Here is a 50895-nt window from a genome sequence, read left to right on the forward strand (position 1 = left end):
CAGGTGCCGGGCCGCACGACCCACCCCCGCAGGCGCTTGAGGCACTGGGGGAGGCACGGCTGCCCGCGGTTACTCCCGCCCCGCCGACGTGAACGTCATGTCCGCGTAGCGGGTGCCGGTCACCTTGGCCGCGATGGGGTCCAGCAGGGCCAGTTCCTCGTCGGTCAGGGTGATGCGGGTCGCCGCCGTGTTCTCCTCCACCCGGGTCGGCTTGCGAGTGCCCGGGATCGGGACGACCGGGAGGCCGTGGACCGCGGCCCGCTGGTGGACCCAGGCCAGGGCGATCTGGCCGGGGGTGGCGTCGTGGGCCTCGGCCACGGAGCGGACCGGTTCCAGGAGGGCCGCGTTGGCCGCCGCGTTGTCGCCCGTGAAACGGGGCATCCGGCGGCGGAAGTCGTCGGAGGTGAGGTCCTGGTCGGCATCGGTGAAGGAACCGGTCAGGAAGCCCCGCCCCAGCGGCGAGTACGGCACGAGGGTCACGCCCAGTTCGCGCGCGGCCGGTACCACCCTCGCCTCGATGTCCCGGCTGAACAGCGACCACTCCGACTGCACGGCGGCGATCGGGTGCACGTCGTGCGCGGCGCGGAGTTCGTCGGCCGTGACCTCGCTCAGGCCCAGCTGCTTGACCTTGCCCTCGCGCACCAGCTCGGCCATGACGCCGACGGTCTCCTCGATCGGCACGTTCACATCGCGCCGGTGCATGTAGTAGAGGTCGATCACGTCGACGTCCAGACGCTTCAGGCTCGCCTCGACGGCCTCGCGGATGTACGGCGCGTCGTTGCGGATGATCCGCCGGGTCGGGTCGTCCGGCGGGATCGACAGGGCGAACTTGGTGGCGATGACCACCTCGTCCCGGTGCGCCGTGAAGAACGGGGCGAGGAACCGCTCGTTGTCGCCCGCGCCGTACGCGTCCGCCGTGTCGTAGAGCGTGACGCCGAGTTCCAGGGCCCGCTCCAGGGTCGCCCGGGAGGCGTCCGCGTCCACGGGGCCGTAGGCGAAGCTCATGCCCATGCAGCCGAGGCCCTGCACGCCCACCGGGGGGCCGCCCTGGCCCAGTGCGGCCGTACCGATCCTGCCGACGTCGGTCATCATGTCCTCTCCGACGCCAGGGCGCGCCCGGCGTCCGCGTAGAAACCGATCTTCCGGTCGAGCACGGCGAGCGTGCCCTGGAGTTCGGCGATCCGCGACAGTACGTCCTCACGGGTCTGCTGGAGCAGTTCGAAACGCTCGGTGTACGTGTGATCGCCCGCGCGGACCAGTTCCGCGTACCGCACCATGTCCGCGACCGGCATCCCGGTCAGGCGGAGCTTGCCGACGAGGGCGAGCCAGTCGAGGTCGCGGTTGCTGTAGCGGCGCTGGCCGGTGTGGGACCGGTCGATGTGCGGCATCAGCCCGATGCGTTCGTACCAGCGCAGGGTGTGCGCCGTCAGCCCGGTGAGGGCGACGACCTCGCTGATCGTGTACTTGTCCGCGCCGTCCGGCCGCCTGTTCCCCTGCGGCGGCCCTGCGCAGGTGTCGGCGCTGGCCTCCGTGGTGGTCTCCGTCACCGTCATGGTCCCCACGCTAGAACGCTGGAGTGCACTCCAAGCAAGCGGCGAAGGTGGAAATGGGCGGGACGTGGAGGCAGGTGGCTGATTAGCGTGCGGGCATGACCTCTGTACGCCGTGCGACGCCGAAGGACGCGGAGGAAGTGCTGCGTCTGCGCCAGGTGATGATCAACTCGATGGCCCGGTCCGACCCGTCCACGGCCTGGCACGCCGAGGCGCTGCCCGTGCTGCGCGGCAGACTGTCCGAGTCGGACGGCACCTTCGCGGCGTTCGTCGTGGACCACCCGGAGCGGCCCGGCGCGCTGGCGGCGCTGGTGGCCGGTTCGCTGGAGTACCGCATCGGCGGCGCGCGCGATCCGCACGGCACCGACGGCCACGTCTTCAGTGTCGCCACCGACCCGGGCACCCGCCGCCGCGGCTATGCGCGCGCCTGCATGGAGGCGCTGCTGGAGTGGTTCCGCGAGCGCGGCGCCCGGCGGGTCCGCCTCACCGCGTCCGCGCAGGCGGAGCCGCTGTACGTCTCACTGGGCTTCAGGCCCAAGCCGGACCCCTTGCTGGAGCTGATGCTGTGAGCGCTTAGGCTCGACGGCATGTCGCTGAAGAGCCTCGCGTTGATCGAGAACTGGCCGGTTCCCACCGCCGCGGCGGGTGTCGTACGGGCGGACGGCACCGTCCTGGGCACGCACGGCCCGACCGGCCGTCGCTTCCCGCTGGCCTCGGTCACCAAGCCGCTCGCCGCGTACGCGGTGCTCGTGGCCTACGAGGAGGGAGCGATCGAGCTGGACGAACCGGCCGGCCCGCAGGGCTCGACGGTCCGCCACCTGCTCGCGCACACCTCGGGGCTCGCCTTCGACGAGCACCGGGTGACCTCGGCCCCGGGTGAGCGACGCCTGTACTCGAACGCGGGCTTCGAGCAGCTCGGCGACCACGTCGCGAAGGCGACGGAGATCCCGTTCGCGGAGTACCTGCGGCAGGCGGTGCTGGAGCCGCTCGGCATGACGTCGACCTCGTTGGAGGGCTCCCCGGCGAAGGACGCCGTCTCCACGGTGGACGACCTGCTGCGTTTCGCCGCCGAGGTGCAGGCCCCGCGCCTCCTCGACCCCCGCACGGTCGCCGCGGCGATGACGGTCCAGTACCCCGGCACCAAGGGCGTCCTGCCGGGCTACGGCCACCAGAACCCCAACGACTGGGGCCTCGGCTTCGAGATCCGGAACTCCAAGTCCCCGCACTGGACGGGCGCCTCGTCCTCCCCGCGCACCTTCGGCCACTTCGGCCAGTCGGGCACGTTCCTGTGGATCGACCCCGACGCGGGCGCGGCCTGCGCGGCCCTGACGGACCGCGCCTTCGGCCCCTGGGCGATCGAGGCGTGGCCGCCGTTCACGGACGCGGTGCTGGCGGAACTGCGCGGCTGAGCCCCGCGCGCCGGCCGGCGGCCCCCACGGCCACCGGCCGGCCCCGGCTTCCCGTGCCGGTCAGCCGCCCGTCGGCGGCTGGTCCTTCGCGGGGAGGGCCCACAGGACCCAGAAGTGGCCGTCCCAGTCGCAGTAGAAGTTCACCCATCCCTGGGCGAGGAGCTCCTGCCCGTCCGCCACGCACGTGAGTTTGTCCCTCCACCCACCGACCTCCTGGTAGCCCCAGGGGTTGGTTCCGGCGGCGGACGCCGAGCCCGCGACCAGCGGAACGGCGAGCACCGCGGTGCCCACCGCGACGGCGACACGAGAACGCCACGACTTCATACATCTCTCCCAACGAACGGAACCTGAGCGGGCCTTGTCCTGCCTTGCCGTGCCGACCGCCGGCCCCTGTGCGGTCCACGGGGGATAAGACGTAGATCCACGACGGGGCGTTCGAAACGCACGCGAAAAATTCGGTGAACGTGCGTCGGCACCGGAACGCGGATCGACGCGGGCGCGGCGGCGGAAGAGGCCGCCAAGGAGGCCCAGGAGTACGCCGAATCGGCCCAGCAGGCGGCCGACCAGGCCGAGAAGGAGGCGAACGCAGAACAGATCGAAACAGGAACCGTCGTCGACGAGGCCGGCGCGCCCATCGGCAACATGTTCTACGTCGTCGACCACGTCGAGAAGGTCGGCGATCCTCAGGTCGTCAGGAAGACCGACGGCTGCGACGGGTGGATCGACAAGCTCTTCTACGACGGCGACTGCACGATCACGTCGAAGATCCGGTTCAAAGCGGTCCTCGACCTCTACATGTGCACCGCAGAGGATCTGAACCCCTCACAGTTCACGTGCCCCTCCGGCTCGACTGTCTACCTCGGTGAGCATCCGACCAAGGAACTGTCCACCGAAGTCACGCACACCATCACGATCGCCGAGTACCAGGAGGACATCGGCCCGGCCGACATCCTCTTCGGCAGCTGGATCAAGTGCGCCCAGAAGATCACCCCCGGCGGTGCGGACGGCAGCTGGGGCGGCTGCGCCTGGGCGACCGTGGATGTCGCGGCCCTGTTCGCGGGCAAGATCCTCAGGCCCATCGCGGATGCGGTCAAGGCGGTCGACGCCGCCGCGAGAACCGGCATCGGCTTCACCGACGCGTACAACGCCCTGCGTGCACTCGGCCTGGCCGAGGACGTCATCCTGCGTATCGGGGTCAAGGGGCTGGACGGACTCGTCAAGACCTGCACCAGGGTTCGTACATCTCTGGCCACGCGTGTCGCGGCTGTCGACGGATGCCCCTCGGGACTGATCGCCTACAACAGTGACGAAATGAGTCATTGGGCGTACAGGTACAGGACGGAGAACGGGTACTTCGAGGGAGATCGCAACGTCGCCGTCGCGAAGGTACCGGGATGGAACGACCCCAAGACCGGCGACTTCATCATCGCCAACAGTAAGTTCTCCGGCCATTCAGAAACAGAGATTCTGGACAAACTGAAAACAAAAGGCTTCACGCCCGACCAGATCACGGCTCTGTACACTGAGCGGCAGCCTTGCCCTAAGTGCGCCTCAGAACTGGCCGATTCCCTCAAGCAAGGGACGCCGGCCAGCTGGTCCGTGCCCTACCACCCCGACTTCGCACGGGAGGCAAGGGAACTTCTTGACGAGTACGTCAGGCGGGCCGGCGGGGGACGTGTAGCGCACTCCGTATCGAACGATCAGTCAATCGGAGAAGAAGACGCGCATGGCCGAGTACGAATTCGACCTGGATCCGAAATCTCCGCCAGAGGTCATCGCAGCGCGCAACGCGCTGGCTGACGAAGTCTGCCGCGAACTGACGCGATCCGGGCTACCCGTTTACCGGGCCGACCTCGAAAACGACAGAGAAAAAAGGCCTGGGGCTGCGGTACATGTGGATCCCCTTGTCGACGGCGGAGTTTTCGTGAACTGGCGCACGGAAACGGAACTAAGGGATTCCACTCTGGAGCTCTTCGCCAAAGGGATTGACTACACAAACCCACCCTCAGTCGTGCTCCATCACAAAACCATCAACGACTGCATGCGAGTCGCCGTCCTGGCGATTCTCACCTCAGCCGGGTTCACAGCAGAAGAACCGGATGGACACACGCGCGGCAGCATGCTCCACGTGACGGGTCGTCGGCACTGACCCACCCGCTCGCCGGGCCCCGCCGGAGCCAAACCGTACCGGCTTCGACGGGGCCTGCCGCGTCACCTCGCCGCCATCTCCCATACCAGCAGCTCCGCGTCCGACGCCCCTGCCACAGCGTCCACCCCCTGCGCATCCGTGATGCGGGCCGCGTCACCCGCGCCCAGCAGTCCGCCGTCCAGTTCCACCTCACCCCGCACCACATGGACGTACACGTACGCCCCGTCCGGCACCGCCGTCCGCTCCCCCGCCGTCAGCCGGCGTACGTGGAGCATCGCGCCCGCCTCCGGGAGGGCGTACGGGGTGGAGTCCGCTATGCCGGGGACGACCTCGTAGGACGGGTCGCCGCCGGGTTCCACCGGGGCCAGCCACATCTGGAGGAAGGTCAGAGGGACGGAGCCCGCGTTGCGTTCCACGTGGCGGACGCCGGACGCGGCGCTCAGGCGCTGTACGTCGCCGGGGCGGATCACCGTCTCCCGGCCCGTGGAGTCGCGGTGGGTCAGCTCGCCCTCCACCACCCACGTCACGATCTCGGTGTGGCTGTGCGGGTGCTCGTCGAAGCCGGCGCCGGGGGCGAGGCGCTCCTCGTTGCAGGCGATGACCGCGCCGAAGCGGAGGTTGTCCGGGTCGTAGTGGGGACCGAAGGAGAAGGCGTGCCACGTCTCGATCCCGGCCGCCGGATCGCCGCCCCGATAGCGCTCCCGCGCCCGCCGTACGTCCATCACACGCTCCACCGTAGCCCCGGCGACACGCACGGCCGTACCGATAAGGCAGTCTTGTCCCCGTGCCCGAACCCGAAACCAGCACCAACGAAGCCGCAGCGCGCCCCGCCCATCCGCACACCGCGACGCTGAAGCGGCTGGAGAAGTCGTCCGGCAGCCTCGCCGCACAGGCGATCGCGCGGATGGACGAGACGCTGTCCTGGTACCGGGCCATGCCCCCGGAGAACCGTTCCTGGATCGGCCTGGTCGCGCAGGCGGGCATCGCCGCCTTCACCGAGTGGTTCCGGCGCCCCGACGCCCCGCAGGCCATCTCCACCGACGTCTTCGGCACCGCGCCGCGCGAGCTGACCCGGGCCATCACGCTGCGGCAGACCGTGGAGATGGTGCGCACCACCATCGAGGTCATGGAGTCCGCCATCGACGAGGTGGCGGCGCCCGGCGACGAGAGCGTGCTGCGCGAGGCGCTGCTGGTGTACGCGCGGGAGATCGCCTTCGCCACGGCCCAGGTGTACGCCCAGGCCGCGGAGGCACGGGGTGCCTGGGACGCGCGGCTGGAGTCGCTGGTGGTGAACGCGGTGCTCAGCGGTGAGGCCGACGAGGGGGCCGTGTCGCGGGCCGCGGCCCTGGGATGGAACTCGCCCGATCATGTGTGCGTGGTGCTGGGCACCGCGCCCGACGGGGACTCCGAGCTGACCGTGGAGGCCATCCGGCGGGCGGCCCGGCACGCCAAGCTCCAGGTGCTGACCGGGGTGCTCGGCGACCGGCTGGTGGTGATCGCGGGCGGCAGCGACAACCCGCTGGCCGTGGCGAAGTCGCTGATCGGGCCTTATGCGGCGGGGCCGGTCGTGGCCGGCCCGGTGGTGCCCGACCTGCAGGCCGCGACCCGGTCCGCGCAGGCCGCCGCGGCGGGGCTCAAGGCGTGTTCCGCCTGGCAGGACGCCCCGCGTCCGGTGCTGGCGGACGATCTGCTGCCGGAGCGGGCGATCGCCTCGGACCCGTCTGCCCGTGAGCAGTTGGTGGAGGAGATCTACAGACCGCTGGAGGAGGCCGGGGCCGCGCTGCTGGAGACGCTCAGTGTCTATCTCGAGCAGGCGAGCAGTCTCGAGGGCGCGGCGCGCATGCTGTTCGTTCACCCCAACACCGTGCGTTACCGGCTCCGACGTGTGACTGACGTCACCGGATGGTCACCCTCCGATGTACGCTCTGCGTTCACACTGCGGATCGCGCTGATCCTGGGGCGTCTGGCTGATGGCGATCTTCATCTCTGACCTTTTGTCGGGGCCCCACAAAACCGCCTCCTGTTCTTCGTCCTTGTCCCCACCGGCGGCAGTGGCCGTCCCCAAGAGAGAGTGTGAGAGTGCTCGTACTCGTCGCTCCCGGCCAGGGTGCCCAGACGCCCGGCTTCCTGACTGAATGGCTCGACCTCCCCGGTGCCGCGGACCGCGTCGCCGCGTGGTCCGACGCCATCGGACTCGACCTCGTCCGCTACGGCACGAAGGCCGACGCGGACGAGATCCGTGACACGGCCGTCGCCCAGCCGCTGCTGGTCGCGGCCGGGCTGCTGTCCGCCACGGCGCTCGGCGACATGACGCCGGGCGCGGTGGCCGGTCACAGTGTCGGTGAGATCACCGCCGCCGTTTTCGCGGGTGTCCTCGACGACACCGCCGCGCTCTCGCTGGTCCGCAGGCGGGGTCTGGCCATGGCCGACGCCGCCGCGATCACCGAGACCGGCATGGCGGCGCTGCTCGGCGGCGACCCCGAGGTGACCGTGGCGCACCTGGAGAAGCTGGGCCTGACCCCGGCGAACATCAACGGCGCGGGCCAGATCGTCGCGGCCGGCACCAAGGAGCAGCTCGCCGCGCTGGAGGCGGACAAGCCCGAGGGCGTGCGCAAGGTCGTCGCGCTCAAGGTGGCCGGTGCCTTCCACACCCACCACATGGGCCCCGCGGTCGACACGCTGGCGAAGGCCGCCGGGACCCTGACGCCGGGCGACCCGCGGGTCACCTACGTGTCGAACAAGGACGGCAAGGCGGTCGCCACCGGCGCCGAGGTGCTTCAGCGCCTGGTCGGCCAGGTCGCCAACCCGGTCCGCTGGGACCTGTGCATGGAGACGTTCAAGGAGCTCGGCGTCACCGCCCTCCTCGAGGTCTGCCCCGGCGGCACGCTGACCGGCCTCGCCAAGCGTGCGCTGCCCGGCGTCAAGACGCTGGCCCTGAAGACCCCCGCCGACCTCGACGCGGCCCGCGAGCTCGTGGCCGAGCACGCCTGACGCCCTTAAGGAGCCGACACGCATGGCGAAGATCAAGCCCAGCAAGGGTGCCCCGTACGCGCGCATTCTCGGCGTGGGCGGCTACCGGCCCACCCGGGTCGTGCCGAACGAGGTGATCCTGGAGACGATCGACTCGTCCGACGAGTGGATCCGTTCGCGCTCCGGCATCGAGACCCGGCACTGGGCGTCTCCCGAGGAGACCGTCGCGGCGATGTCGATCGAGGCGTCCGGCAAGGCGATCGCGGACGCCGGGATCGACGCCGGACAGATCGGCGCCGTCGTCGTCTCGACCGTCTCGCACTTCAGCCAGACCCCGGCCGTCGCGACCGAGATCGCCGACAAGCTGGGCACGGACAAGGCCGCCGCCTTCGACATCTCGGCCGGCTGCGCGGGCTTCGGTTACGGCCTGACGCTGGCCAAGGGCATGGTGGTGGAAGGTTCCGCCGAATACGTGCTCGTCATCGGCGTGGAGCGGCTGAGCGACCTCACCGACCTGGAGGACCGGGCCACGGCCTTCCTGTTCGGTGACGGCGCGGGCGCGGTGGTCGTCGGCCCCTCCCAGGAGCCCGCGATCGGCCCGACCGTGTGGGGTTCGGAGGGCGACAAGTCCGAGACCATCAAGCAGACCGTGCCGTGGACGGACTACCGCGACGGAACCGTCGAGAAGTTCCCCGCGATCACGCAGGAAGGCCAGGCGGTGTTCCGCTGGGCCGTGTTCGAGATGGCGAAGGTCGCCAAGGAGGCGCTGGACGCCGCCGGGCTGACGCCGGACGAACTGGACGTCTTCATCCCGCACCAGGCCAATGTGCGGATCATCGACTCGATGGTGAAGACCCTGAAACTGCCGGAGCACGTCACGGTCGCCCGTGACATCCGCACCACCGGCAACACCTCGGCCGCCTCGATTCCGCTCGCGATGGAGCGGCTCCTGGCGACCGGTGAGGCGAAGAGCGGCGACACCGCGCTCGTCATCGGCTTCGGGGCGGGTCTCGTCTACGCCGCTACGGTCGTTACCCTCCCCTAGGCACTCCGTGCCGGATCATGCGTCCGGTACGCGAGGAACCACCACCACATCCTCTGGAATCACAACGAAGGAGCGCCATCATGGCCGCCACTCAGGAAGAGATCGTCGCCGGTCTCGCGGAGATCGTGAACGAGATCGCCGGCATCCCGGTTGAGGACGTCCAGCTGGACAAGTCCTTCACCGACGACCTGGACGTCGACTCGCTGTCCATGGTCGAGGTCGTCGTCGCCGCCGAGGAGCGCTTCGACGTCAAGATCCCGGACGACGACGTCAAGAACCTCAAGACGGTCGGCGACGCGACCGACTACATCCTCAAGCACCAGGCCTGAGCCCTGCCGGGCCTTCCGTCCGTACGGGAGGCCCGGGGGCCGGGAACCCCGGCCCCGCCACCCGGCGGTGGCGCCGTACGAATCCTCGTAGATCCGTTGGAGAGAGAATTCCGATGAGCCCGACCAATCGCACCGTGGTCGTCACCGGTATCGGCGCAACCACACCGCTGGGTGGCGACGCAGCCTCGACCTGGGAGGGCCTGGTCGCCGGACGTTCCGGCGTCAAGCCCCTCACGGAGGAGTGGGCCGCCGAGCAGGCGGTCCGTATCGCGGCCCGGGTGGCCGTGGAGCCCACCGAGGTCATCCCCCGGCCGCAGGCCCGCCGTCTGGACCGCTCGGCGCAGTTCGCGCTGGTCGCGGCCAAGGAGGCGTGGGCCGACGCCGGTTTCGAAGCCAAGGCCGGCGAGGACCCGAACGTCGACCCGGACCGGCTCGGCGCGGTCATCGCCTCCGGCATCGGCGGTGTGACGACCCTGCTGGACCAGTACGACGTGCTGAAGGAGAAGGGCGTACGCCGCGTCTCCCCGCACACCGTCCCCATGCTGATGCCGAACGGCCCGTCCGCGAACGTGGGTCTCGCGGTGGGCGCCCGCGCCGGTGTGCACACCCCGGTCTCCGCGTGCGCGTCGGGTGCCGAGGCCATCGGCTACGCCATCGAGATGATCCGCACCGGCCGTGCCGACGTCGTCGTCGCGGGCGGCACGGAGGCGGCGATCCACCCGCTGCCGATCGCCGCGTTCGGCAACATGATGGCGATGTCCAAGAACAACGACGACCCCGAGGGCGCCTCGCGTCCCTATGACGTCGCCCGTGACGGCTTCGTCCTCGGTGAGGGCGCGGGCGTCGTCGTCCTGGAGTCCGCCGAGCACGCCGCCGCGCGCGGCGCCCGCGTGTACGCGGAGGCGGTCGGCCAGGGCGTCTCGGCCGACGCGCACGACATCGTGCAGCCGGAACCGGAGGGGCGGGGCATCTCGCAGGCCCTGCAGAACCTGCTGGAGCGGACGGATCTGGATCCGGCGGAGATCGTGCACGTCAACGCGCACGCGACGTCCACTCCTGCGGGGGACATCGCGGAGCTGAAGGCGTTGCGGAAGGTGTTCGGGGACGACGCGGACCACTTCGCGGTCTCCGCGACGAAGTCGATGACGGGTCATCTGCTGGGTGGGGCGGGCGGGGTGGAGTCGGTGGCCACCGTGCTCGCGCTGTACCACCGGGTGGCTCCGCCGACCATCAACGTCGAGAACCTCGACCCCGAGGCCGAGGCGAACGCGGATGTGGTGCGGGGCGAGGCGCGGAAGTTGCCCGTGGACGGGCGGATCGCCGCGTTGAACGACTCGTTCGGGTTCGGTGGGCACAACGTGGTGCTGGCGTTCCGGTCCGTGTGACCGGCGCCTGCGGTGTGAAGGGCTTCCACCTTCGGGTGGGGGCCCTTTTCCGTGCGGCGGCGCCGCGGGGGGGGGGGCGTCCGGGAGTTTCTTCGCCCCCGCCGCCCCTGCCCGTCCCGTCCTCAAGGGGCTTCGCCCCTTCGACCCCACGGCGAGATCGGTCGGGTGCGGGTCCGTCGGGGCTTGTCGCGCAGTTCCCCGCGCCCCTGAAAGGGGCGTTGGCCGCACCCGCGCGGCGGAGCCGCGCATCGGCACAGCCCGCGCCCCTTTCAGGGGCGCTTCACCCTCTCGGTGTTCTCTAGACCACCTGGTGGAGCCAGCGGACCGGGGCGCCCTCGCCTGCGTGGCGGAAGGGTTCCAGTTCGTCGTCCCAGGGCTTGCCCAGGAGCTTGGCGATGTCCGACTCCAGGTCGGTCTCGCCGGTCCGGGAGCGGACCAGGGCGGCGCGGAGACGGTCCTCGGGGATGAGGATGTCGCCGTGGATGCCGGTGACGGCGTGGAAGATGCCCAGGTCGGGGGTGCAGCTGTAGCGCTCGCCCTCGGCGGTGGGGCAGGGTTCGGCGGTGACCTCGAAGCGCAGCATCTGCCAGCCGCGCAGCGCGGAGGCGAGTTTGGAGGCGGTGCCGGCCTGGCCCTGCCAGGAGAACTCCGAGCGCCAGGTGCCGGGGGACGCGGGCTGGCGGATCCAGTCCAGACTCACGCGCGTGCCTAGCACCCCGGCGATGGCCCACTCGACGTGCGGGCACAGCGCGCGCGGCGCGGAGTGCACGTACAGAACTCCACGGGTCGTCACCGGAACCTCCGGGCTGAGCGGGTCGTCTTGGAACGGACGGAACGGGCGCGGCCCGGGCGGACCACGTTGATGGCGAGGCTACCGTGCGACGGCGCAAGGAGTGTGACGTACCGTCGGTCCCGGTGCCGGGAAACATGCGTCATTCACCCGGCAGGACGCCTGTGCGGGTGCGGGCGGGAACTCTCGCGCGTTGTTCATGGTGGGGGACGGGCGGACCACGACGCGCGGGAGGCGACGGATGGAGCAGGCGACGCGGAGGCGTGGGCACCGTTCACGGGCCCTGCTCGCCGTGGTGACGGCCGCCGCGCTGGGCGTGGCCGGCTGCGATGCCGTCGGCGGTGACTCCCCCGCCCCGTCGGCGAAGGAGGGGCGGCCGTCCCCGAAGCCCACGCCCGTGTGGGACACCAGTCCGGAGTCGGTCGCCGCCGTGGGGGACTCCATCACGCGCGGCTTCGACGCGTGCGCGGTGCTGACGGACTGCCCCGAGGTGTCGTGGGCGACGGGCGGCAGCGAGGAGGTCGACAGTCTCGCCGTACGGCTGCTGGGGCGGGCGGAGGCGGCCGGGCGGAGCTGGAACCACTCGGTGACCGGGGCCCGGATGGCGGATCTGCCGGGGCAGATGGCGCGGGCGGTGCGGCGGAGCCCGGAGCTGGTGGCGGTGATGGCCGGGGCGAACGACGCCTGCCGGGAGACCACGGCGGCGATGACGCCGGTGGCGGACTTCCGTGCCGACTTCGAGGAGGCCATGCGCACGCTGCGCGAGGCGCTGCCCAAGGCGCAGGTGTACGTGGCGAGCGTGCCGAACCTGAAGCGGCTCTGGTCGCAGGGGCGGACCAACCCGCTGGGCAAGCAGGTGTGGAAGCTGGGCATCTGCCCGTCGATGCTGGGCGACGCGGACGCCCTGGACGCGGCGGCGACGCTGCGGCGCGAGACGGTGCAGAACCGGGTGGAGGACTACAACGAGGTGCTGGAGGAGGTCTGCGCGAAGGACCGCCGCTGCCGCTTCGACGGCGGAGCGGTGTACGAGTACCGTTTCGGCACCGACCAGTTGAGCCGCTGGGACTGGTTCCATCCCAGTATCGACGGGCAGTCGAAGCTGGCCGAGATCGCGTACCGGACGGTCACGGCGAAGCAGCCGTGACTTATTGTTCCGCACATGAACGAACTCTTCGGCACACTTTCCGACGGCACGCCGGTGCACCGCTGGACCCTGGAGCGGGCGGGCGTACGGGTACGGATCCTGTCCTACGGCGGGATCGTGCAGGACGTCGAGGTGCCGGACCGGGACGGGCGGACCGGGAACGTGGTGCTGGGGTTCTCCGACCTGGACGGCTATCTCCGGTATCCGGAGCCCTTCCTGGGCGCCCTGATCGGCCGGTACGCCAACCGGATCGCGGGCGCCCGCTTCTCCCTGGAGGGGCGCGACCACACGCTCGCCGCGAACAACGGCCCGAACTCGCTGCACGGCGGTGCGCGGGGCTTCGACAAGCGGGTGTGGGACGTGAGCCCGGTCGAGCACGGTCTGCGGCTGTCCCTGGTCAGCGCGGACGGCGAGGAGGGCTTCCCGGGCCGGCTGGAGGTCTCGGTGACGTACACGCTGGACGAGCGGGGCGCGCTGGGGATCGTCTACGAGGCGGTGACGGACGCGCCGACGCATGTGAACCTGACGAACCACTCGTACTGGAACCTGGCCGGCTCGGGCAGCGCGGCCGGGCACGAGCTGCGGCTCGCCGCCTCCCGTTACACCCCGTCCGACGCGGACCTGATCCCGAGCGGTGAGCTCGCCGACGTCACCGGCACCCGCTTCGACTTCCGCGAGGCCCGCAAGACCGGCACCGGGTACGACGACAACTTCGCGCTCGACAAGGGGGTGACGGCGGCTGCCGAGGAGGTCGCCGAGCTGTACGACCCGGCGTCGGGCCGGGTGCTGACGGTGGCGACCACCGAGCCCGGGATGCAGCTGTACACCGCGGACCACATCGGGGAGCCCTTCACCCCCGGTGACGGCATCGCGCTGGAGACCCAGCACTTCCCCGACTCCCCGAACCGTCCGGAGTTCCCGAGCACGGTCCTGAAGCCGGGCGAGGTGTTCCGCTCGGAGACGGTGTACGGCTTCGGCGTGCGGTGACGCGGCGGCCCCCGCACACATGAGCCCCGGTCCGGGGTCAGGGTCCCGGACCGGGGCTGCTCATGTGGATACTTCCCGGATCAGACGTTAACCGTCACGCTGATCCTGCGGTCCTCGATCGAGCGCCCCACCTCGATCTCGTACGAACCCTTCACATATGACCATGATGCGGCCTCCTCGTCCCAGACCTCGAACGCGCGGCGCGGCAGATCGACGGTGACCTCGGCCCGCTCACCCGCTCCGGCCTCCACGGAGGCGAACCCGGCCAGCCAACGGGCCGGGCGGGAGGGGTCGGGCTCGCTCGGTGACAGATAGATCTGGACGACCTCGCGGCCGGCCCGTTCGCCGGTGTTGCGGACACGGACCGTCACCGTGGTCCCGTCGGCGGTCCCGTCGGCCTCGACGGACTCGTACGCCCATGCGGTGTAGCCGAGGCCGTGGCCGAAGGGGTACGCCGGGGTGCGGCCGGCCCGCTGCCAGGCGCGGTGGCCGATGAACACGCCCTCCTCGTAGGGGAGCGCGCCGTCGGTGGGGGTCACCCGGGTGACCGGGGCGTCCCCCAGGGAGCCCCAGGTGGTGGGCAGCCGGCCGCCGGGCTCGTGGGCGCCGGTGAGGACGTCGGCGAGGGCCGCGCCGCCCTCCTGGCCGGGGAACCAGCTCAGCAGCACGGCGGCGACGTCCTCGCGCCAGGGCAGCTCCACCGGGGAGCCGGCGTTGACGATCACGACGGTGCGGGGGTTGGCGGCGGCGACGGCGCGCACCAGGTCGTCCTGGTGGCCGGGCAGACGCAGGTCCTCACGGTCGAAGCCCTCGGACTCGACGCGTTCGGTGGTGGCCACGACGACCACCGCCGTGTCCGCGCCGCGGGCCGTCTCGACGGCCTCGGCGATCAGCTCGCCGGGGTCGCGCCGGGGCTCCTGGTGGACGAGGGTGAAGGTGATGACCGGCATGGGGCGGTCGGCGGTGCGGTGGACGACGCGGGTGAGGGACACCTCGACCGGGACGCCGGCGGTGAGATCGACCTCGGCGCGCGGCACCGGGCCGCCGAAGAAGGCGCCGAAGGGGTCGTTCTCGCGCGGGGGCTGGACGTCGTCGTAGTGGGTCGTGCCGTCGATGGTGAGGGTGAAGGCGCCGACGCCCCGGGTGCCGAAGGTGTGCCGGCCGCTCTCGTGCGGGGTGAAGGTGCCGGTGAGCTCGACGGTGTGGAGGGTGTCGTGGGTGACGCCCTCGGGGAGGTCGGTGCCCATCCACTGGATGTGGCCGTCGGCGGCGCCGCGGGTGCCGATGACGGTGCCGTCGATGTCGCGGCAGACGGCACGCAGCTCGAATCCCCGTCCGGCGGTGACGAGTCCGGTGTCGGGGTCGGCGCCGACGGCGTAACGGAGGCTGCCTTCGGGGAGGGCGGCGGTGAGGCCGTCCAGCGGGGAGACGATCCGTGCCGGGAAGACGGTGGCGGAGCCGCCGCCGAGAACGCGGGCGTCACGGGCGGCGGCGCCGATCAGCGCCACGGTGCCGGGTTCCAGCGGCAGCGCGCCGCCGTCGTTGCGGACCAGGACGAAGGAGCGGCGGGCGATCTCGCGGGCCAGCGCCTCACCGTCCACGGTACCGGGCGGTTCGGTCACGGCCGGTTCGGCGCCCGCCAGGACGCCCACGCGGGCGGCGAGCCGCAGGACCCGGCGGACCGCCTCGTCGACCGCCGCCTCCTCGACCTCGCCGTCCCGTACGGCCCGCGCGAGGGCCGGTCCGTAGACGGTGCGCGGGCCGGGCATGGCGATGTCCAGGCCGCCGAGAAGGGCGGCGGCGGTGGAGCGGGCGGCGTTCCAGTCGGAGACGTTGATGCCGTCGAAGCCCCACTCGCCGCGCAGGACCTCCTCGACGAGGTGGCGGTGCTCGGTCATCGTCGTGCCGTTGACCGAGTTGTACGCGGTCATGACGCCCCAGGGGCGGGCGGCGGCGACGATGGCCTCGAACGGGGCCAGGTACAGCTCGCGCAGGGCGCGTTCGCCGACGATGTTGTCCACCGTGAAGCGGTCGGTCTCGGCGTCGTTGGCGACGAAGTGCTTGACGGTGGTGCCGACGCCGCCGGACTGGACGCCGGTCACATAGCCCGCGCCGATGCGTCCGGTGAGGTACGGGTCCTCGCTGTAGGCCTCGAAGTGGCGCCCGCCGAGCGGGGAGCGGTGCAGGTTGACCGTGGGCGCGAGCAGCACGTGGACGCCCTTGCGGCGGGCCTCCTGGGCCAGCAGCACCCCCGCGCGGACGGCGAGTCCGGGGTCCCAGGTGGCGGCGAGGGCGGTCGGCGAGGGCAGCGCGACCGAGGGGTCGTCGGCGCTCCAGCGCACTCCCCGCACACCGATCGGGCCGTCGGACATCACCAGTGCGCCCAGGCCGATCTCCGGCAGCGCGGGGAGGCTCCACATGTCCTGCCCGGCCAGCAACCGGGTCTTGGCGTCCAGTCCGAGCCTGTCGAGCGCCGCCTCCACGACCGCCGCCCGCCGTTCCTCCGCCGTCCGCGCCACCCCGGCACCTCCGTCCCGACATCGTGGACGGCTCACGATCCGGCCGCCCGGCTTCCTTGACACTGCCCCGTGAGGCGGGCCGTCAGCCCACCCGGCCCTCGCGTCCCATGGCGTGGACCGCCGCGGTCACGCGATACTGCGGCCTCCGGCATCCCCGTACCCCACAACGACGGAAGGCCAACGCTCTTGAGTTCCCTACGTGTTCGCATCGGTGTCCTCGGTCTGGCCCTGCTGACCGGCCTCACCGCCCCCACGGCCGCGACCGCCGCCGGGACGGCCCCCTCCCCCACCGTCGAGGAGCGCCGCCTGGACGGGGCCGTCCCGCAGGAGATACTGCGCCGCTCCGGATTCGCCGACGCGGCACCGGAGTTCGCCCGCGCGCTCGACCGCGCGGGCTCCTACGCCCAGGTCCGGCGGGCCGTCGTACGCGAGGGGACGGAGCTGTGGCGCAGGGCCGTCGACCGGGCGCAGGGGCGCGGCCCGGCGGGCGGCGACCTCAGCCGGGACGACGACCGGCCGCTGTACTGGGCACGGCTCGGGATGACCCGTGAACTGCGCACCTGGGAGCCCGGGTTCCGGCTGAGCGAGGAGCGACGGGCGGGGCTGCTCGACGAGCTGGACCGGACCTCGCGCGGGCAGACCACGCTCCTCCCCCCCTCCCGGCTTCGCTCGGGCGGGGGGACCCCCGCCCCGCACGGCACGGGCATGAAGCGGATCCTGGTGACCGGTTTCGACCCGTTCACCCTGGACCGGGACATCCGCATCTCCAACCCGTCCGGCGCCGTCGCACTCGCCCTGGACGGCACGGTGATCGAGACCGCGGACGGTCCGGCGCGCGTCGAGACGGCCGTGTTCCCGGTGCGCTGGCGGGACTTCGCGGCGGGGACGGTGGAGCGGGCGCTGCGGCCGCGTCTGAAGGGGGTCGACCTGTTCGCGACCGTCAGCCAGGGCCGGGTGGGCCGCTTCGACGTCGAGCGGACCAACGGGGCCTGGCGGGGCGGCTTCGGCGACAACGAGAACATCGGCCGCACGGAGACGATCCCGGTCACCGACCCGGCCTCGCAGCCGCAGTGGACGTCCACGACCCTGCCGTACGCGGAGATCGTCGCCGCGGACACCGGGCGGTTCCCGGTGTACGACAACACCGGCGTGACCGAGATCCCGGCGGGAGGCACCGAGCCCGTCGTCCGGCCGCAGGGGCCGACGCCCGGCTCGACGGCGCGGGCCGGGGGCGGCGGGGACTACCTGTCCAACGAGATCGCCTACCGGGCGACGCTGCTGCGGGACCGGCTCGGGCTGCACGGGAGGCTGCCGGGCGGGCATGTGCACACGCCCGTCCTGCAGTTCGGCGCCGGGAACACCACCGAGGTCACCGACCCCGAGTTCGTGCGGAACCGGCTGGACATCATCGAGCAGGTGCGGTCGATCGTGACCGTGGCGGTCAGTGCGACGGAGCGAACGCGAGGCTGACGCCGAGGCCGGCCAGGACGGACCCGATCACCTTGTTGAGGACCTTCTGACCGCGCAGCATCAGGGTGCGCATCCGGTCGTGGGAGAAGAACACCGCGACGACGCCGAACCACAGCAGGTGGGCCAGCGACATGAACAGGCCGTAGCCCACCTGCTGGAGGACCGGGGTGCCGGGGCTGACGACCTGCGCGAACGTCGAGACGACGAAGAGGGTCGTCTTCGGGTTGAGGACGTTGGTCAGGAAGCCGGTGCGCAGCGCCGCGAACGGGGTCAGCTCCGTCTTGTTCTCCAGGTCGACGGTGACCTCGCCGCGGGTGCGGAAGGTGCGGACGCCGATGTACACGAGGTAGGCCGCGCCGACCAGCTTGATGACCGTGAACAGGAAGGTCGAGGAGGCGATCAGCAGTCCGACGCCGAGCATCGTGTAGGTGACGTGCACCAGGACACCGGCGGCGACACCGAGCGCGCCGAGCAGGCCGGTGCGGCGGCCGTGGAGGTAGCTGTTGCGGACCACCATGGCGAAGTCGGCGCCCGGGGCGATCACGGCCAGGACGGTGATGACGGCGACGGCGAGCACCTCGGTCATGAGGGGACGCCCTCCTCCTCGGACTCCCCGGAGCCGTCCCCGGCGGTCTCCTCACCGAGCAGGTCGCGCGCCATCAGCGTGGCGCCGGCGACCGCGCCGGGCATCAGGAACACGGCGACGAAGGGGACGAGGAAGGCCACCACCAGGGGGGTGCCGAAGCCCCACACCAGGGTCTTGCGGGACCGCAGCAGACCGAGCCGCTCGCGCGCTTCGACCCCGCGCCGCTGGAGCGCGACGGCGGTGAGCTCCTCGGTGAGGAAGAACCCGGTGACGAAGAACCCGATCACCGGTACGACGGTCTGCCCGAGCACCGGGACGAACCCGAGCGCGAACAGCAGCACGGCCCAGATCAGGGCGCGCACGACGATACGGAGGCTGTCGCGGGCGGAGATCCACAGCTCCCGCAGCAGGGGCAGACCCGACTCGGGTGCGGTGCCGTCGGGTGAGACGTCCCGGTCGACCTTCTCGGAGAGGTTCTCGTAGAACGGCTGTCCGATGAGCAGGGTCATCGCGGTGAAGGTGAGCACGGACAGCAGCAGCGACAGGGCGAACAGGACGACGGTGAGGAAGCCGCGGAACAGTCCGCCCCAGGGGTCGGCCCAGTCGTCGGCGAACGGTGTCGCCCAGATGACGAAGTCCTCGCCCCACAGGGCCAGGGCGACGAGCGCCGCCACGTACAGCACCAGGGTGATCAGCCCCGGCAGCAGCCCGAACCCGAACTGCCTGCCGTGCCGGGCCACCCACCGCTGGCCCGCCAGGAGATAACGGAAACCCGCCCCAAGATCGCGCATGGGGAAGACTGTAGCGGGGGGCCGGGCAAAGAGCCTCGCCCGCACAGGCCTGGGGGAGAGACACATGACCACCACGCAGTTCCAGCTCCTGCGCACGGGCTCCGAGCTCGAAGGGCTGCTGAAGCGGACCACGCACACCTGGACCGGGATCCTGCCCGGTTCCGGAGCGGTCGGGTTGAAGTACCCCCAGGAGGCCAATTCCTTCGTGGAGAGACTGACCGCCCGGGTGGCAGGCGAGGCGATGCCGGCGTTGGCCTTCCACGGCATCGGCTTCCGCGGGGCCCCGCGCTTGGCGTTGATGAAGCTCGAAGCCGACGGCCGCACGGCCGAGCTGCGTCGGCGCCATCTGGCCGTCACCCGGCAGAGCCGCGCCCTGCGCATCGAGCTCTCCGGACGCTCCTACCGTTACCGGGTGCTGGACAGCGGGCTCCGGCACGAGCTGCGGCGCGAGGGAGCCGTCGTCACGATGACGCGCTCGGAGCGGCGGCGTCCGCAGAGCCTCTCCGGTGTCACGCGAGGTGAGGTGGACGCGCTGGATCTCGGGCTCGCGATCCTGCTGGAGGGCGTCTACACGCGCAACCTCTCCTTCGGCGGTGCGCTCTTCTCGTGGCCCGGGCGTTTTCTGAACCGGATGGGTTTCCTCGGGTACTTCATGGGCAGCTGACTCCCGCCCGGTACAGGTGAGGGCCGCACCCCACGTCCAAGGGTGCGGCCCTCGTCGTACGCAACGACCGTCGGCGGCGCGACGTCACGGCCGTGTCAGAGCTTGACGATCATCTTTCCGGTGTTGTCGCCGCGCAGGACGCCGAGGAACGCCTCCAGGTTGTTCTCGATGCCCTCGACGACCGTCTCGCGGTACTTCAGCTCGCCCGAGCGGACCCAGGGGCCGACCTCCTGGACGAACTGCGGCTGGAGGTCGTAGTGGTCGCCGACGAGGAAGCCCTCGATGCGGCCGCGGGTCTGGATCAGCCGGGCGAGGTTGCGCGGGCCGGGGGCGGGCTCGGTGTTGTTGTAGACGGAGATCATCCCGCAGACGGCGATCCGGCCGTCCCGGTTGAGCCTGCCGATGGCCGCCTCCAGGTGGTCGCCGCCGACGTTGTCGAAGTAGACGTCGATCCCGTCCGGGGCGGCGTCGCGCAGCTGCTCGTGCACGGGGCCGGCCTTGTAGTTGAAGGCGGCGTCGAAGCCGTACTCCTCGACGAGCAGCTTCACCTTCTCGTCGGAGCCGGCCGAGCCGATCACCCGTGAGGCGCCCTTGAGCTTCGCGAGCTGTCCGACCTGGCTGCCGACGGCGCCCGCGGCGCCGGACACGAAGACGGAGTCGCCCTCCTTGAAGGCGGCGGTGCGCAGCAGGCCGGCGTAGGCGGTGAGGCCGGTCATGCCCAGCACGCCCAGGTAGGCCGAGAGGGGTGCCGTCTCCGGGTCCACCTTGACGGCGTTCTTCGCGTCCACGACGGCGTACTCGCGCCAGCCGAGGAAGTGCAGGACGTGGTCGCCGACGGCGATCCCCTCGGCGCCCGACGCGACGACCTCGCCGACGGCGCCGCCCTGCATCGCCTTGCCCAGCTCGTACGGGGCGACGTAGGACTTGGCGGCACTCATCCGGCCGCGCATGTACGGGTCGACGGAGAGGTACTTGTTCCGTACGAGCACCTGCCCCTCGGCCGGGGCGGGTACCTCCGTCTCGACGAGGGCGAAGTCCTCGGGCTTCGGCCAGCCGACGGGCCGGCTCAGCAGATGCCACTCACGGCCGGTGGCGGGGGGTGTGGGGGCGGTCATGGCCTGGCACCTTTCCTCGGACAGTTCATTACCTGAAACAACCATGCGGCTGAATATTTCAGGTTGTCAAGCAAGCGGGTACCCTGGTGGGCATGGCCACACCCCGCACCGCCTCGCACCGTCCCGACGCCCTCACCCTGGAGGTCGTCGAGCTCATCGGCTCGGTGGTGGCCCGCTACCACGAGGAGTACGAGGAAGCCGCCGCCGGTCACGCCCTCACGGGTGCCCAGGCGAAGCTGCTCAGTCTGCTGTCCCTGGAGCCGCTGCCGATGCGGAAGCTGGCGCAGCGGCTGAAGTGCGAGCCGTCGAACGTCACGGGCATCGTCGACCGGCTGGAGTCCCGGGGTCTGGTGGAGCGCAGGCCGGATCCGGCGGACCGGCGCGTGAAGCTGGCGGCGGCGACGGCCGAGGGGCGGCGGGTGGCGCGCAGCCTGCGGGAGTCGCTGCGGTTCGCGCGCGAGCCGCTGGCGGGGCTCTCGGAGGCGGAGCGGGTGGCGCTGCGGGACGCGCTGCGGAGGATGCTGGGGTAGCGACTACGGTCGGTGGGGCAGGTGCCCCGCGTCGGTGTGGGCCGGGGGTGGGTTGCGCGGCCCGGCGCTTGCGGGGTGCCGTCGCGCCCACCCGTGCCGCCCCAGCGGCACGACTGCCCGCGGGAACGGGGGCCGGCTCAGGTGCACCACCACAGGAACCGGTCGCACGTCTCCGTGGGCTCCGGTTCCGGTTCGGGCTCCTTCGTGGTCGGGTCCGGCTCGGGGGCCTCCGGTTCCTCCGGGGCCTCCGGGGCCTCCGGGGCCTCCGGGGCCTCCGGCGGCGTCGTCGCGGGGTCGGTCGTGGGCGTCTGCGCGGGGGCCGACGAGGCGTCCTGCCCGGTCTCGTCGTCCGCCTTCTCCGACTCCTTGTCCTCCGGGGACCCGGAGGCCGACGGGGAACCGGACGCCCCCGGACCGGAGGACTCCTCGGACGTGACCGCGGCCGGGGCACCGCTCGGGGACTTCGTCGGTTCGAGCTCCGTCCCGCCGCCGTCGGCGGTCTCCTCCCCGGCCGCCGCCGGCTTGGGCGACGACCCGGGCGCGTCCAGTCCGAGTTCCGCGAGGCTCAGCCCGCCCGCCGCGAGGACGAAGCCCGCCGCGATCAGCAGCGTGCGGTTGCGCCGGCGGCGGTGTGCCGCGGCCTTGCGGTCCCGACGGCTCTGCCCCGCCGTACGCTCCGGCTCCGGCTCCGGCTCCAGCTCCGGCTCCGGCCCTCGGCGCCGGGCCGACCGGCGTCCGCGCGGCTCGTCGTCCCGCGGTTCCCCGTCGTCGTGCTCCGCGGGGGTCTCCTCGGCCCGGGCCGCCTCGTACGCCTCCCCCTCGTACCCCGCGGGCTCCTGCTGCTGGGCGCGGAGCGTCTCGGCGGGCGCGCCGCAGCCGGGGCAGGCCAGAGCGCCATTGAGGTGCCGTCGGCACGAGTGGCAAAAGTCCATGACGCGGGAAGGTTAGGTTCCGTTCCGGTCCGCTTCATAGGCCTTGTTGTGAAGGTTTGGTGCGGACCATTGCTCAATGGTTTCGAAACTGTCGAAACCGTTATGCGCGCGACCCATTGACACCCCCGCCACCCCGTCCTTACTGTCACGCCAGCATTTCGAACGTGTGACGAAATATCGAACACGTCGAACTGCGGACACCGACGACAAGGTCCACCATCACAGCGAGGGGCTAACTGCCGTGCGCATCACCGGAATCAGCACACACGTGGTCGGGACGCCGTGGCGCAACCTGACGTACGTCCAGGTGCACACCGACGAGGGAATCACCGGAGTCGGCGAGACCCGGATGCTGGGCCACACCGACGCCCTCCTGGGTTACCTGAAGGAGGCCGAGGTCAACCACATTCTCGGCTCCGACCCGTTCGCTGTCGAGGACCTGGTCCGCCGGATGAAGTACGGCGACTACGGCCGCGCCGGCGAGATCGTGATGTCCGGTATCGCCGTCGTCGAGATGGCCTGCTGGGACATCAAGGGCAAGGCCCTCGGCGTGCCCGTCTGGCAGCTGCTGGGCGGCAAGGTCACCGACAAGGTCAAGGCGTACGCCAACGGCTGGTACACCACCGAGCGCACCCCCGAGGCGTACCACAAGGCCGCGCAGGCCGTGATGGAGCGCGGCTACCGGGCGCTGAAGATCGACCCGTTCGGCACCGGGCACTTCGAACTCGACCACGAGCAGAGCCTGTACGCGGTCTCCCTGATCGAGGCGGTCCGTGACGCCATCGGCCCCGACGCCGAGCTGATGCTGGAGATGCACGGCCGCTTCTCCCCCGCCACCGCCGTCCGGCTGGCCAAGGAGCTCGCGCCGTTCAAGCCGGCCTGGCTGGAGGAGCCGGTTCCGCCGGAGAACCTCAAGGCGCTGGAGAAGGTCGCCGCGAAGGTCGACATGCCCGTCGCCACCGGTGAACGCATCCATGACCGGATCGAGTTCCGCGAGCTGTTCGAGAGCCAGGCCGTGGACATCATCCAGCCGGACGTCGGTCACATCGGCGGCATCTGGGAGACGCGCAAGCTCGCCGCGACCGCCGAGACCCACTACATGCTGGTCGCCCCGCACAACGTCGGCGGCCCCGTGCTGACCGCCGCGTCCCTCCAGGTCGGCTTCACCTCCCCGAACTTCAAGATCCTGGAGCACTTCAACGACTTCGCGGACGCGGACATCAAGAAGGTCGTCAAGGGCGCGCCCCAGGTGAACCCGGAGGACGGCTGCTTCCACCTCTCCGACGCCCCCGGCCTCGGTGTGGAGCTGGACGTCGACGCGGCGGCCGAGTTCCCGCAGCAGCAGGCCCGGTTCGACCTGTGGGCCGAGGGCTGGGAGACGCGCAAGCCCAAGGGCGCGAAGTGAACCCCGCCGGCCACCACCGCTCCGGAGGGACGCGATGAGCACCCAGGTCGTCATCGAGGGGCCCGGCGAACACCGTCTGGTCCCGCACGAGCCGCGCGAGCCCGGGGCCGGCGAGGCCCTGGTCCGGGTCCACGCCTCCGGCATCTGCGGCAGTGACCGCGAGGTGTACCAGGGCAACCGGCCCGAGGGATACGTGCGTTACCCGCTCACTCCGGGGCACGAGTGGTCCGGGACCGTGGAGCGGGTGGGCGCGGGGGTGCCGGATGCGCTGGTCGGCCGCAAGGTCGTCGGCGAGGGCTTCCGCAACTGCCAGGTCTGCGACCGCTGCCACGCCGGTGAGACGACGCTGTGCTCGGCGGGCTACGAGGAGACCGGGTTCACCCAGCCGGGCGCCATGGCCGCCACGCTGACCCTCCCGGCCCGGCTGCTGCACGTCCTCCCCGACGACGCCGACCTGAGCGCCGCCGCGCTGCTGGAGCCGGCCGCCTGCATCGCCGCCGCCGCGCTGAAGGCGAACGCCGTGCCCGGTGAGCGGGTGGCGGTGGTCGGCACCGGCACGCTCGGGATGTTCGCCGTGCAGTTCCTGCGCGCGGGCTCCCCTTCCGAGCTGCTGGTGGTGGGTTCCCGGAGCGACCGCGAGGCGCTGTCCCGGCGGTACGGGGCAACCGGCTTCCGCACGAAGGACCAGCCGCTCCCGGACGACTTCGACGTGGTGATCGAGACCGCCGGGTCCGCGGACGCGGCCCGTACGGCGGCCTCGCTGCTGCGGCGCGGCGGGCGGCTGGTCCTCACCGGTATCCCGGCGCCGGGCGCCGACGGGCTCGACCCCACGGACCTGGTCGTACGGCAGCTGGAGGTGCACACCGTCTTCGGTGCGCCGCCGGACGCCTGGGCGCACACCGTGCGGGTGTTCGCCGCCGGGCTGCTCGATCCGCTGCCGCTGGTGAGCCACGAGCTGCCGCTCGCCGAGTTCCCCCAGGCCATCGAGCTGGTGGGGTCCGGCGATCCGAAGGTGGGCAAGGTCCTGCTGCGTCCCTAGTCCGTACGCCGGTACGAGGGCGACCTGACGGCCCCCGTACCGGCGTACACCCAGCCCCCGCCCTTCCCCCGCCCGACTCGTACCCCGAGCCGCGAACTTCGTCCGACATACCGAACCAAAGGACACCCTGTGACCGACGCTTCCGCCACGGCTCCCCGCAGGCCCGGTGAACAGACCCTCACCGCGCTCGGCCTGAGCGCACCCGCCCTCGACCCCGCCGACGCCTCGCCGCACACCTTCCCCGGCGGTGGCCGCTGGCGCACCGAGATCCCCTCGTGCGAGGGCCCCGAGGCGCTGGCCGTGGTCCTGAAGGAGGCCTCGCGCCTCGATGTGCCGATCCACCGGATCAGCCAGGGCAGCGGCGTCTGGATGCTGACCGACGCCGAGATCACCGAGATGGCCGAGGCCACCGCGGAGCGCGACATCGAGCTCTGCCTGTTCACCGGCCCGCGCGGCACCTGGGACATCGGCGGCTCCACCCGTACCGACTCGGGCGGCGCCGGACTGCGCGCCCGGGGCCACGACGCGGTCGCCGGCTGCGTCGAGGACGCCGTGCGCGCCACCGAGTTGGGCGTCACGTGCCTGCTCGTCGCCGACGAGGGCGTGCTGTGGACGCTGCACCGGGCGCGCGCGGCCGGGCTGCTGCCCGCCGACACCACGCTGAAGCTCTCGGCACTCGTCGGACCGGTCAACCCCGCCTCGTTCGCGGTCTACGAGCGGCTCGGCGCCGACTCGATCAACGTCCCCAGCGATCTGACGCTCGACCACCTCACCGAGATACGGCGGGTTTCGGCCACCCCGATGGACATGTACATCGAAGCCCCCGACGACCTCGGCGGCTACGTCCGGATGTACGAGGTCGCCGAACTCATCCGGCGCGGCGCCCCGCTGTACCTGAAGTTCGGCCTGTCCAAGGCGCCCGGGATCTACCCGTACGGGCACCACCTGCGGGAGCTGACCCTGGCGACCGCGAAGGAGCGCGTACGGCGCGGCCGGCTGGCCCTGGACCTGCTGGCCCGGCACGGCGCGGACGGCGACATGGCGCCGCTCGGTTCGCGGCTTCCGGGTGATCTGAGCCGGTTCGAAATCTCGTCATAACGTTCCGGAAACTCGGCTTCACAGAAGTAGACACAGCCGCGCACAATCGCACACACCTCTTTCTCGGCCTCCTGGCTTCACCCCCTGGAAGCGCCCCGCTCGTCCGGACCGACCCCGCACACACATCAAGGATGATGACCATGCGTAACCGCAGAGCCGCACTCGCCGCCGTCGCCTCGGCCGCCTCCCTCGCCCTCACCCTGACCGCCTGCGGCCAGAGCGGCGAGGGCGGCAGCGAGGAGGACAAGGGCGGCTCCGAGGGAGCCACCGTCGGCATCGCGATGCCGACGAAGTCCTCCGAGCGCTGGATCGCCGATGGCGCCAACGTCGAGAAGGAGTTGAAGGCCAAGGGGTTCAAGACCAAGCTGGTCTTCGGCGAGGACGACCCGGACCAGCAGGTCTCCCAGATCGAGAACATGATCACGCAGGGTGTGGACGCCCTGATCGTGGCGGCGATCGACAACAAGTCCCTCGGCAACGTCCTGCAGCAGGCCAAGGACGCCGACATCCCGGTCGTCTCCTACGACCGGCTGATCCTCGGCACCGAGAACGTCGACTACTACGCCTCCTTCGACAACGAGAAGGTCGGCGAGCTGCAGGGCGGCTACATCGTCGACAAGCTGGGGCTGAAGGCCGGCAAGAAGGGCCCCTTCAACATCGAGCTGTTCGCCGGCTCCAACGACGACAACAACACCAGGTACTTCTTCCAGGGCGCGATGAACGTCCTGAAGCCGTACATGGACAAGGGCCAGCTGGTCGTCCGTTCCAAGCAGACCGACCTCAACCAGGTCACCACCCTGCGCTGGGACGGCGGCACCGCGCAGAAGCGCATGGACGACCTGCTCACCTCCAGCTACCGCAGCGCCCGGGTCGACGCGGTGCTCTCGCCCTACGACGGCATCTCCATCGGCATCCTGTCCGCCCTGAAGTCGGACGGCTACGGCTCCGGCAGCAAGGCCATGCCCGTCGTCACCGGCCAGGACGCCGAGGTCGCGTCGCTGAAGTCGATCATCTCGGGCCAGCAGACCCAGACCGTCTTCAAGGACCTGCGCGAGCTCGCCAAGGTCGCCGCGAACATGGTCGACGCGGTCCTCAACGACAAGAAGCCCGAGGTCAACGACACCAAGTCGTACGACAACGGTTCCAAGGTCGTCCCCGCCTACCTGCTGCAGCCGGTCAGCGTCGACAAGTCCAACTACAAGCAGGTCCTGGTCGACGGCGGCTACTACACCGAGGACCAGCTCAAGTAACCGGGCCCCTTCAAGGATTGGAAGGCACGACCATGGCGGGACCCGTCCTGGAAATGCGCTCGATCGTCAAGACCTTTCCCGGCGTCAAGGCGCTGTCGGACGTCACCCTGACCGTCCAGCGGGGCGAGGTCCACGCCATCTGCGGCGAGAACGGCGCCGGCAAGTCGACTCTCATGAAGGTCCTCTCCGGCGTCCACCCGCACGGCAGTTACGAGGGGGACATCCTCTTCGAGGGGCAGCCCTGCGAGTTCAAGGACATCAGGGCCAGCGAGCAGCACGGCATCGTCATCATCCACCAGGAACTGGCGCTGTCGCCGTTCCTCTCCCTCGCGGAGAACATCTTCCTCGGCAATGAGCACGCCACGCGCGGGTTCATCAACTGGAACGCCACCCTCAAGCACGCCACCGAACTGCTGCGCCGGGTCGGCCTGTCCGACCACCCGGACACCCGCGTCGCCGACATCGGCGTGGGCAAGCAGCAGCTGGTGGAGATCGCGAAGGCGCTTTCCAAGAAGGTGAAGCTGCTCATCCTGGATGAGCCGACCGCGGCCCTCAACGACGAGGACAGCGACAAACTCCTCGACCTGATCCTGGAGTTGAAGGAACAGGGCATCACCTCGATCATCATCTCCCACAAGCTCAACGAGATCCGCAAGGTCGCCGACTCGGTGACGATCCTGCGGGACGGGCGGACCATCGAGACGCTCGACGTGAAGGCCGAGGAGACCAGCGAGGACCGGATCATCTCCGGCATGGTCGGCCGCGACCTGGAGCACCGCTTCCCGGAGCGCACCCCGCACCAGCCGGAGGAGGGCGCCGCCCCGGCCCTGGAGGTCCGCAACTGGACCGTGCACCACCCGATCGACCAGCAGCGCAAGGTCGTCGACGACGTGTCCCTCGAGGTGCGGCGCGGTGAGATCGTCGGCATCGCCGGCCTGATGGGCGCGGGCCGCACGGAACTCGCGATGAGCATCTTCGGCCGCACCTACGGCCGGCACGCCGCCGGCACCGTCCTCAAGGACGGCACGGAGATCCGTACGAGGACCGTCCCCGAAGCGGTCGGACACGGCATCGCGTACGTCACCGAGGACCGCAAGCACTTCGGCCTGAACCTCATCGACACCATCAACCGCAACATCTCGCTCAGCGCCCTGAAGAAGGTCGCCCGGCGCGGTGTGGTGGACGAGCACGAGGAGCGGCAGGTCGCCGAGGGCTTCCGCAAGTCGATGAACATCAAGGCGCCGACGGTGTTCGAGCCGGTGGGCAAGCTGTCCGGCGGCAACCAGCAGAAGGTCGTGCTCAGCAAGTGGATCTTCGCGGGTCCGGACGTGCTGATCCTCGACGAGCCGACGCGCGGCATCGACGTCGGCGCCAAGTACGAGATCTACACGGTCATCGACCAGCTGGCCGCCGAGGGCAAGGCGGTCGTCTTCATCTCCTCCGAGCTGCCCGAACTGCTCGGTATGTGCGACCGCATCTACACGATGGCCGCGGGGCGGCTGACCGGTGAGTTCTCGCGGGCCGAGGCCTCCCAGGAATCGCTGATGCGTCAGATGACGAAGGACAAAGAGGTATCCCGATGAGCAGCACGGAAGTCACCGACAAGACGCCGGCGGCCGCGCCGCCGGGCAAGGACGGGGCGGGCAGCGGTGACGGCCTGCTCCAGCTGATGCTGGACGGCATGCGCCGCAACATGCGCCAGTACGGCATGCTGATCGCCCTGGGCCTGATCGTGGCGCTCTTCGCGGTGTGGACCGACGGCGACCTGCTGCTGCCGCGCAACGTCTCCAACCTGGTGCTGCAGAACAGCTACATCCTGATCCTCGCGATCGGCATGATGCTGGTCATCATCGCGGGCCACATCGACCTGTCGGTCGGGTCACTGACGGCGTTCGTCGGCTCGATGGCCGCCGTCTTCATGGTCAAGAACGACATGCCCTGGCCCGTCGCGGTGATCCTCTGTCTGGCCGTGGGCGCCCTCGCGGGCGCGATACAGGGCTGGTTCATCGCCTACGGCGGCATACCGTCGTTCATCGTGACCCTCGCGGGCATGCTGACCTTCCGCGGTCTCACCGAGATCTTCCTGGAGGGCCAGACCCTCGGCCCGTTCCCCAAGGGTCTGCAGACGGTCGCCAACGGCTTCATGCCCGAGGTCGGCCCGGAGACCAACTACCACAATCTCACCCTGCTCCTCGGCATCGGACTGATCGCCCTCGTGGTCCTCCAGGAGGTCCGCGACCGCCGCCGCCAGAAGGAGTTCGACCTCGAGGTCCTCCCCGCCAAGCTGTTCCTGCTGAAGCTCGTCGCGCTCGGTGCCGCCATCCTCGTCGTGACGATGCTGCTGGCCAGCTACAAGGGCGCCCCGATCGTGCTGCTGATCCTCGGCGCGCTGCTCGTCGGCTTCGGCTATGTGATGCGCAACGCCGTCATCGGCCGCCACATCTACGCCATCGGCGGCAACCTGCCCGCGGCCAAGCTGTCGGGTGTGCGGGACAAGAAGGTCACCTTCCTGGTCTTCCTGAACATGGGCATGCTCGCGGCCCTGGCGGGTCTGGTCTTCGCCGCCCGCTTCAACGCGGCCTCTCCCAAGGCCGGCCTCAACTTCGAGCTGGAGGCCATCGCCGCCTCGTTCATCGGCGGCGCGTCGATGAGCGGCGGTGTCGGAACGGTCCTCGGCGCGATCATCGGCGGCCTGGTCCTGGGCGTGCTGAACAACGGTATGAACCTCGTCGGCATCGGCACCGACTGGCAGCAGGTCATCAAGGGCCTGGTACTGCTGGCCGCGGTCGGCTTCGACGTGTGGAACAAGCGCAAGTCCGGTTCGTAAGTCAGCTCGGGCCCCGCCGGACGGCGGGGCCCCTTCCTTTTCGGGAGCCGCACGGATGGAACTGAACAGACGCACGGTCATCGCAGGAGCCGGAGCGACGGCGGCCGGTGTCGCCGCGGCCACCGCGTTCGGCGGAACGGCACACGCCTCGTCGGGCAGGGGGAAGCCGGTGCGGTCGCTCTTCGGCAGGCTCGCCGACGGCACCAAGGTGCACAGCTGGTCGCTGGAGAACGGCGGCACCCGGATGAAGGTCCTCTCCTACGGCGGCATCGTCCGGGCCCTGGAGATCCCCGACCGCCGCGGTCGCTACACCAACGTCTCCCTCGGCTTCGACACCCTCGAGGAGTACGTCGCCTCCAGCCCTTACTTCGGCGCCCTGATCGGCCGCTACGGCAACCGCATCGACAAGGGCCGCTTCACCCTCGACGGCACCACGTACCAGCTCTCCGTCAACGACGGCGAGAACAGCCTGCACGGCGGCTCCCAGGGCTTCGACAAGCGGGTCTGGGACGTCGAGCCGTTCACCCGGGGCTCCGACGTCGGCCTGTACCTGTACTACACGAGCGTCGACGGCGAGATGGGCTACCCGGGCACGCTGCGCACCAAGGTCACGTACACCCTCACCCGGAACGGCGACTGGCGCGTCGACTACGAGGCCACCACCGACAAGGCCACCGTCGTCAACCTCACCAGCCACGTCTACTGGAACCTCGCCGGCGAGGGCAGCGGCTCCATCTACGACCACGAGCTGTCCATCGCCGCCTCCCGCTACACGCCGGTCGACTCGGGGCTGATCCCCACGGGCGAACTGGCGCGGGTCGCGGCCACCCCCTTCGACTTCCGCCGGGCCAAGCCGATCGGCCGGGACATCCGCACCGCGCACCAGCAGGTGCTGTACGGACAGGGCTTCGACCACAACTGGGTGCTCGACAAGGGCGTCACCAGCCGTCCCGAGCAGGTCGCCCTGCTGCGCGATCCGTCCTCCGGCCGCACGCTGAGGATCGCGACGAACGAGCCGGGCCTGCAGTTCTACTCCGGCAACTTCCTCGACGGCACCCTCGTGGGCACCGGCGGCCGGGTCTACCGGCAGGGCGACGGGCTGTGCCTGGAGACCCAGCACTTCCCGGACTCGCCGAACCAGCCGTCGTTCCCGTCGACCGTGCTGCGGCCGGGGCAGACGTACCGGACGACGACGGTCCATTCGTTCGGGGCGTGAGTCCCGTCGGGGCATGAGCCCCTGGGGATCGCAGCCGTCACATTTTCCTCACATGAGCTGAACGGCGGCGCGCCCCGCTCCGTACTCCTGGGTGGCCCGTGCTCCCCCGCGCGGGCCACCCAGGCATGACGGGCCCGCCTCCCCAACGGGCCCGCCGTACACGGAGGTTCCATGGCCGACAACGTGACCTCGTTGTTCCGCAGCACCACGGCGCACAGTCCGTCGATGGCGGCGCTGACGCGGGAGAGCGACGGGGCCGGCCCGGTGGACTTCTGCATCCCCTGCAACCCGTACTTCCCCACCCCCGCCATGTTCGAGGACATGGCGGCCCGGCTGCGCGACATCATCACGTACTACCCGAGCAGCGCCGACACCATCACGGCCGAGCTGTGCAGCCTGCTCCGGCTGCCGCCGCAGTGCGTGGCGATGGGCAACGGCTCCACGGAGCTGATCACCTGGATCGACCACCTCCTGGTCCGTGAGTCCCTCGCCGTCCCCGTCCCCACCTTCGGCCGCTGGACCGACCAGCCCATGGAGACCGGCAAACGGGTCGACATGTTCCCGCTCCAGGAGGCCGGCGGCTTCGCCCTCGACCTCGCGCAGTACGCGGAGTTCATACGGGCCAGGGGCACCCGGGTGGCGGTGATCTGCAACCCGAACAACCCCGACGGCGGCTTCCTGCACAAGCACGCGATCGTGCAGTTCATGGACGCCATGGCCGACCTGGACCTGGTGGTCGTCGACGAGTCGTTCCTGGAGTTCGCCGACGCGGAGAACGAACCGAGCGTGGTGCAGGAGGCGATGCTGCGCCCCAACGTCATCGTGCTGCGCAGCCTCGGCAAGAACTTCGGCCTGCACGGCATCCGCTTCGGCTACCTGGTCGCCAACCCCGCACTCGCGGGGAAGGTGCGGTCGATGCTCCCCAAGTGGAACCTCAACTCCTTCGCCGAACACGTGGTGTTCATGCTGAAGGAGCACGGCGCCGAGTACGCCCAGAGCCTGCACCAGGTCCGCCGCGACCGGATGGACATGTCCGGCCAGCTCTCCTCGCTGCCCGGGCTGACGGTCTACCCGTCCCAGGGCAACTTCCTCTTCGTGCGCCTCCCCGTGGGCGCCGAGGGCACCGTGGTCCGGGACCGGATGCTCACCGAGCACCGGATCCTGGTCCGCGAGTGCGGCAACAAGATCGGCTCGTCCAGCCGCTTCCTGCGCCTCGTGGTACGCCCCCAGGTCGATGTGCGCCGCCTGGTGACCGGCCTGGAACAGGTGCTCTACGGGACGTCCAGGAGAGGAGCCGCCGCGCCCGAGCAGGCCCCGGGGACCGGCTACAGCTCGGGCACGGCGGCCGTGGACCGCCTGGTGAGCCGGACCAACGGGGCGGGCATGCGGGGGCTCGCCGCTCAAGCCACCGGTGCCGGCGCTCCGGGGCTCGCCGCCGCTCCGTCCACCGGCACCGGCATGCCGCTCCCCGCCGCCGCGTCCGCCCCCGCGGCGGGCGCGGGCGGCAGGATGCCGGTGCCGGCCGCGGCTTCGGTGGTGACGGGGGTCGGGGCGGGCGTGCCGGGGGTACCGGGGGTGCCTCAGCCGGCTGCTCAGCCCGTGCCGCAGTTCGTACCGCAGCCCATGCCCCAGCCCGCGCCCGTGCCGCAGCCCATGCCCGTGCCCGTGCCCGTGCCCCAGCAGGTTCCGGAGCCGGTCCCGCAGCCCGCGCAGCCGTTCGCGCCCGCCGCGGCGGCGTACCCGGTACCGGCGCAGGCGCCGCCGCCCACCGGCCTCACCCCGCCCGGTGTCCCCGCCCGCGGTGGCCTGACGGCCGCCCAGGTCAGGGGCACCGACGGCCTCTCCGCGGCCCCGGCGACGGGCTGGCCGGGACCGCAGCCCGCCTGGCCCGACGCGGCGGGGATGGGCCGGACGGGCTGAACCACCGCGGTGCTACACGGGATCGAGCCGCCACTGCTGGCAGCCGTTGTTCAGCCAGGTCCACTGCCGTACGTCGGCGCCGTCCGCGGTGGAGCAGTCGGCGACGTCGGCCACCTTGCCGGTGGCCTGGTTGACGATGCGGACGTAACCGCTGTCCGTCGCCACGAACCGGAACCGCTGGCAGGTGTTGTCCAGCCACGACCACTGCCGCAGGTCGGCGCCGTCGGCGGACGAGCAGTTCTCGGTGTCCAGCACCTTTCCGGTGGCGGCGTTCACCAGCCGGTGGGTGTCGTCCCCGAGGTCCTCCGGACGCCACCGCTGGTTGGCCCCGCCGTTGCAGGCGTACTGCTGCACATCGGCACCGTCGGCGGACGAACTCCCGGCCAGATCGAGGCACTTGCCGCTGTTGCGGTTGGTGAGGGTGTAGGTGGTCGAGACGGTCGACGGCTCACCGGAGGGCCCGGTGAGGCCCGCCCCGAGCCGCACGGGCGTACCGAGGTTCGGTGACCCGTCGGAGTTCCAGGTGAACTTCTGCGCCCGTGCCGTACGTCCGTTGTCGCACCCCTCGGACGCGGAGTCGTTGGCGTGGTAGACGATCCAGCTCTCCGTCCCGTCCGGCGAGGTGAAGAACCCGTTGTGGCCCGGCCCGTAGACGCCGTTGCCGTCACTGCGCTGGAAGACGGGCGTGGACTTCTTGGTCCAGGAGGACGCGGAGGCCGGGTTCGACCCGGTGAGGGCGAGCTGCCCGAGCTTGTAGTCGGGGGTCCAGCAGCCGCTCGCGGAGTAGATCAGGAAGGTGCGGCCGCCCCGCTGGAGTATCTCCGGACCCTCGTTGACGGCGCCGCCCTGCCGCTCCCAGTCGTACGTGGGCGTGGAGACGGTGGAGAAGGACGAACTCACCGTGTAGGGGTTCGACATGCGCGCGGCGACGACGTTCTGCGTCCCCTCGTGCGTGCTGCCGAAGAGGTACAGCTGCCCGTTGATGGTGGCGACCGTCGGGTCCAGCATCCAGGAGGAGTTGAGCTGCCCCTTGTAGCTGTACGGTCCCATGGGGTCGGACCCCGCGCTCTCCAGTACGTGACTGCGCTGGGTGGGGTTGTAGTCGGCGACGTTCTGCCCGGCGACGTAGTACAGGTACCAGCGGCCGTTGAGGTAGTGCAGCTCCGGCGCCCAGATGTTGCAGCAGCGGGAGGCCGCGTCGCCCTGCCACACCTGCACGCCGGGGGCGGTGGCGAGGCCGCCGAGGGTGGGCGACTTGCGGAGGGTGATGACGTCGGTCCAGGACGTGCTGATCAGGTAGTAGTCGCCGTCGTGGCGGACGATCCAGGGGTCCGCGCCCTTCTGCGCCTTGACGGGGTTGGCGAAGGAGGCCGCCTGCGCGGACGACTGCCCGAGCGAGAGGGCGAGCAGCAGCGCGGCCAGCAGGGTCAGTAGGCGACGGGCCATCCGCTGCTCCAGTTCAGGAGGTTGATGCCGAGCTTGGGGGTGCCGTTGTCGTTGCCGTCGTAGTAGTGGTAGACGATCAGGTCCCCGTCGACGTCGTTCATGACCGACTGTCCGCCGGGGCCGATGACGCTGCCGTGCGACTCGAGTACGGGCGTGCCGCCGTTGTTCATCATCGGGACGCCGTTCCTGTCGCGGTACGGCCCGGTGACGCCGGTGGCGCGGCCGACCTTGACCTTGTAGGTGGAGCCGGTGCCGGCGCAGCAGGTGTCGTACGAGGCGAAGAGGTAGTAGTAGCCGTTCCGCTTGACGATGAACGGCGCCTCGACGGCCTTCGTCCCGGAGGGGCGGGAGGCGAGGGAGTAGCGGGTGGTGTGGGAGGAGAGCTGCTTCCCGGTGGACGGGTCGATCCGGATCATCTTGATCCCGGTCCACCAACTGCCGAAGGAAAGCCACCACTTGCCGTCGTCGTCGACGAAGAGGTTGGGGTCGATGGCGTTGAAGTCGCTGGAGGAGTTCGAGGTGTAGACGGTGCCGTAGTCGCTCCAGCTGCCCGGCTGTCCGGTGGTGGATCCGGCGAGCCCGATGGCGGAGGTGTTCGACCCGAACTTCGAGACGGAGTAGTACATCAGGTACTTGCCGCCGTGGTACGAGATGTCCGGCGCCCAGGCCTCCGGCACCGAGGAGTAGTTCCGCCACCAGCTCGGGCGGGACGAGAACGCGTCGGCGCCGGCGGAGAAGGCGGTGCGGTCGGTGGAGGTCTTGCTGGCGATGCCGCCGCCGGTGGCGTAGAGGAGGTACTGCCCGGAGGGGGTCCGGATCATCGACGGGTCGTGCGTGACGACGGAACCGGTGACGCGGCCGGGGTTGGGGTACGCCGAGGCGGTGGTCGGCATGAGGGCCAGGAGGGCGGCGGCGGGGAGGGCGAGCAGGACGGCGCGTTTGCGGAGGGTGCGGCTCATACGGGTTCTCCTTGCGGTGGGGGTCAGTGTGCGTTCGGAATGCCGAACGGCGATCGCAAGTTCGAACGGACCGTAGAATCGAACCACTTGCGCGTCAATGGTCCGCGCAGCCCCTCTCCCTCCCGGACCCCGTGAGCCTGTCTCAGCGGACGCGAGGAAACCTCCGGGCACCGGCGGACCGGACCGGTTCAAGCCGAGCTACAGCGGCAGCGGCGACGGTGACCGTGCGGAAGCCGCCCTCTCCCCCACCGCCCGGGCCGGCTTCCTCACGTACCTCACGAAGTGACCGTCGGGCAGGGTGAGGCGGTCGGGGAGGCGGTGGGGTCGGGGGACGGGGACCCGGACTCGGCGGAGCAGTCGTCCGGGCCGGTGGGCGAGGGGCTCGGGCCGGTCGGGTCCGGCGACGGGGTCCCCGTGGGGGACTCACCGGGTGTCTCCGAAGGCTCCTGGCTCGTCGGGGGCGCCGTCGGGGAGGGCTCCGGAGACGGGGACGCGGACGTCGGAGTGGGTGCCGGGGCGGAGGAGGACGGGGACGGGGACGGCTCGGGGCTGCCCGGAGTGCTCGGGTCCGGACCGATGATGATTCCGCCGCCGCCGTTCCCCTTTCCGCCGCTGCCCTTGTCCACGGGCTCGGTCGCCGGGGTGGCGCCGCCCGCGCCGGGACTCCTCGGGACGACGCCCTCACCGTCGGGGACGGTGTGGACCCCCCGGTTGTAGAAGTCCAGCCAGTACCTGACCAGTCTCAGATAGGGGCGCGAGTGGTTGTAGCTGAGGACCGCCCGGTCCAGGTCGGCGGCCCGGCCCAGGTCCCGGTCGCCCGCGCACAGGTAGTGGCCGGCCGCCAGGGCCGCGTCGAAGACGTTGTTCGGGTCGGCCCGGCCGTCACCGTTGCCGTCCGTGCCCCAGCGGGCCCAGGTGGACGGCAGGAACTGCATCGGTCCCACCGCGCGGTCGTAGACCGTGTCACCGTCGTGGGCGCCCCCGTCCGTGTCCCGGATCAGGGCGAACCCCCGGCCGTCGAGCGGTGGCCCGGTGATCCGGCCCCGTGTGGTGCCGTTCCGGTCGACCGCGCCGCCGCGCGCCTGGCCGGACTCGACCTTGCCGATCGCCGCGAGCAGCTCCCAGGGCAGCCGGCAGCCGGGGTCCGTCCTGCCGACGGAGGTCTCGGCGGCTCGGTAGGCACGCAGCACGGTGGCCGGGATGCCGGACTGGGAGCGGAGGTCCCGCACGAGCGCCGGGGCGGCCGGTGCGGCGTCCCGGGTCGTCAGGGGCGGGAGCTCGGTGTGGTAGGAACCGTCACCCGGCGGAACGAGTCCGGCGTACGGACCGCCTGCCGCCGTCCTGCGGGGCTCGTCGGCGGGCGGAGCGGCGTGGGTGTCCCCCACGTCCCCGGTGAGTCCGGGAGCCCGGGAGGCGGTGAGGGCCGCCATCGCCGCCACGGTGATGGCGGTCGCCCGCAGTCCCCTGCGGGTCCGGCCGGTGCGCGGACGTCGTGTGCGGCGTGCGGGCATGGCTGTCACTCCTGTCGGATGCGGGGCGGGTGGGCCCGTGGGTTCCGTCGGTCGCGCGGCCCTCAGCGACCGAAGGTGTCGATGCCGGAGACGAGCCACCGTCCGTCGCGGTGCACGACGTCGACGGCGAGCATGGCGCCCGCGTACACGCCCGCGTCCTTCGCGTCCTTGGCGTCCTTCGCGTTTCCGGCGGTGCCGACGCTGCTCTGGTCGGCGTAGACGAGGACCCGGGCCCGGTGGCCGTCGATCCGTTCGACCGCGCTCTCGGTGACCGTCGTGGTGATCACCGCCTTCTGCTCGTCGGCCCGCTCGCGGACGTCGGCGAGCAGGGTGCGGTGCTGGTCGACGGCCTTTCCCGTGAGGAGGTCCCGCGCGGCTTTCCCGAGGGCGCCGGGGTCGGTGTGGTCGTAGGAGAAGAGCAGGCCGACGGCCTTGGACGTCTGTCCCTTGATCTCGCCGGTGCGGGCGAGGTCGGTCAGGGCGGTGTTGCGCCGCGCGGGGTCGTCCCGGAGCGCTTCGGCCTTCGCGTGCGCCCAGCCGGCGAAGCCGCCGAGGAGCACGGTCAGCGCGCAGAGCACCACGAGGCCCTTCGGGCGGCGCGACCGGGTCCGGTCCGCCTTCCCCTCTCCGGTCGCCCCGGTCGCCCCGGGCGTCCCGGTCGTCCGCGCGGAGGACGAGGGCGAGGGGCCGGGAGGGGACAGGACGGCCGTACCGCCCGTGCGGGCCCGGCTTCCGGTGCTCTCCGGGGCCCCGGTGGAAGCGGCGGGCCGGGTCTCGCGGGCCTGGCGGCGCCGCTGGCGGTTGATGTGGTGGCGGGTCGTCGACATCCTGCTGTCCTCTCGGTGCGGCGGCTTGCGCGGTACGGAACCGGGTCAGCCGGTCGGTGCGCCGCCCACGGGGGCCTGTCCCAGGGCGCTCAGCTTCCACCGGCCCCCGGTGCGGGTGAGTTCGCCGAGCATGCGGCTGTCCTTGTCCGTCTTCGCGCCGCCGGACGCCCTGACGGTGACGCGCAGGGCGATCAGCACCCGGGCGCGGCCCGCGCGGTCGTCGAGTTCGGTGACGGCGCCCGACAACACCCGGGCCGTGGTGACCGTCTTCGCCGTCCTCACCTGCTCGGCGAACTCTTCGCGCCCCGACGCCAGTTGTTCGTGCAGTTCACCGGTGGTCGACGACTCCCACAGGTCGAGGCCCTGGTTCAGGTCCCGGTGGTCGAGCGTGTTGAGGTTCTGTACGGCCTGCTCCCCGGCGGCGAGCGCCTCGTCCCGTTGCGCGGCGTACGCGGCCCGGTCGTCGTGGGCCGCGCGGTACCAGTCCTGTCCCGTCCAGGCCGCGAAGCCGCCCGCGGTGAGGGTGAGGGCGAGGACCAGGGACGGCAGCGGACGGGGGCGGTGTGCGGTGAGGGCGCGGACCGCGCGCTTCATGGGGTGCTCCAGTCTCCCGCGCACGGGTCAGCGGGCCTTGAGGTCGACGATCCGCCACCGGTCGTTCTCCAGCCGGGCCGTGACGGTGAGCTGGGCCGCCGCGGTGGTGGCCTCGTCCTTGCCGCGGCGGGAGGTCTGGTCGAGGAAGACCAGCAGGCGCGCCCTGTCGCCGTCGAGTTCGATCACCCCGGTGCGGACGGCCCGGGTGCTCAGGGTGAGGCGCTGCTCGGTGAGGTCCTCGCGGACCTGGGCGAAGAGGTCCTGGTACTGGCGGGCGGCGCGACCGCCGAGGACGGAGCGCGCGGAGCGCTCGGCGGCCGCGGTGCCCTCCGGTGTGTAGGAGAAGACGCGGGCGAGGGCGTTGGCGACCTCGCCGGCGACGCGGTGGGTGGCCTCGGTGTCGGTGAGCGCGCGGTTCCGGGCGGACTCGGCCGACGTGAGCCGGTGGGTGCCGTAGAGGAAGCCGCAGCCGCCGAGGGCGAGCACCGCGGCGAGGGCGGCGAGGGCGGCCCGTCGTGTCCGACGGGCGCGGGCACCGTCCACCGGGCCCGCGGAGGACTCGTCCGCGAGGTCCTCCGTCCCGGAGCGCCCGTCCCCGGCTCGCCGGTCCCCGGGCGGCCCATCGGTGGAGGGACCGTCCTTGGACATCCCGTCCTCGGACTCCCTGCCGTCGAACGTCCCGCCCTCAAAGGGGCCGCCCGTAGGCGTCCTTCCCGCGGTGGACGCGTCCGCGGGTCCCGTCCCGGAAGCCGGGTCCGGCTCGGGGCCCGCTCCCGGGGTCACGTCCCGCGCGAGCGCCGCCCCCGGGGCCGGGGCCGTGCCCGGGACCGGGTCCAGTCCCGGGACCGGGTCCAGTCCCGGGACCGGGTCCAGTCCCGGGACCGGGTCCAGTCCCGGGACCGGGTCCGTGCCCCGTGCGGAATTTCGCGCCCTGCCCCCGCGCAGCAGCCGTGCCAGTGTCATCGGTCCCCGCCCTCCCGCTCCCCCGAGAGCGGTACCGCGCTCAGCGCCCTCACCTTCCACTCCCCCTCGCCCGTGCGCGCCAGGACCGCCTCCAGGCGCTTGCGGTCGGTGGCCGGCTTCTTCGTCCCTGCGGGGGTGACCTCGACGCGGACGGTGACGATCAGCTTGGCCGTGCCGGCCCGCGTGTCGAGCGCGGTGACGGCCGCCTCGGTGACCGTGCCGCGCGCCGAGGCGCCCGCCTTCGCCTCGGTGCGGCCCAGTTCCTCGCGCAGCGGCCCGGTGGAGGCGTCGCGCCAGGCCCGGATGCCCTTCTCCGCCCGCTGCCGGGTGGAGGCGTCGAGGGTGGTGAGCACGGTGATGCCCGCCCGTCCGCCGGCGAGCACCCGGTCGCGCTCCCGGCCGTACGCGAGCGCGTCGTCGGTGCGTGCCTGCCCGTACGTCCACGCGCCGGTGCCGAAGAGGCCGAGCGCCAGGGCGAGGCCCACGCCGGTGAGGATCCGGGCCCTGTTCATCGCGTGCTCCCGCCGGCCGGGGCGAGGAGGCCCGCCATGTCCCCCGGTGCCTCGCCGTCCTGGCCGGGCAGGGCGAGGGCGCCGGGGAGTGCGGCCGGTCCGCCCGTCCGTGCCCCGCCGCTGCCGGAGGGCAGGGATCCGGGCCTGGCCGGCTCGGGCACCGGGCCGCCCTTCGGGGCGTTCGCCGAGCCGCGCACGTTGAACCCGTCCGCGGCGGGGGCGGTGCAGGCCGCGCCGGTGTTGAGGGCGGGCGTGGTGCCGAGGTCGAGCCCGTTGCGGTAGCGCGTGGCGCCGTATCCGGCGGTGCAGGGCAGGGGCTTGAAGAAGGTGACGGCCATGCCGAGGTTCAGCTTCCCTCCGTCGACGGCGGTGGCGCCGGCGGCGACGGCCGCCGGGTACTTCACGAGGAGTTCCTCCGTGCCGCGCTGCCGGGTGACGGCGATCTCGGAGGTGGTGAGCAGATTGGCGAGGACGACGCCCAGGCTCGGGTCCAGGTCCCGCAGGACGCCGCTGACCTGGGTGGCGGCCTCGGGGGTGACGGTGAGGAGGCGGCGCAGGTCGGCGTCGGAGCCCTTGAGGGTGCGGGCCAGTTCCTCCGCCCCGACGGCGAAGTCGCGGATGGCCCGCTCCTCCTCGGCCTGGGTGCGCAGGACGGTCTCGCCGTCGGTGATGAGCCTGGTGGTGGACGGCAGGGCGCGGTCGGCGGCCTCCACGAAGGCGCTGCCGCTGTCGAGCAGCACCTGGAGGTCGTCGCCGTGGCCCTCGAAGGCCTTGCCGAACTCGTCCACGACCGTGCGCAGGTCGTCGAGCGGGACGGAGCGGGTGAGGTCGTCGACGCTGCGGAGCACGTCGGTGACGGGTCTGGGCACCTGGGTGTCGGCCTGTTCGATGCGGGCGCCCTCGGCGAGGTAGGGGCCGCCGTCGCTCTCGGGCCGCAGGTCGATGTACTGCTCACCCACCGCGGAGAGCCCGGCGACCACGGCGCGGGTGTCGGCGGGGATGCGCGGGGCGGACTTCTTGATGCGGAGTTCGGCGACGACACCGTCGGCGGTCAGGCCGATCGGTCCGACGCGGCCCACGGAGACGCCCCGGTAGGTGACGTCGGAGTGGGTGAACAGTCCGCCGGTGCGCGGGAGTCGCACGTCGACGGTGTAGTGGTCGGCGACCCCGACGTACCGCCCGAGGTCGGCGTAGCGGATGCCGAGGAAGGAGAGGGCGAGGACGGCGACGACGAGGAAGGCGAGGTTCTTCAGCCGTACGGCGAGGGTGATCAACCCGGCTCACCTCCCCGGGCGTCCGCCGGATCCGCCGACGTCCCGGTGACGGGGACGGAGGGCAGGGGCAGCGGGGAGGAGTGCGTCGGTGAGGGCCGCCGGGACGGGGCCGCCGACGGCGCGGCGGATTCCCGTTCCCCGTCCGCCCGCTCCCCGGACCGCCCCTTCCCGGCCGCTCCCGGCCCGCTGCCCGCCGGGGCGGAGGGCGAGGCCGTGCCCCGCGGCACCAGCGGCGGGATCACCTGGGTCCCGGGCACGGCGACCATGTCCAGGTACACGTTGAGGTAGTCGCCCTTCACGCCCCGCAGCACCTCGTCGGTGAACGGGTACGTCAGCAGCACCTCCAGGGAGTCGGGCAGGTCGGTGCCCGCGTCCGCGAGCGCCTTCAGGGCCGGCGCGATGGCCTTGAGGTCGGCGATCATGTCGTCCTTGCTCGCGTCGATGGTGGTGACGGCGACGCCGGAGAGCGTGTCGAGGGAACGCAGCATGGTCAGCAGTGAGCCGCGCTGCCTCTCCAGCGTCTTCAGGCCGGGTGAGAGGCCGGTGAGTACGGTGCCGACGTCGTCCTTGCGGGTGGCGAGGGTCGTGGAGAGCCGGTTGACGGCGTCGAGGGCGTCGGTGATGTCGCCCCGGTGGTCGTCGAGGTCGGTCACCAGGGTGTCGACCCGTTTCAGCACGGAGCGGACCTCGGGCTCGCGGCCGCCGAGCGCCGTGTTGAGTTCCCGGGTGATGGTCTTGAGCTGGTTGACCCCGCCGCCGTTGAGGAGCAGGGACAGCGCGCCGAACACCTCCTCCACCTCGGTGTTGCGGCTGGTGCGGGAGACCGGGATGACGGCCCCGTCCGCCAGCCTCGCGGCTCCGGACTTCCGGTCGGGCGCGACGAGCTGGACGTACTTCTCGCCCAGCAGGCTGGACTGTTCGAGGCGGGCGGTGGCGTCGGCGGGCAGCCGTACATCGCCGTTGATCTTCATGGTGACCCGGGCCGACCAGTCGTCGTGGCCGAGTTCGACGGCGGTGACCCGGCCGACGGCGACGTCGTCGACCTTCACCGCGGACTGCGGCACCAGGCTGAGCACGTCCCGGATTTCCGCGGTGACGGTGTAGGGGTGGTCGCCGAGGTCGGCGCCGCCGGGCAACGGCAGGTCCTCGATGCCGTCGAAGCGCGGCGGTTCGACGGTGACGGCGCCGAGGGCCAGGGCGAAGCCGAGGCCGAGGGCGATCAGTCCGCCCAGGGTGAGGCCGGCGGCGCCGCCCGTGGTGAGCACGCCGCGCTTCACCGCCGCGGCTCTCGGGCCGGAGTTCCGCGTGCCGCGCCTCATCGCTCCCCCTCCCCGGTGGCGGCGGAGCCGCCTGTCGCGGGCAGCGGCAGCAGCGGTCCGCCCATGCTGATCTCGTTGAGGTTCGCGCGGCCGTCGAGGGTGCGGGTGTCGGGGTTGTAGGCGTCCACGACGTTGCCCGCGGCCAGCGGCGCCACGTCCAGCGCCTCGGCGAGCGAGGTCCGCTGCTCGACGAGGGTCCGGGTGAGAGGGACGAGCCGGTCGACGTTCTCCTTCAGCTCGCCCCGGTTGTCCTCGATGAAGGTCTTGATCCGGCCGAGGGCGGTGCCGAGTTCCTCGAGCGCGCCGGCCAGGTCGTCCTTGTTGTCGGCGAAGAAGCCGACGACCTCGTCCAGGCGTTCCTGCGCGGTGCGCACGCCGGTGTCCTTCTCCTTCAGCATGGTGGTGAAGGTCTGGAGGCTGCGCAGCGTGCCGAACAGGTCGCCGCTGCTGCCGTCGAGGGTCCTGGCCGCCTTGCCGAACTCCTCGATGCTCTCGCCGATGGCCTCGCCGTTGCCGTCGAGGTTGGCGGCGCCGGTGCTCAGCAGTTCGGACAGGGCGCCACTGGAGTTGGCGCCGTCCGGGCCGAGGGCCTCGCCGAGTTCGGTGACCGAGTCGTAGAGCTGGTCGATCTCGACGGGGGTGCGGTTGCGCGCGGCGGGCAGGACGGCTCCCTCGGCGAGGGCGGGGCCCGAGCTGTGGGCGGGGGTGAGCTGCACGTAGCGGTCGGCGACGACGCTCGGCGCGACGACGACGGCCCGCGCGCCCTCGGGGACCTTCACGCCCTCGTCCAGGAGGAGGCCGACGCGCACCGTGGTGCCCTGCGGCCGCACCGACTCCACCTCACCGACCCGCACACCGAGGATGCGCAGGTCGGACCCGGCGTAGATGCCGACGGCGCGGTCGAAGTAGGCGGTGAGGCGGGTGCCGTCGGAGGAGAGGACCCGGACGGCGGTGAGGCCGCCGGCGGCCAGCACCGCGAGGGCGAGCAGGCCGGTGAGGACTTTTCTGCGTCTGCTCATCGCTCACCGTTCCCCTGGGCCGCCGCCTGTTTCGGCGGCAGGCAGCCGGTCTCGGGCAGGGACGTCTCGGGCAGGTAGTCGCGGGGCACGACGCCGCACAGGTAGCTGTCGAACCAGCGGCCGTTGCCCAGGGTGTTGCCGACGAGGCGGTAGTACGGGCCGACCAGCGCGAGGGTCTTGCCGAGCTGGGCGTTGTTCTTCTCCAGGACGCCGGTGACCCGGCCGAGGGCCTTGAGGGTGGGGCCGAGCTGCTTCTCGTTGTCGTCGACGAGGCCGCTGATCTCCTTGCCGAGTTCCCTGCTGCCCTTGAGCAGGGCCCGGATGGCGCCGCGGCGGTCCTTCAGTTCGCCGAGCAGGGAACCGCCGTCCTCGATGAGGGTCTCGAAGCTGGACTTCTTGTTCTCCAGCGTCTTGGTGAACCGGGCGCTGCCGTTGAGGAGTTCGGAGAGCTTCGCGTCGCGTTTCGAGACGGACTTCGACAGCGCGGACAGGCCGTCGGCGGCGGTGCGCACATGGGGCGGGGAGTTCTCGAAGGTGTCGGAGAGGGTCTCGAAGCTCTCCGCGAGCCGCCGGGTGTCGATGTCCTCGACGGTGGAGCCGAGGTCCTGGAACGCCTGGGTCACGTCGTAGGGGGAGGTGGTGCGGGCCAGCGGGATGCGGCTGCCGGGGTCCTGCCGGGCGGAACCGAGCGGGTCGAGCGCCAGGTACTTGTCGCCGAGGAGGGTCTTGATGGCGATGGCGGCGGTCGTCCGGTCGCCGATCCAGGCGTCCTCGACCTCGAAGGTGACCTTCACCCTGTCGCCGTCGAGGGCGACGCCGGTGACCTCGCCCGCCTTGACGCCGGCGATGCGCACCTCGTCGCCCTCTCCGAGGCCGGCGGCCTCGGAGAAGTCGGCGCTGTAGTGCGTACCGCCGCCGAACGGCAGCCGGTCCACGTGGTAGACGAGGACGGCGAGCAGGGCGAGGGTGAGCAGCCCGACGACGGCGACGGCGACGGGCTCGCGTTCCTTGACCGGCTTGGACCACGGGCGCCGGGCCCCGGTGGTCCGCTCGCGCCGTGCGAAGGGTCTCATCCGCGGCACCTCGATTCGGTGATCGCGATGCCGGTCGGCGGCTTCGAACCGTCGGAGGTGGTCACTCCGCTCACCCGCGCCTCACAGAGGTAGAGGTTGAACCACGATCCGTAGGAGGACAGGCGGGCCAGGGCGGTCATCTTGGCGGGGGTGCGCTCGAGGAAGTCCTCGATCTGCGGCGTGTGTGCGCCCAGGTTCGTCGAGAGCCGGCCCAGTTCGCGGATGTCCTGCTTCAGGGGGGCGCGTCCGTCCTCGAGGAGACCGGCGGTGACGGTGGTCAGGTCGCCCATGGCCTCGACGGCCTCGCCGAGGGGTTCGCGGTCGTCGTTGAAGCCGGTGACGATGTCCCGCAGGGTGACGACGAGGTCGTCGAAGCTGTCCTCGCGGTCGTTGAGCGTCTCCAGGACGGTGGTGAGGTTGTCGACGACCTGGCCGATCACCTTGTCCTTGGCGGCGACGGTCGTGCTGAGCGAGCCGATGTGGCGGATCAGGCTGTCGACGGTGGCGCCCTCGCCCTGGAGCACCTGCACGACCGATCCGGCGAGTTCGTTGACGTCCTTCGGGGACAGCCCTTCGAACAGCGGCTTGAACCCGTTGAAGAGCAGCGTCAGGTCGAGGGCGGGTGTGGTGCGGTCGAGCGGGATGGTGTCGCCCGCTTCGAGCGTGCCGGTGAGGTCGCCGCTGCCGCGGTCGAGGGCGACGTAGCGCTGGCCGACCATGTTGAGGTACTTCACGGCGGCGGTGGCCGACCGGGGCAGCCGGCGGTCGTCGCGGACGGTGAAGGTGACCTGTGCGGTGCGCCGTCGCACGACGCGGACGTCGGTCACCTCGCCGACCTCCACCCCGGAGATCCGTACGCTGTCGCCGTCGACGAGTCCGGTGACGTCGGTGAACAGGGCCCGGTAGGTGTGGGTGCCGGTGCTGACACCGGTGTTGGCGACACTGAGGCCGAGCACGGTCGTGGCGAGGCCGGTGACCAGCACGAAGACCAGGGACTTGAGCAGCGGCCCGGTCAGCGGGCGGCGCCGGGTGTGCGCGTTGTCGGGGCCGGTCATCCGAGGGTCACCTCCGTGCCGCGGTAGGCCGGGCCGACGAGCAGGCTGCTCCAGTCGGGCAGATCACCGGGGTGCCGGCCGGCGGCGGGTGCGAGCAGTTCGTTGACCAGGTCGTTCTCCTGTGGGGAGTTGGCGGGCCCGAGGTCCTGGCCGACCGCCGCGGACGCCTGTGCGGCGGGCCGGGCGAGTGGGCCGAGGTAGGGCACTGAGGGGCAGCGGGGGCCGCCGCCGGAGTCGTACACCGGGGTGTCGCGGCCGGGCAGGTAGGCGCCGCGCGAGGGGACGGTGGTGACGTCGACGTGGATGCCGGGCCGGTCGGTGCCCTTGCCGAGCGCCTTGTCCATGGCGGGCACGAACTCGGCGAGGGTGCGCAGGGTGCAGGGGAAGGAGGGGGAGTACTCGGCGAGCAGTTCCAGGGTGGGCCTGCTGGTCGCGGCGAGCCGGACGATGTTGTCCTTGTTCTTCCTCAGGAAGGCCGTCACGTCCTCGGCCGTCCGGGTGGTGGCGCCGAGGGTGTCGGCGTAGGCGGCCTCCTGTTCGGCGAGGGTGCCGCTGGTGGTGGTGAAGTCGGTGAGCGCCGTGATGATGTCGGGCGCGGCGTCCGCGTAGACGTGGCCGACCTTCACGAGGTGCTTGAGGTCCCGGTTGAGGGTGGGCAGGTGGGGGTTGAACTCCTCCAGGTGCGCGTCCAGTTGCACGAGCGTGTCGCCGAGCCGGTCGCCGCGTCCCTCCAGGGCCCGCGAGACGGCCGACAGGGTCGCGGACAGCTTCTGCGGCTGGACCGCGGTGAGCATCGGCAGGACGTCGTCGAGGACCTGCTGGAGTTCGACGGCGTTCTCGGAGCGGTCCTGGGGGATGACGGCTCCGGCGGCCAGCGGCCGGCCCGAGGGGGCCTCGGGCGGCACGAGGGCCACGAACCGCTCGCCGAACAGGGTGGTCGGCAGCATCTGCGCGCGGACGTCGGAGGGTACGTCGTCGAGGGCGCCGGGCTTCATCGCGAGGGTGAGCCGGGCCCCGTCACCGGTGGCGTCGATGGCACGGACCTCGCCGACGACGACGCCGCGCAGTTTGACCTCGGCGCCCAGGTGCATCTCGTTGCCGACGCTGCCGGTCTCGACGACCACCGGGTCGGAGTCGGTGAACCTCTTGTCGTAGACGGCGACGGCCAGCCAGACCAGCAGGGCGGGCACCAGCAGGAACACCACTCCGGCGGACCGGCGGCGCAGCGTGTCGCCTCGTGTCGCGCTCATCTCACCCCGCCACCTTCACGGTCGTGGTCGCGCCCCACAGGGCGAGCGACAGGAAGAAGTCGGTGACGCTGATCAGCACGATGGCGTTGCGCACGGACCGGCCGACGGCGACGCCGACGCCGGCGGGGCCGCCCGTGGCGCGGTAGCCGTAGTAGCAGTGGGCGAGGATCACCATCACGCTGAAGACCAGCACCTTCAGCACCGAGAGCAGGACGTCCGTCGGGGAGAGGAAGAGGTTGAAGTAGTGGTCGTACGTGCCCCGGGACTGGCCGTTGAACAGGACGGTCACGTAGCGGGAGGCCAGGTAGGAGGAGAGCAGCCCGATCGCGTAGAGCGGGACGATGGCGACGACCCCGGCGATGATGCGCGTGGTGACCAGGTAGGGCATGGAGCGGATCCCCATCCCCTCGAGGGCGTCGACCTCCTCGTTGATGCGCATGGCGCCGAGCTGGGCGGTGAAGCCGGCGCCGACGGTCGCCGAGAGGGCGAGTCCGGCGACGAGGGGGGCGATCTCGCGGGTGTTGAAGTAGGCGGAGACGAATCCGGTGAACGCGGCCGTGCCGATCTGGTCGAGGGCCGCGTAGCCCTGGAGTCCGACGACGGTCCCGGTGAAGAGCGTCATCGCGGTCATCACGCCGATGGTGCCGCCGATGACGCCGAGGCCGCCGGAGCCGAAGGCGACCTCGGCGAGGAGGCGCTGCACCTCCTTGAGGTAGCGGTGCAGGGTCCGCGGGATCCACAGCAGCGCCCGGGCGTAGAAGAGCAGGTGGTCGCCGGAGCGGTCGAGCAGGGCGAGCGGGGAGGCCATCGGGCCTCAGCCTCCCTTCGGCGGGACGATCTGGAGGTAGACGCCCGTCATCACCATGTTCACGAAGAAGAGCAGGAGGAAGGTGATGACGACGGACTGGTTGACGGCGTCGCCGACGCCCTTGGGGCCGCCGCGCGGGTTGAGGCCCCGGTAGGCGGCGACGATGCCGGCGATGAACCCGAAGACCAGCGCCTTGAGTTCGCTGATGTACAGGTCGGCCGGCTGGGCGAGGGCGGAGAAGCTGGACAGGTAGGCGCCGGGGGTGCCGTCCTGCATGATGACGTTGAAGAAGTAGCCGCCGAGGGTACCGACGACGGAGACCAGCCCGTTGAGCAGGACCGCCACGCCCATGGTGGCCAGGACCCGGGGCACGACGAGGCGTTGCACGGGCGAGACGCCCATGACCTCCATGGCGTCGAGCTCCTCGCGGATCTTGCGGGAGCCGAGGTCGGCGCAGATGGCGGAGCCGCCGGCGCCGGCGATCAGCAGGGCCACGATGAGCGGGCTCGCCTGCTGGACGACGGCGAGGACGCTGGCGCCCCCGGTGAACGACTGGGCTCCCAGCTGCTGGGTCAGGGAGCCGACCTGGAGCGCGATGACGGCGCCGAAGGGGATCGAGACGAGGGCGGCGGGCAGGATGGTGACGCCCGCGACGAACCAGAACTGCTCGATGAACTCGCGGAACTGGAAGGGTCTTCGGAAGAGGGCGCGGCCCACTTCGGCGGCGAGCGCGAAGAGCCGGCCGGTCTGCCGCAGCGCGCCGGTGATCATGCGCCGCCCCCGGCCGCGGGCATCGGCAGGGTGGCCGCCTCCGCGTTGCGGGCGTAGCTCTCCCTGATGGCGGAGCGCGCGGCGGACGGCAACGTGTCGATCATGCTCATGACGCGGTCATGTCGCCGGGTGACGGCACGGCGCGGCGGGAGGCCGGGCGACGGCTCCAGCTGCGGGACGATCGCCCGGGGCACGGCGGGAGCGGAGGAGGCGGCGTCCGCCTCGGCGGCGAGGGTGGCCGCGTCCTTCTCCTCGGACATTCCGATGGGGCCCTCGCGCCGGCCGCCGAGGAACTGGGCCACGACCGGCTCGTCGCTGGTGAGCAGCACCTCGCGCGGACCGAAGGTGACGAGTTCGCGCCGGAAGAGCATCCCCATGTTGTCGGGCACGGTGGCGGCGATGTCGAGGTTGTGGGTGACGATCAGCATCGTCGCGTCGATCTGCGCGTTCAGGTCGATCAGCAGCTGGGAGAGGTAGGCGGTGCGGACCGGGTCGAGCCCGGAGTCCGGTTCGTCGCAGAGGATGATCTGCGGGTCCAGCACGAGCGCGCGGGCCAGGCCGGCCCGCTTGCGCATGCCGCCGCTGATCTCTCCCGGGAGCTTGCCCTCCGCGCCCAGCAGCCCGACGACCTCGATCCGCTCCATGACGATGCGGCGGATCTCGGACTCCTTCTTGCGGGTGTGCTCGCGCAGTGGGAAGGCGATGTTGTCGAAGAGGGACATGGACCCGAAGAGGGCTCCGTCCTGGAACATGAGCCCGAACAATTTCCGGGTCTCGTAGACATCCCTTTCGGGACTGTTCACCATGTCCACCCCATTGATGAGGACACGGCCCTTCTCGGGTTTGATCAGCCCTATGAGCGACTTCAGGAAAACGGTCTTCCCGGTGCCGGACGGGCCCAGCATCACGCTCACCTCTCCGGCAGGGAGGGTGAGTGTCACGTCCCGCCAGATGCTCTGCTTGCCGAAGGACTTGGTCAGACCCTCGACCACCACTTCGATTCCCATTTCACCTCCAGCGGACGTGTGGCTTCACGCGCGTCGCCGGCGCACGTTAAGTCGACGTGGAACGTACTGACAACGGGTGCGGCGCGGGTTTCCCACCGCCCTTCCGGGTTTTGTCACCGCGCAGACAACATGCCGCACCCGCACTTGTCTCCGGGGAGACAGGCAGGGTCCCGCGGCTCCGGGGGGTGTGGCTCCGCGAGACCCTGCCGACGGACGTCCGGCCCGGTGGAAGGGCGTGGCCGGAAAGCATCCGTCATGGCTCCGGCCGACGGGGGCCACCGACCTGGAACCGAGCACCGCACCGGCACGTTACGGCCGAGTAACCTCGGCGGGCAATAGCGGAATCCGAGTTTTCCGGGGGGCCCACTCCGGCCACGGAAAACCTGTCAGGACGCAGATAAAACACGTCCTCGAAACTGTCACCGAGTGAGCGGAGCGGCTCGACGGCGGGCGTTCGGCGGGAGACTTCCGGACGTCGGCCGAAAATCTCGACATTGACGCCGGGTGAGTAAGACGCCCCGCAAACCGCTCACCCCGGAAACAGTTGCTTCCGCTTTCCAAAGAATCATGAACGGCGGCATTGTTCGGCTAAGTTTCCCGCAAGTAACGTCATGGTTCGCGGACAGGGAACACCGAGCCGCGGGCCGCACGGCCGCCCCTCGATCGCTTCGGCCACGGCCCATCTCTGCCGGTCAATCCACAAGGAGACTCCCCGAGCCATGAAGAAAACCCTCAGAAGGACCGCTGTCGTGGCGGGTGCGGCCACGGCCGCCCTCGGCCTCGCCCTCTCCCCCGCCTCGGCGGTGCCGTCCACGGTGTGGACCGTCACCCCCGCGGGCAACTACACGGCGACGAACAGCGGCAACATCGTGCTGACCGCCACCATCCCGATGACGTGCACGACCTCGGGCGCCTCGGGCACCATGGCGAGCAACACCGGCAACCCGGCCCAGGTCGCCACCATCAACGCCATCAACTTCGGCACCTCCACGACGCCGTGCACCAGCGTCCTGGGCAACGTCACCACCGTGGCGGTCACCCCCTGGACCGTCGTCGCGCAGGACTACACCGCCTCGACCGGCGTCACCAAGGGCTACGTCGGCAACGTCACGGCCAACGTGACCGCCGGCGTCTGCAAGTTCACGGTGAAGGGCAAGGCCTCGTCCACCTACACCAACTCCACCGGCATCCTGGCCGTCAACAGCGTCGCCGGCGAGCTGACCGTCAGCAACCCGGTCAACTGCGGCACGGTCATCACGACCGCCACCAAGCCCCTCTTCAGGGGCAACTACGCCATCAAGGCGTCGAACGGCACCATCCCGAAGATCGTCGGCACCAACCCGTAAGGCGCCACCCGCCCGCGAACGCCCGGCCGGCCCGCCCGCTG

At 71.3% G+C, this 50895-nt stretch carries 49 protein-coding genes; 23 read left to right on the top strand and 26 right to left on the bottom strand.

What is annotated here, in order from left to right:
* Positions 1–69: 69 nt before the first annotated feature.
* Positions 70–1089 (bottom strand): aldo/keto reductase, encoded by a 1020-nt coding sequence (locus ACFXAE_RS28155; RefSeq protein ID WP_384719880.1) that lies wholly within the window; start codon positions 1087–1089, stop codon positions 70–72.
* Complete coding sequence (locus ACFXAE_RS28160) at positions 1089–1553, bottom strand: MerR family transcriptional regulator (protein WP_384719792.1); 465 nt, start codon at positions 1551–1553, stop codon at positions 1089–1091. The genes ACFXAE_RS28155 and ACFXAE_RS28160 overlap by 1 nt, the downstream gene beginning before the upstream one ends.
* A gap of 95 nt (positions 1554–1648) precedes the next feature.
* Here ACFXAE_RS28160 and ACFXAE_RS28165 point away from each other — a divergent pair, with 95 nt between their 5' ends.
* On the top strand, positions 1649–2119 hold the full coding sequence (locus ACFXAE_RS28165) for a GNAT family N-acetyltransferase (RefSeq protein WP_384719794.1): 471 nt from the start codon (positions 1649–1651) through the stop codon (positions 2117–2119).
* Positions 2120–2137: 18 nt separating this feature from the next.
* The gene (locus ACFXAE_RS28170; protein WP_384719796.1) at positions 2138–2959 is read left to right on the top strand and encodes a serine hydrolase domain-containing protein; all 822 of its coding nucleotides are present in this window, start codon (positions 2138–2140) and stop codon (positions 2957–2959) included.
* A 60-nt stretch (positions 2960–3019) separates the two neighbouring features.
* Here ACFXAE_RS28170 and ACFXAE_RS28175 read toward each other — a convergent pair whose 3' ends face one another.
* Positions 3020–3283: a hypothetical protein gene (locus ACFXAE_RS28175; RefSeq protein WP_384719798.1), complete on the bottom strand. Its 264-nt coding sequence runs from the start codon at positions 3281–3283 to the stop codon at positions 3020–3022.
* A 318-nt stretch (positions 3284–3601) separates the two neighbouring features.
* Here ACFXAE_RS28175 and ACFXAE_RS28180 point away from each other — a divergent pair, with 318 nt between their 5' ends.
* Together ACFXAE_RS28180 and ACFXAE_RS28185 are read left to right on the top strand one after the other, a co-directional pair.
* Complete coding sequence (locus ACFXAE_RS28180) at positions 3602–4759, top strand: nucleic acid/nucleotide deaminase domain-containing protein (protein ID WP_384719800.1); 1158 nt, start codon at positions 3602–3604, stop codon at positions 4757–4759.
* The gene (locus ACFXAE_RS28185; protein ID WP_384719802.1) at positions 4686–5108 is read left to right on the top strand and encodes a hypothetical protein; all 423 of its coding nucleotides are present in this window, start codon (positions 4686–4688) and stop codon (positions 5106–5108) included. The genes ACFXAE_RS28180 and ACFXAE_RS28185 overlap by 74 nt, the downstream gene beginning before the upstream one ends.
* A gap of 62 nt (positions 5109–5170) precedes the next feature.
* On the opposite strand, the gene ACFXAE_RS28190 is transcribed toward ACFXAE_RS28185, so the two are convergent.
* A complete protein-coding gene (locus ACFXAE_RS28190) occupies positions 5171–5830 on the bottom strand; it encodes a pirin family protein (RefSeq protein WP_384719804.1) in 660 nt (219 codons plus the stop codon).
* 62 nt (positions 5831–5892) lie between these two features.
* Between ACFXAE_RS28190 and fasR the strand changes: the two genes are divergently transcribed.
* The 5 genes from fasR (at position 5893) to fabF (ending at position 10837) form a co-directional block, all read left to right on the top strand.
* Entirely contained in the window at positions 5893–7098 is a 1206-nt protein-coding gene (gene fasR / locus ACFXAE_RS28195; protein WP_384719806.1) for a fatty acid biosynthesis transcriptional regulator FasR, read from the top strand.
* 89 nt (positions 7099–7187) lie between these two features.
* On the top strand, positions 7188–8099 hold the full coding sequence (locus ACFXAE_RS28200) for an ACP S-malonyltransferase (protein ID WP_384719808.1): 912 nt from the start codon (positions 7188–7190) through the stop codon (positions 8097–8099).
* Between the two features lie 22 nt (positions 8100–8121).
* Positions 8122–9123: a ketoacyl-ACP synthase III gene (locus ACFXAE_RS28205; RefSeq protein ID WP_384719810.1), complete on the top strand. Its 1002-nt coding sequence runs from the start codon at positions 8122–8124 to the stop codon at positions 9121–9123.
* A gap of 80 nt (positions 9124–9203) precedes the next feature.
* Positions 9204–9452: an acyl carrier protein gene (locus tag ACFXAE_RS28210; protein ID WP_004931691.1), complete on the top strand. Its 249-nt coding sequence runs from the start codon at positions 9204–9206 to the stop codon at positions 9450–9452.
* A gap of 113 nt (positions 9453–9565) precedes the next feature.
* Positions 9566–10837: a beta-ketoacyl-ACP synthase II gene (fabF, locus tag ACFXAE_RS28215; protein WP_384719812.1), complete on the top strand. Its 1272-nt coding sequence runs from the start codon at positions 9566–9568 to the stop codon at positions 10835–10837.
* 298 nt (positions 10838–11135) lie between these two features.
* Here fabF and ACFXAE_RS28220 read toward each other — a convergent pair whose 3' ends face one another.
* On the bottom strand, positions 11136–11630 hold the full coding sequence (locus tag ACFXAE_RS28220) for a DUF3145 domain-containing protein (RefSeq protein WP_384719814.1): 495 nt from the start codon (positions 11628–11630) through the stop codon (positions 11136–11138).
* A 238-nt stretch (positions 11631–11868) separates the two neighbouring features.
* Here ACFXAE_RS28220 and ACFXAE_RS28225 point away from each other — a divergent pair, with 238 nt between their 5' ends.
* Both ACFXAE_RS28225 and ACFXAE_RS28230 read left to right on the top strand, forming a co-directional pair.
* Positions 11869–12771: an SGNH/GDSL hydrolase family protein gene (locus tag ACFXAE_RS28225; protein ID WP_384719816.1), complete on the top strand. Its 903-nt coding sequence runs from the start codon at positions 11869–11871 to the stop codon at positions 12769–12771.
* A gap of 15 nt (positions 12772–12786) precedes the next feature.
* Positions 12787–13758: an aldose epimerase family protein gene (locus ACFXAE_RS28230; RefSeq protein ID WP_384719818.1), complete on the top strand. Its 972-nt coding sequence runs from the start codon at positions 12787–12789 to the stop codon at positions 13756–13758.
* A gap of 80 nt (positions 13759–13838) precedes the next feature.
* On the opposite strand, the gene ACFXAE_RS28235 is transcribed toward ACFXAE_RS28230, so the two are convergent.
* Positions 13839–16277, bottom strand: coding sequence for a glycoside hydrolase family 3 protein (locus tag ACFXAE_RS28235; protein WP_384719820.1), 2439 nt, complete (start codon positions 16275–16277; stop codon positions 13839–13841).
* A 186-nt stretch (positions 16278–16463) separates the two neighbouring features.
* On the opposite strand from ACFXAE_RS28235, the gene ACFXAE_RS28240 reads away from it, so the two are divergent.
* Positions 16464–17747, top strand: coding sequence for a pyroglutamyl peptidase (locus ACFXAE_RS28240; RefSeq protein WP_384719822.1), 1284 nt, complete (start codon positions 16464–16466; stop codon positions 17745–17747).
* Here the strand turns inward: ACFXAE_RS28240 and ACFXAE_RS28245 are convergent.
* Together ACFXAE_RS28245 and ACFXAE_RS28250 are read right to left on the bottom strand one after the other, a co-directional pair.
* Complete coding sequence (locus ACFXAE_RS28245) at positions 17719–18333, bottom strand: LysE family translocator (protein ID WP_217128942.1); 615 nt, start codon at positions 18331–18333, stop codon at positions 17719–17721. The two genes, ACFXAE_RS28240 and ACFXAE_RS28245, sit on opposite strands and share 29 nt — an antisense overlap.
* Positions 18330–19124 carry an EI24 domain-containing protein gene (locus ACFXAE_RS28250; protein ID WP_384719824.1) on the bottom strand — a complete coding sequence of 265 codons (795 nt, stop codon included), beginning with the start codon at positions 19122–19124 and terminating at the stop codon, positions 18330–18332. The genes ACFXAE_RS28245 and ACFXAE_RS28250 overlap by 4 nt, the downstream gene beginning before the upstream one ends.
* 64 nt (positions 19125–19188) lie before the next feature.
* Between ACFXAE_RS28250 and ACFXAE_RS28255 the strand changes: the two genes are divergently transcribed.
* Positions 19189–19788 (top strand): hypothetical protein, encoded by a 600-nt coding sequence (locus ACFXAE_RS28255; RefSeq protein WP_384719826.1) that lies wholly within the window; start codon positions 19189–19191, stop codon positions 19786–19788.
* Positions 19789–19883: 95 nt separating this feature from the next.
* On the opposite strand, the gene ACFXAE_RS28260 is transcribed toward ACFXAE_RS28255, so the two are convergent.
* Positions 19884–20903, bottom strand: a complete 1020-nt coding sequence (locus ACFXAE_RS28260; protein WP_384719828.1) for an NADP-dependent oxidoreductase — start codon at positions 20901–20903, stop codon at positions 19884–19886.
* Between the two features lie 92 nt (positions 20904–20995).
* Between ACFXAE_RS28260 and ACFXAE_RS28265 the strand changes: the two genes are divergently transcribed.
* Entirely contained in the window at positions 20996–21433 is a 438-nt protein-coding gene (locus ACFXAE_RS28265) for a MarR family winged helix-turn-helix transcriptional regulator (protein WP_384719830.1), read from the top strand.
* Positions 21434–21570: 137 nt separating this feature from the next.
* Here the strand turns inward: ACFXAE_RS28265 and ACFXAE_RS28270 are convergent, their stop codons facing one another.
* Positions 21571–22365: a hypothetical protein gene (locus ACFXAE_RS28270; protein WP_384719832.1), complete on the bottom strand. Its 795-nt coding sequence runs from the start codon at positions 22363–22365 to the stop codon at positions 21571–21573.
* Between the two features lie 241 nt (positions 22366–22606).
* Here ACFXAE_RS28270 and ACFXAE_RS28275 point away from each other — a divergent pair, with 241 nt between their 5' ends.
* From ACFXAE_RS28275 to ACFXAE_RS28310, 8 genes are all read left to right on the top strand, one after another.
* The gene (locus tag ACFXAE_RS28275) at positions 22607–23770 is read left to right on the top strand and encodes a mandelate racemase/muconate lactonizing enzyme family protein (protein ID WP_384719834.1); all 1164 of its coding nucleotides are present in this window, start codon (positions 22607–22609) and stop codon (positions 23768–23770) included.
* Between the two features lie 34 nt (positions 23771–23804).
* A complete protein-coding gene (locus tag ACFXAE_RS28280) occupies positions 23805–24809 on the top strand; it encodes a zinc-binding dehydrogenase (protein ID WP_384719836.1) in 1005 nt (334 codons plus the stop codon).
* A gap of 129 nt (positions 24810–24938) precedes the next feature.
* Complete coding sequence (locus ACFXAE_RS28285; RefSeq protein WP_384719838.1) at positions 24939–25907, top strand: hypothetical protein; 969 nt, start codon at positions 24939–24941, stop codon at positions 25905–25907.
* 140 nt (positions 25908–26047) lie between these two features.
* A complete protein-coding gene (gene chvE / locus ACFXAE_RS28290; RefSeq protein ID WP_384719840.1) occupies positions 26048–27157 on the top strand; it encodes a multiple monosaccharide ABC transporter substrate-binding protein in 1110 nt (369 codons plus the stop codon).
* A gap of 32 nt (positions 27158–27189) precedes the next feature.
* Positions 27190–28740, top strand: coding sequence for a multiple monosaccharide ABC transporter ATP-binding protein (gene mmsA / locus ACFXAE_RS28295; RefSeq protein WP_384719842.1), 1551 nt, complete (start codon positions 27190–27192; stop codon positions 28738–28740).
* Positions 28737–29984: a multiple monosaccharide ABC transporter permease gene (gene mmsB, locus ACFXAE_RS28300; protein WP_217128931.1), complete on the top strand. Its 1248-nt coding sequence runs from the start codon at positions 28737–28739 to the stop codon at positions 29982–29984. Before mmsA ends, mmsB begins: the two co-directional genes overlap by 4 nt.
* Before the next feature lie 55 nt (positions 29985–30039).
* A complete protein-coding gene (locus tag ACFXAE_RS28305) occupies positions 30040–31200 on the top strand; it encodes an aldose epimerase family protein (protein ID WP_384719844.1) in 1161 nt (386 codons plus the stop codon).
* 171 nt (positions 31201–31371) lie between these two features.
* A complete protein-coding gene (locus ACFXAE_RS28310) occupies positions 31372–33120 on the top strand; it encodes a pyridoxal phosphate-dependent aminotransferase (protein ID WP_384719846.1) in 1749 nt (582 codons plus the stop codon).
* A gap of 12 nt (positions 33121–33132) precedes the next feature.
* On the opposite strand, the gene ACFXAE_RS28315 is transcribed toward ACFXAE_RS28310, so the two are convergent.
* From ACFXAE_RS28315 to ACFXAE_RS28390, 16 genes are all read right to left on the bottom strand, one after another.
* Positions 33133–34566, bottom strand: coding sequence for a family 43 glycosylhydrolase (locus ACFXAE_RS28315; protein ID WP_384719848.1), 1434 nt, complete (start codon positions 34564–34566; stop codon positions 33133–33135).
* Complete coding sequence (locus ACFXAE_RS28320; RefSeq protein WP_384719850.1) at positions 34548–35525, bottom strand: arabinan endo-1,5-alpha-L-arabinosidase; 978 nt, start codon at positions 35523–35525, stop codon at positions 34548–34550. Before ACFXAE_RS28320 ends, ACFXAE_RS28315 begins: the two co-directional genes overlap by 19 nt.
* 275 nt (positions 35526–35800) lie before the next feature.
* Positions 35801–37036 (bottom strand): lytic murein transglycosylase, encoded by a 1236-nt coding sequence (locus tag ACFXAE_RS28325; RefSeq protein WP_384719852.1) that lies wholly within the window; start codon positions 37034–37036, stop codon positions 35801–35803.
* 62 nt (positions 37037–37098) lie between these two features.
* Positions 37099–37863 carry a hypothetical protein gene (locus ACFXAE_RS28330; RefSeq protein WP_384719854.1) on the bottom strand — a complete coding sequence of 255 codons (765 nt, stop codon included), beginning with the start codon at positions 37861–37863 and terminating at the stop codon, positions 37099–37101.
* A 45-nt stretch (positions 37864–37908) separates the two neighbouring features.
* Positions 37909–38457: a nuclear transport factor 2 family protein gene (locus tag ACFXAE_RS28335; protein WP_384719856.1), complete on the bottom strand. Its 549-nt coding sequence runs from the start codon at positions 38455–38457 to the stop codon at positions 37909–37911.
* 27 nt (positions 38458–38484) lie between these two features.
* A complete protein-coding gene (locus ACFXAE_RS28340) occupies positions 38485–39105 on the bottom strand; it encodes a hypothetical protein (RefSeq protein WP_384719882.1) in 621 nt (206 codons plus the stop codon).
* Between the two features lie 311 nt (positions 39106–39416).
* Positions 39417–39932, bottom strand: a complete 516-nt coding sequence (locus ACFXAE_RS28345; protein WP_384719858.1) for a hypothetical protein — start codon at positions 39930–39932, stop codon at positions 39417–39419.
* Positions 39929–41206, bottom strand: coding sequence for an MCE family protein (locus ACFXAE_RS28350; protein WP_384719860.1), 1278 nt, complete (start codon positions 41204–41206; stop codon positions 39929–39931). Before ACFXAE_RS28350 ends, ACFXAE_RS28345 begins: the two co-directional genes overlap by 4 nt.
* The gene (locus tag ACFXAE_RS28355) at positions 41203–42525 is read right to left on the bottom strand and encodes an MCE family protein (protein WP_384719862.1); all 1323 of its coding nucleotides are present in this window, start codon (positions 42523–42525) and stop codon (positions 41203–41205) included. Before ACFXAE_RS28355 ends, ACFXAE_RS28350 begins: the two co-directional genes overlap by 4 nt.
* Positions 42522–43544: an MCE family protein gene (locus tag ACFXAE_RS28360; RefSeq protein ID WP_384719864.1), complete on the bottom strand. Its 1023-nt coding sequence runs from the start codon at positions 43542–43544 to the stop codon at positions 42522–42524. The genes ACFXAE_RS28355 and ACFXAE_RS28360 overlap by 4 nt, the downstream gene beginning before the upstream one ends.
* Complete coding sequence (locus ACFXAE_RS28365; RefSeq protein ID WP_384719866.1) at positions 43541–44617, bottom strand: MCE family protein; 1077 nt, start codon at positions 44615–44617, stop codon at positions 43541–43543. The genes ACFXAE_RS28360 and ACFXAE_RS28365 overlap by 4 nt, the downstream gene beginning before the upstream one ends.
* Entirely contained in the window at positions 44614–45672 is a 1059-nt protein-coding gene (locus ACFXAE_RS28370) for an MCE family protein (RefSeq protein WP_384719868.1), read from the bottom strand. Before ACFXAE_RS28370 ends, ACFXAE_RS28365 begins: the two co-directional genes overlap by 4 nt.
* A complete protein-coding gene (locus tag ACFXAE_RS28375) occupies positions 45669–46922 on the bottom strand; it encodes an MCE family protein (protein ID WP_384719870.1) in 1254 nt (417 codons plus the stop codon). The genes ACFXAE_RS28370 and ACFXAE_RS28375 overlap by 4 nt, the downstream gene beginning before the upstream one ends.
* Position 46923: 1 nt before the next feature.
* Complete coding sequence (locus tag ACFXAE_RS28380) at positions 46924–47730, bottom strand: MlaE family ABC transporter permease (RefSeq protein WP_384719872.1); 807 nt, start codon at positions 47728–47730, stop codon at positions 46924–46926.
* A 6-nt stretch (positions 47731–47736) separates the two neighbouring features.
* On the bottom strand, positions 47737–48501 hold the full coding sequence (locus tag ACFXAE_RS28385; RefSeq protein ID WP_384719874.1) for an MlaE family ABC transporter permease: 765 nt from the start codon (positions 48499–48501) through the stop codon (positions 47737–47739).
* Entirely contained in the window at positions 48498–49508 is a 1011-nt protein-coding gene (locus ACFXAE_RS28390) for an ABC transporter ATP-binding protein (protein ID WP_384719876.1), read from the bottom strand. Before ACFXAE_RS28390 ends, ACFXAE_RS28385 begins: the two co-directional genes overlap by 4 nt.
* 719 nt (positions 49509–50227) lie before the next feature.
* Between ACFXAE_RS28390 and ACFXAE_RS28395 the strand changes: the two genes are divergently transcribed.
* Positions 50228–50854, top strand: a complete 627-nt coding sequence (locus ACFXAE_RS28395; RefSeq protein WP_384719878.1) for a hypothetical protein — start codon at positions 50228–50230, stop codon at positions 50852–50854.
* Positions 50855–50895: the final 41 nt, after the last annotated feature.

It is taken from the genome of Streptomyces sp. NPDC059454, assembly GCF_042749965.1.
GTDB lineage: Bacteria > Actinomycetota > Actinomycetes > Streptomycetales > Streptomycetaceae > Streptomyces.

What these genes read in the sequence shown, in the direction of transcription:
- ACFXAE_RS28155 (WP_384719880.1), bottom strand. Translation starts at nt 1,089, where the DNA reads ATGACCGACGTCGGCAGGATCGGTACGGCCGCACTGGGCCAGGGCGGC.
- ACFXAE_RS28160 (WP_384719792.1), bottom strand. Translation starts at nt 1,553, where the DNA reads ATGACGGTGACGGAGACCACCACGGAGGCCAGCGCCGACACCTGCGCA.
- ACFXAE_RS28165 (WP_384719794.1), top strand. Translation starts at nt 1,649, where the DNA reads ATGACCTCTGTACGCCGTGCGACGCCGAAGGACGCGGAGGAAGTGCTG.
- ACFXAE_RS28170 (WP_384719796.1), top strand. Translation starts at nt 2,138, where the DNA reads ATGTCGCTGAAGAGCCTCGCGTTGATCGAGAACTGGCCGGTTCCCACC.
- ACFXAE_RS28175 (WP_384719798.1), bottom strand. Translation starts at nt 3,283, where the DNA reads ATGAAGTCGTGGCGTTCTCGTGTCGCCGTCGCGGTGGGCACCGCGGTG.
- ACFXAE_RS28180 (WP_384719800.1), top strand. Translation starts at nt 3,602, where the DNA reads ATGTTCTACGTCGTCGACCACGTCGAGAAGGTCGGCGATCCTCAGGTC.
- ACFXAE_RS28185 (WP_384719802.1), top strand. Translation starts at nt 4,686, where the DNA reads ATGGCCGAGTACGAATTCGACCTGGATCCGAAATCTCCGCCAGAGGTC.
- ACFXAE_RS28190 (WP_384719804.1), bottom strand. Translation starts at nt 5,830, where the DNA reads ATGGACGTACGGCGGGCGCGGGAGCGCTATCGGGGCGGCGATCCGGCG.
- ACFXAE_RS28205 (WP_384719810.1), top strand. Translation starts at nt 8,122, where the DNA reads ATGGCGAAGATCAAGCCCAGCAAGGGTGCCCCGTACGCGCGCATTCTC.
- ACFXAE_RS28210 (WP_004931691.1), top strand. Translation starts at nt 9,204, where the DNA reads ATGGCCGCCACTCAGGAAGAGATCGTCGCCGGTCTCGCGGAGATCGTG.
- fabF (WP_384719812.1), top strand. Translation starts at nt 9,566, where the DNA reads ATGAGCCCGACCAATCGCACCGTGGTCGTCACCGGTATCGGCGCAACC.
- ACFXAE_RS28225 (WP_384719816.1), top strand. Translation starts at nt 11,869, where the DNA reads ATGGAGCAGGCGACGCGGAGGCGTGGGCACCGTTCACGGGCCCTGCTC.
- ACFXAE_RS28230 (WP_384719818.1), top strand. Translation starts at nt 12,787, where the DNA reads ATGAACGAACTCTTCGGCACACTTTCCGACGGCACGCCGGTGCACCGC.
- ACFXAE_RS28245 (WP_217128942.1), bottom strand. Translation starts at nt 18,333, where the DNA reads ATGACCGAGGTGCTCGCCGTCGCCGTCATCACCGTCCTGGCCGTGATC.
- ACFXAE_RS28250 (WP_384719824.1), bottom strand. Translation starts at nt 19,124, where the DNA reads ATGCGCGATCTTGGGGCGGGTTTCCGTTATCTCCTGGCGGGCCAGCGG.
- ACFXAE_RS28255 (WP_384719826.1), top strand. Translation starts at nt 19,189, where the DNA reads ATGACCACCACGCAGTTCCAGCTCCTGCGCACGGGCTCCGAGCTCGAA.
- ACFXAE_RS28260 (WP_384719828.1), bottom strand. Translation starts at nt 20,903, where the DNA reads ATGACCGCCCCCACACCCCCCGCCACCGGCCGTGAGTGGCATCTGCTG.
- ACFXAE_RS28265 (WP_384719830.1), top strand. Translation starts at nt 20,996, where the DNA reads ATGGCCACACCCCGCACCGCCTCGCACCGTCCCGACGCCCTCACCCTG.
- ACFXAE_RS28270 (WP_384719832.1), bottom strand. Translation starts at nt 22,365, where the DNA reads ATGGACTTTTGCCACTCGTGCCGACGGCACCTCAATGGCGCTCTGGCC.
- ACFXAE_RS28280 (WP_384719836.1), top strand. Translation starts at nt 23,805, where the DNA reads ATGAGCACCCAGGTCGTCATCGAGGGGCCCGGCGAACACCGTCTGGTC.
- chvE (WP_384719840.1), top strand. Translation starts at nt 26,048, where the DNA reads ATGCGTAACCGCAGAGCCGCACTCGCCGCCGTCGCCTCGGCCGCCTCC.
- mmsA (WP_384719842.1), top strand. Translation starts at nt 27,190, where the DNA reads ATGGCGGGACCCGTCCTGGAAATGCGCTCGATCGTCAAGACCTTTCCC.
- mmsB (WP_217128931.1), top strand. Translation starts at nt 28,737, where the DNA reads ATGAGCAGCACGGAAGTCACCGACAAGACGCCGGCGGCCGCGCCGCCG.
- ACFXAE_RS28305 (WP_384719844.1), top strand. Translation starts at nt 30,040, where the DNA reads ATGGAACTGAACAGACGCACGGTCATCGCAGGAGCCGGAGCGACGGCG.
- ACFXAE_RS28310 (WP_384719846.1), top strand. Translation starts at nt 31,372, where the DNA reads ATGGCCGACAACGTGACCTCGTTGTTCCGCAGCACCACGGCGCACAGT.
- ACFXAE_RS28315 (WP_384719848.1), bottom strand. Translation starts at nt 34,566, where the DNA reads ATGGCCCGTCGCCTACTGACCCTGCTGGCCGCGCTGCTGCTCGCCCTC.
- ACFXAE_RS28320 (WP_384719850.1), bottom strand. Translation starts at nt 35,525, where the DNA reads ATGAGCCGCACCCTCCGCAAACGCGCCGTCCTGCTCGCCCTCCCCGCC.
- ACFXAE_RS28325 (WP_384719852.1), bottom strand. Translation starts at nt 37,036, where the DNA reads ATGCCCGCACGCCGCACACGACGTCCGCGCACCGGCCGGACCCGCAGG.
- ACFXAE_RS28330 (WP_384719854.1), bottom strand. Translation starts at nt 37,863, where the DNA reads ATGTCGACGACCCGCCACCACATCAACCGCCAGCGGCGCCGCCAGGCC.
- ACFXAE_RS28335 (WP_384719856.1), bottom strand. Translation starts at nt 38,457, where the DNA reads ATGAAGCGCGCGGTCCGCGCCCTCACCGCACACCGCCCCCGTCCGCTG.
- ACFXAE_RS28340 (WP_384719882.1), bottom strand. Translation starts at nt 39,105, where the DNA reads ATGTCCAAGGACGGTCCCTCCACCGATGGGCCGCCCGGGGACCGGCGA.
- ACFXAE_RS28345 (WP_384719858.1), bottom strand. Translation starts at nt 39,932, where the DNA reads ATGAACAGGGCCCGGATCCTCACCGGCGTGGGCCTCGCCCTGGCGCTC.
- ACFXAE_RS28355 (WP_384719862.1), bottom strand. Translation starts at nt 42,525, where the DNA reads ATGAGGCGCGGCACGCGGAACTCCGGCCCGAGAGCCGCGGCGGTGAAG.
- ACFXAE_RS28360 (WP_384719864.1), bottom strand. Translation starts at nt 43,544, where the DNA reads ATGAGCAGACGCAGAAAAGTCCTCACCGGCCTGCTCGCCCTCGCGGTG.
- ACFXAE_RS28365 (WP_384719866.1), bottom strand. Translation starts at nt 44,617, where the DNA reads ATGAGACCCTTCGCACGGCGCGAGCGGACCACCGGGGCCCGGCGCCCG.
- ACFXAE_RS28370 (WP_384719868.1), bottom strand. Translation starts at nt 45,672, where the DNA reads ATGACCGGCCCCGACAACGCGCACACCCGGCGCCGCCCGCTGACCGGG.
- ACFXAE_RS28375 (WP_384719870.1), bottom strand. Translation starts at nt 46,922, where the DNA reads ATGAGCGCGACACGAGGCGACACGCTGCGCCGCCGGTCCGCCGGAGTG.
- ACFXAE_RS28380 (WP_384719872.1), bottom strand. Translation starts at nt 47,730, where the DNA reads ATGGCCTCCCCGCTCGCCCTGCTCGACCGCTCCGGCGACCACCTGCTC.
- ACFXAE_RS28385 (WP_384719874.1), bottom strand. Translation starts at nt 48,501, where the DNA reads ATGATCACCGGCGCGCTGCGGCAGACCGGCCGGCTCTTCGCGCTCGCC.
- ACFXAE_RS28390 (WP_384719876.1), bottom strand. Translation starts at nt 49,508, where the DNA reads ATGGGAATCGAAGTGGTGGTCGAGGGTCTGACCAAGTCCTTCGGCAAG.
- ACFXAE_RS28395 (WP_384719878.1), top strand. Translation starts at nt 50,228, where the DNA reads ATGAAGAAAACCCTCAGAAGGACCGCTGTCGTGGCGGGTGCGGCCACG.